Origin of the sequence: Lacinutrix venerupis (assembly GCF_003663945.1) — a bacterium.
Lineage (GTDB): Bacteria > Bacteroidota > Bacteroidia > Flavobacteriales > Flavobacteriaceae > Lacinutrix > Lacinutrix venerupis.
Genome location: NZ_RCCH01000004.1, coordinates 115,344 through 173,014, shown reverse-complemented (window position 1 = coordinate 173,014; position 57,671 = coordinate 115,344). Strand labels below are relative to the sequence as shown.

The following is a 57,671-nucleotide window of genomic DNA, read 5'->3' as shown; positions in this document are numbered from 1 at the left end:
ATCTAAAACTTAATAGGCCCGATTTGCAAAATTATATTGGATTAAAATATTTTAAAGACCAATTTGAAAAAATAGAAACAAATGGATAAAGATGTATTAGTTTCTATAATCATACCAAATTATAATAGTGCAAAGTTTATACAAGACACTATTTTGAGTATTAAAAATCAAACGTCTAAAAATTGGGAATGCATAATTGTTGATGATGGTTCTACTGATAATAGCTTATTAATTATCAATAATAATATAGTTAATGATGCTAGATTTAAATTGTACAAAAGACCTCAGAACCTTGTTAAAGGAGGTAATTCTTGTAGGAATTATGGTTTTGAAAAATCTAATGGAGCTTTAATAAATTGGTTTGATAGTGATGATGTAATGCATCCCGATTTTATTGAGAAAAAAGTAAGTTGTTTTTTTAAAAATAATAATTTAGATTTTGTTGTTTCTGGAGGCGATTTTGTGGACAAAGATTTAAATCTTATAAAAAAAATGCCAATTTACGATACAAATAATGTTTATAAAGAATATTTTTTTTGGAGATTGAAGATTGTAACCAATGCAGTCATGTTTAAAAAATCATTTTTAAAAACAAATGAGTTGTTCAAATTAGATTTAACAAAAGGACAAGAATTTGAATTATTTACACGATTGTTCTATAAAAACGATAAATATAATATTATTACAGATAGTTTATACAGTTACAGGTCTCACCCAAATTCAATTAGTAGTAAAAGTAAAAGTTACATTCCTGAAAATAAATATTCTGAAACCTATACCGTTTTTCAAAATTTAAAAAGAAACCTAAAAGAAGATTCTGAAATCACTCAAAGTTGTTTTAGGTTGTTAATTACAATGTATAGGAAATCTTTAAGCAATAATGATAGAAAGAATATAAATTATATAGAAAAAAACCTAGAGAAATTAGATATTAGTAATAAGAAACTAGTAATAAATGTACTACGCTTTGTGAAAAAAATGCCCTTAATTTTTAATAGCTTAGCATGGAATAAAATAATATACAGAATAAAAATAGCATAACCTATCAAAACGATCGCCATTATACCAGCTAGAGGCCACTCCAAACGCCTACCTAAAAAGAACATAAAACTTTTGGGAGGTATACCATTATTGGTGCACAGTATTAATTATGCTAAACAGTTTGATTTTATAGACGCTGTTTATGTGTCTACAGATTGTGAGTCTACTAGGGCAATAGCATTAGCTCATGGCGCTGAGGTAATAGAAAGACCAAAGCATTTAGCTGGAGATTTTGAGCCTACGGTAAGTGCATTAAAACATGTTTTAGGCGCTATAAATACTAAAGTAGATGCTGTGGTACTATTGCAAGCCACTAATCCGTTAAGACCAAAAGAATTATTACAAGATGCATTTACTATTTTTAATCAAGTAAAAGCAGGCAGTTTGTTTACAGTGTCTCAAAATCATCTTAAATTTGGGACTATAAAAAACGAGCAGTTTAAACCCTATAATTATAAACCAGGACAGCGCAGTCAAGATTTAGAACCTTTGTATTATGAAAACGGTTTACTATACATCACCAAGGCTAGCTGTATTTTAAATGATGAAATTATAACTAAGGATGCCTATCCTTTAGTAATTGATCATCCTTTTGCAAAAGTTGATATCGATACACAAGACGATTTTGATTATGCTGCGTTTATGCTAAACCATTACAATAATGAGTAATCCATACATAGAAATAGCCGGTAGAAAAATAGGCCCAGATTATCCACCATTAGTTATTGCCGAAATTGGTATAAACCATGAAGGCTCTTTAGAAATAGCAAAGCAAATGGTAGATGCTGCACATCGTGCAGGTGTTGAGGTTGTAAAACACCAAACTCATATTGTAGCCGATGAAATGAGTAGTGCAGCAAAACAAGTGATTCCTGGTAATGCAGACGTATCTATTTACGATATTATGGAACGTTGCTCATTAGATGAAGCCGATGAATTAACGCTTAAACATTATGTAGAATCTAAAGGCATGATTTTTATTTCTACGCCATTTTCGAGAGCAGCAGCTGAGCGTTTAAAACGTTTTGATATTCCTGCCTATAAAATAGGTTCGGGAGAATGTAATAATTATCCGCTTTTAGAGCATATTGCACAATTTGGAAAACCTGTAATATTAAGTACAGGTATGAATACCATAGACAGTGTAAAAAAAGCAGTCGCTATTTTTGATAAATATAAAGTGCCAGTTGCTTTATTGCATACCACAAATTTATACCCAACACCAACACATTTAGTCCGTTTTGGCGCTATGATGGAGTTGCATGAAGCGTTTCCTGATAAAGTATTTGGATTGAGTGATCACACTTTAAATAACAATGCGTGTTTAGGTGCTGTAGCACTTGGCGGATCGATTTTAGAACGTCATTTTACAGACCATATGGAACGCAAAGGACCTGATATAGTGTGTAGTATGGATGAGCAAGCCTGTAAAGCATTAATAAAAGACAGTGCCGAAATGGCATTAATGCGAGGTGGCACTAAGGCACCTGCAAAAGAAGAGCAAGTGACTATAGATTTTGCATTTGCAACGGTATGCACTATAAAGGCAATAGCAGCAGGTGAGACTTTTACAAAAGACAATATTTGGGTAAAACGACCAGGAACAGGTTCAATTTTGGCTGATAAATTTGAAGACGTTTTAGGTAAAAAAGCAACCAGATCCATAGCAAATGATGAACAATTAACTTGGGCAGATATTAAGTAATGGTAGAATTTGTTTCATTTTTATTAACTAAAGTTTATAAACCAATAGCAATACCTGAAAAGGTAATTGATGCGGCTTTTAAAAAAACAATTAAAGATGTAAACTATCATTTGCCAAATTTAAGTAAAGCAGAAATACAACAACGAATACAAACAAATAGTAATGAACTGGCTGTTTTTCTTTATCGATTAGGAAATGAGTTGCACAATACAAATAACGAAAAATGTAAACCGCAAATTCATTGGTTATTAAAGGAACTTTGTGCTTGCGAAATTTATTTTAATAATACTATTGGCGAAGGATTTTGTGTAGTGCATGGCCAGGGCACAGTAATAGGAAGTAGAAATATTATTGGTAAAGGTTTTGTAATCCATCAAGGTTGTACTATTGGTCATAAAAAAAATGGAGAAGGTAGTGGGCTTACTATTGGAAATAATGTAAAGTTGTATTGCAATTCTTCAATTCTAGGCGAATTAAACATTGAAGATAACGTTATTATTGGAGCGCATGTGTTGGTGAGTAAAAATGTAAAAAGGAATAGTATTGTTTTAAATGACGACACATTAAAAATAAAGGCTATAAAATAAATGAAAAAAATAGCGTTTTTAACAGGTACACGGGCAGATTTTGGAAAAATAAAATCCTTAATTCAAATCCTTGAAAATCAAGAAGATTTTGAAGCACATATTTTCGTTACTGGTATGCATATGCTTGAGGAATATGGTTACACACTTATAGAAGTCGAGCGTTGCGGATTTAAAAATATTTCAACTTTTAATAATCATACACACGAAGCGACTATGGATTTAACATTGGCGAAAACCATTTCTGGTTTTTCGGCGTTTGTTAAAACTACACAACCAGATCTAATAGTTATTCATGGCGATCGTGTAGAAGCTTTAGCGGGAGCAATTGTTGGTAGTTTAAATAATATTTTAGTGGCGCATATTGAAGGTGGTGAATTGTCTGGAACTATAGACGAGCTTATACGCCATGCAACCAGTAAAATGAGTCATATTCATTTTGTAGCCAACAAGAATGCAAAAAATCTTTTAAAACAAATGGGAGAATTACCAGAATCTATATTTACTATTGGTTCTCCAGATATAGATATTATGTTCTCTAATACATTGCCAGATTTAGAAACGGTAAAAACATATTATAATATTCAGTTTTCTAATTATGCAGTAGCTATGTTTCATCCGGTAACTACGGAATATAACAACATGGCAGTTTATGCGCAAAACTTTGTAAGCGCACTTATAGCAAGTAATAAAAACTACGTAGTAATTTTTCCTAATAACGACTTAGGAAGTAAAATTATACTAAAAGCTTATAAGCAACTCATGCAACACGAGAAGTTTAGAGTGTTTCCTTCGGTTAGATTTGAATATTTTTTAACACTCTTAAAAAATGCAGAATTTATAATTGGAAACAGTAGCGCTGGAATTAGAGAAGCACCTTATTATGGTATACCAACTATTAATATTGGAACCAGACAAGATAATCGGTCATCTTTAAATTCTATTATTAACACCAGTTATAACGCTAAAGATATAGAAAATGCTATCGCGTGTAAGAAAATAATTAAAACAAAAGAAGAAGTGGCTTTTGGCATAGGAAATAGTGCTCAGGCTTTTTTAGAAACTTTAAAACTTCAAACATTTTGGAACACTAATCACCAAAAACAGTTTATTACATTGTCATGAAAACATTAGGCTTAGTTATTACAGATGGTGTTGGTTTTAGAAATTATATATTAAGTGATTTTTTAAACGCTGCTGAAAAAGAATTTAACAATATTGTAATATTATCATGTTTACCAGCGTCAGTTTATAAAGGACACACAAATTGTCGTATTATAGAATTAAACGTTTTTAAAGAACACTATAAAACATGGTTTTTTAGAAAAGCGAAAGAAGTCGCACATTTAAAATTACATGCCAAAGGAAATTTTGGTATTCAACATAACTTATCTGTTAATACTTCTAAATTAAAAACAACAAGAGGTTATGGAACGCGATTTATCTATAAATTAACCAATTTTTTTCATTCTGAAAAAAATATTCAAACTTTTCAAAACTTACAAGATTTTACCTTTTCCAGTAATAAAATAACTAAGGAATATAAATGTATTTTAAAACAAGAAAATTTTGATATTTTATTCTTTACGCATCAACGTCCTCCATACATTGCACCTTTAGCATACGTTGCAAAAAAATTAAAAGTAAAAACAGCAGCCTTTATTTTTAGTTGGGATAATTTAGCTTCCAAAGGAAGAATGGCTTCAAATTTCGATTACTATCTAGTTTGGAGTAATTTAATGAAAAAGGAATTAGAGCAATTTTACAGTAAAGTAAATCAAAAAAACATAAAGGTTATTGGGACACCACAATTCGAGCCTTACGTTATGGATAAATACAAAACAGATAAATTAAGTTTTTTTAAAAAATTTAATTTAGACCTAACAAAAGGTTTGGTTTGTTATAGTTGTGCAGATAAAAGTATTGGTGCTAATGATAGCGTACATATAACCTCTGTAATGCAATACCTAAAAAATAAACCAGAACTTAATTTACAATTATTAGTAAGAACTTCTCCTGCCGAAGATGGCTCGCGATTTGAGTCTTTAAAAAGTAAATTTCCAGAAATAATATGGAACGTACCAAAATGGAATTTAACAAGAAGTAACCATGCAGAGTCTTGGTCGCAACGCATTCCATCTATTGAAGATGTTAAAGATTTGAGAGCTGTTTTAGAATTTTCAGATGTTAACGTAAACATGTGCTCTACAATGGGATTGGATTTTATGTTGTTTAATAAACCAGTTATTTACACTGTTTTTGGAAACGAAAGTAACGGACTTTATAACGATCAACTGTTTTTAAATTATGCACATTTAGAATATGTTATAGATAGTAAAGCTGTAGCGATTGCAAAAAATGAAACCGAATTGCATAAATACTTAACGGAAGCTTTACAGCAACCAGAATTAAGAAAAGAATATAGAGAAGCACTTATTAAATTAGAGATTAGTAAGGAACTTAAAGGAACTAGTAGTAGAATTGCAAAAACATTATTGGAATGGTCGTAAAACAACACATTGCCATAATTTGTAACTATAAACTACTAGAAAACCGAATTGGTGGCATGGATTATTTTTTCTGGGCATTTAATAAAAAATGTGAAGAACAAAATATAACTGTTGATTGGTTTTTTCCGAATAGAGCAACGCACGGCGATTATAATACATTTAATATTATCGCTAATTTAAACACTTCAATTGAAGCATCATTCATTAATCATATAAAAAATAATAAAACGCATTACACATATGTTATTACTCATTTTGTAGAGTTATGCACTTCATTTCATGCTGAGGTCAAAAAAATATTAAATACAAAAATTATAGCAGTAGATCATAATCCAAGACCTTTAGGTGGTTATCCGCTAGTAAAACAACTTAAAAAGCGAGTAAAAGGCTATTTATATGCCAAACATATCGATCAATTAATTGGTGTTTCAGATTATACTAGTCATGCTATTTTAAACGATTTTGGTTGGTTTTTAAAACCTAAGACAAAAACAATTTACAATGGCGTTTTAATACAAGATATTATACCTAAAACTACCCAGAGAGCCACATTGAATCCTAAATTTTTAGTGGTGTCTCATTTACGATTTTCAAAAGGTATTCAAGATTTAATTATTGCGGTTAGTAAATTACCACAACCTTTAATTAAAAATTTAAAAATTGACGTTTACGGAGATGGACAATATAAAACTGAGCTATTAAAACTAGTAACCTTACATAAATTAGAATTTGTTTTTAATTTTAAAGGCAATAGTGCTTCATTAAAATCAACTTATCAACATTACGATTATATGTTGCAACCAACACATATGGAGTGTTTTAGCTTATCTATTTTAGAAAGTTTAGCAGCAAATATTCCAGTAATTACAACACCAGTTGGAGGCAATGAAGAAGTGATTACAAACGGCGAAAATGGTTATATATTTAAAACTAAAGATATACAGGCGTTAACTGTACTTTTACAATCTATAATTACAGGAGAAAAGCAGATTAAAATTAATACAAGGGATTTAATTGAAACCAAGTTTTCTATAGATTTTATGGTAGAAAAACACTTAAACCTTTTAAAATAAAAATGAAAATAGCCTTCCTAACACCAGAATATCCACATGAAAGCTTAGGGCATTCAGGAGGTATTGGTACTAGTATTAAGCATTTAGCTATGGCATTGGTTAAACAAAAACATAGAGTATCAGTTTTAGTTTATGGACAAAAGGAAGATGGTTTTTTTAAAGATGGAGATATAACTATTTATAAAATTAAGAATCCTAAAATTAAAGGTCTATCATGGTTTTTAACCAAGAAAAAAATTGAAAAATTAGCAAATACTTTACATTCTGAAAATAAAATAGATATTATTGAAGCACCAGATTGGACAGGTATTTCATCATTTATAAATCTAACATGTCCTTTGGTTTTAAGATTACATGGCAGTGATACTTACTTTTGTCATTTAGATAATAGAAAAGTTAAAACAATCAATAAATACCATGAAAAAAAAGCGTTTAAAAATGCCGATGGTATTATTTCGGTAAGTAAATACACAGCAGAATTAACGAATACTTTATTTGGATTAAATAGAAACTTTAAAGTTATCCATAATGGAATTAATTTAAAGTTATTTAGTCCGCAAGAAAACACATCTACAGAAAAAACTATATTATATTTTGGTACATTAATTCGGAAAAAGGGACTATTAGAATTACCTTATATATTTAATTTGGTACATGAAAAACATCCAAAAGTAAAGCTTGTTTTAGTAGGAAAAGACAGTCCGGATATTACTACAGGCAATCCATCTACCTGGCAATTAATGAAGCATTTATTTACTAAAACAAGTATAAAACAAGTTGACTATAAAGGAGCAGTAGATTATTCTAAAATGCAAAATTTAATTAAGAAGGCTAATGTTTGTGTTTTTCCTACTTTTGCAGAAGCTTTACCTGTATCTTGGATAGAAGCTATGGCAATGGAAAAAGCGGTAGTAGCTTCAAATATTGGTTGGGCTAAAGAAGTTATTAATGATAAAAAAGAAGGGTTTTTAGTACATCCAACCGAACATAACACATTCGCAAATAGAATTTTAGAATTGCTTGAAAACGAAACATTAAGTCAGCAATTTGGAATAGTGGCTAGAAAAAAAGTGGAAACGACTTTTAGTAATGATTTGGTTGCAGCACAAAGTGTTCAATTTTACAGTAAAACTATAAAAGAAAAAAGTAAGTGAATTTTAAAGAATATATAGCATCAAACGGAAGCATAATTTTATATGTTGGTAATCCTAATCTCGATGTATTAGATACTTTAGCACTTAGCGAAGGCGATATTTGGCATAGCAGTTTAGACCAAGGCTATAAAAATGCATTTCCAGAAATCGTATATCAATCTGTAGTTTATTTCTGGTATGCTAGCGATTTCAATAATTTAGATAAGTGTGTGAGTTGGAGAGTGAACCCAAATCAATTTGCAGTAAGAAAAGACGCTTGGGAAACTTTAGGAGGTTTTGATAGCGATTATATAAGTACACAAACCGCAGCTTTAGATTTTGGTTTTAATGGCTTACGTTACCAAGGAGCAATTCCGTTATATATAAAAGGATTATTTCCAGCTTCAAAAGAAGAGATAAATATTCCTAAAAAAGATAGCTATACTTTTTATTTTAAAAGCTTTAAAAAGTCTCATGCTATCTACATGCTATTTAGAAAAGGCATTTGGAAACTAAGTGAGTTAAAAGCATATAACTACGCGAAGCAATTCACTTTAAAACCTAAAAAAAAGGTGGTTGCACCTAGACAGCTAAATGCTATTAAAGGACAACCTACTGTTAGCTATATAATTCCAACCATGCTGCGTCAGGATTTTACTTTAAATTTATTAAACGATTTAGAGAATCAAACCTACAAACCTACAGAAGTTGTAGTGGTCGATGCAACACCAGAAAAAGCAAGAGATTTAACGTTATATAACGAAGATAATTATTCATTTAAAGTCACTTTTAAATGGCAAACCAGTAAAGGTAGCTGTCGTGCACGTAATGAGGCTATCGATTTGTGTACTGGAGATTATATTGTTTTTGGCGATGATGATGTAAGATTACAACCTCAGTTTATAGAAAATCACATTCGTTTATTGCAAACCTATAATGCCGAAGCATGTAATGGTTTAGATATTAGAGCGGAGCACCAACAGCAAACCTTAGAAGATTTAGATATAAAATTAAAAGCATTCGATAACGAACGCTGGAAAGTTGGAGCAGCACAATCCTTTAGTAATGCAAATTCTTGTGTTTCTAAACGCGTTGTAGATACGCTTGTTGGTAACGATATTAATTACGATGGTGGTTATGGAGAAGACAGCGATTTCGGGATGGCCATAACAAAATTAGGCGTTACCGTTTTACACAATCCATTTTCTGTAAATTTACATTTAAAGCCACCAGTTGGAGGTTATCGTTTTTGGGGAAACCAAGCGAAAATAAGAGGAAAGAAAAGAAAAAAACAACCTTGGGAATTAGATACGCCTGTTAAAAATATTGTGCCAAAACCTAGCCCAACTATTATGTATCAGTTACATAAACATTTTACACCAAGGCAACGTAAAGAGTACAAAATTAAATACTTTGTGTTTTATTTTACCAAAGCTAAAGTAATAGAATGGCCTTTTAGACTTATAAAGTTACCAATGCGACTACTGCAATTTAATAAGTCGGTTTTTTATGCAAAAAAGTTAATGGACTTAGGTAAACGTACAAAATAATTAAAATGAAGTTCGCTCTAATCATCTGTACCTACATGCGGCCACAACCACTTTTAAAGTTGTTGCAATCGGTTAGAGCGCAAACAATGTATCCTAACAGTATTCTAATTATTGATGGTTCAACGGATATTAAAACTGAAACTATTTTAAATAAAAATAATTTTGAAAATCTAAGTTATTATAAGGTAGATGAAGGTAATCGTGGACTTACTAAGCAACGTAATTATGGTATAAATCTGGTTGAAGACGATACAGAAATTATCTGTTTTTTAGATGATGATATCATATTAACTCCAAATTATTTTGAAGCCTTAATAGGAACTTACAAAACAAAACCTAACGCGTTAGCAGTTGGAGGTTATATAACCAATGAGATAGTATGGCAAAAGCAAAACACTACAAATAATGCCAATTATTTTTATTATGATGGTTGGCAACGTAAAGAGCCATTACGTTTTAAAATTAGGCGTTTATTTGGTGTCTTACCAGATGTGCCACCAGGTTTCATGCCCACATTTTCTAACGGAAGATCTGTTAGTTTTTTACCGCCTTCAGGAAAAATATATCCTGTAGAGCAAATAATGGGAGGCGTTTCATCTTATAAAAAAGACGTGTTTAATCACTTTTCATTTTCAACCTATTTTGAAGGTTATGGTTTGTATGAAGATGCTGACTTTTCTTTACGTTTAGCAAAAACCGGAAAATTATATATAAATACAGCTGCGCAGTTAGCACATTATCACGATGCATCTGGAAGACCAAATAAATTTAATTACGGAAAAATGGTGATTAGAAACGGTTGGTATGTATGGCGTGTAAAATATCCAAATCCAACTTTAAAAGCACGGTTTAAATGGCATGTAACCGCTATTTTGCTCATTAAATTAAGATTTCTCAACGTTATTACCACATCAAAAAGAAAAGAAGCGTTTACCGAAAGTTTAGGACGAATAGTAGGTTGGTGGTCATTAATTTTTAATGCTCCTAAAATACAAAGATGAATTTTTTAATTATTTCTCATGCTATACATAAAACTAAAAATCAACAGGTTTTTAGTTATGCACCTTACGTTCGTGAAATGAACGTATGGTTAAAGTATGTGGATAATACAACAGTTATAGCTCCAAAAACTGATGGTATTATTAATGCCATAGAAATGCCTTATGAACATAAAAATTTAAAATTAGAGAGTGTTCCAGGTATTCAATTTACTAGTGTAAAACATATTTTCTTATCGCTTTTAAATTTACCATTACTCTTTTTTAAATTGTTTAGAGCCTGTCAGAAAGCAGATCATATACATTTACGATGTCCTGGAAATATGGGTTTGTTAGGATGTGTTGTACAAATATTTTTTCCGAAGAAAGCAAAAACCGCAAAATATGCTGGTAATTGGGATCCTGAAGCTACACAACCATTAAGTTACAGATTTCAAAAATGGTTATTAGCCAATACCTTTTTAACCAGAAATATGCAGGTTTTAGTATATGGCGATTGGGAAAACCAATCTAAAAATATAAAACCATTTTTTACTGCAACATATAAAGCTTCAGAAATTGAAACTATACCATCACGAGATTATAGTAAAAAACTACGATTTGTGTTTATTGGAAGTTTGGTGATTGGTAAACGTCCGCTATTAGCCATTCAAATTATAGAACATTTAAAACAAAAAGGCTATAATGTGAGTTTAGATTTGTTTGGTGACGGTAATTTAAAAGATAAATTGTCTCAATATGTTTCTACAAATAAATTACATAATATTATTACCATCCACGGCAATCAAAGTAAAGATGTGGTAAAAGCAGCTTTAAAAACAGCACATTTTTCAATATTACCTTCTAAATCTGAAGGCTGGCCAAAAGCCATTGCAGAAGCTATGTTTTTTGGATGTGTTCCTGTGGTAACTAAAATTTCCTGCGTACCTTTCATGTTAGATTATGGTAAAAGAGGTATTTTAATTACAGCAGAATTAGAAGCAGCAATACAAGAAATAGAAATTGTGCTAGAAGATGAAGCGCGACTAAAATTAATGTCTAAAAATGCTTTAAAATGGTCTCAGCATTATACTTTAGATAAGTTTGAAAAGGAAATAGCAAAACTATTACAACAATAAATGAGGGTTTTACAATTAATAGATTCTTTACATCCAGGAGGCGCAGAGCGTGTGGCAGTTAATATTGCCAATGCTTTAGTTTCTAAAATTGAAGTTTCTTACCTATGTGCCACAAGGGAAGAAGGATTGTTAAAGGAGAGTATTAATCCTCAAGTTAATTATCTTTTTTTAAATAAAACAAAAACTATTGACGCCAAAGCAATTAAAACACTAAGTGCTTTTGTTAAACAGAATAAAATTGATGTAATTCACGCACATTCCACTTCTTTTTTTTTAGCTAGTATTTTAAAAACTTTAAACAAAAATTTAAAAATTATTTGGCACGATCATTTTGGAAATAGAGCAACAAGCAGTAAAATAAATACACTTATTTTAAAGCAATGCTCGAAGTCTTTTTCTCAAATTTTTTGTGTGAATGAAAATCTAGTAAACTGGTCTAAACAAAATTTAAAATGTAAGCTTGTTAGTTTTATGCCAAACTTTGTTGTAAAACAGGATGTTGAGCCTAAAACGCAATTAAAAGGTAAGGCGGGAAAGCGAATTATATTATTGGCAAATTTACGTCCTGATAAAGATTATTTCAATGCTATTGATGCTTTTAAAATAATCTATAAAAATAATCCAGAATGGTCTTTGCATTGTGTTGGGAAATCGTTTGAAGATGCATACTCTAAAGCAATAATAGATAAAGTAAAAGTTGATAATTTAGACAAAAGTATCTTTTTTTATGGTAGTATCTCTGATGTTTCTAATGCTTTAAACCAAAGTAATGTTGGTATATTATCTTCACTTTCAGAAGGTTTACCAATGGCGCTTTTAGAGTATGGATTTGCTGGGTTACCAGTTGTAGTAACTAATGTTGGAGATTGTGGTAAAGTAATTTTAAAAGGTGAATTAGGAATTTTAATACCACCAAAAAACAGTGTGCGATTAGCAAACGGAATTCAGAATTATATAGATAATTTAGACTTTGCAAAGCAAAAAGGAGAAGCTTTTAAAAAGCATGTGACTAATCATTTTTCGTCTCGCAAAATTATAAACACGCTAATAACAAATTATAATACTATTTTAGAACTCTAGTGAAATTTTTAAACGAGATAAAATTAATAGGATTACATGTTATTATCGCAATGGCAGTTTTTGCAGTGCCATTATTATCTAATATTTATTTAGTAGGAATTTTTATTTATTTTTTCTTCAGAATAATAAAATCTACAACCAAAGAAAGAACTTTAGAAATATTACTAGCTTGTGCTTACATTGTTGGAGCTGAGGTTTTTATTAGAATGACAGGTGGGAGTATTCTTTACGAAGCTTCAAAATATATGATTATATTTTTTAGTTTGGTGGGTATTGTAACGACTCGATTATCTCAAAAAAGCTTTGTATATGTACTTTATATCATGCTTCTAATTCTTGGTATTTTTGTTAGTGGCTTTAATCAAACAACAGATACTGTTATTAGAAAAGCGATTGCATTTAATTTAAGTGGACCGTTTTGTCTGGGTATTGTAGCTATTTTTTGCTATCAAAAAGTGATAACATATGTTAGTTTTCAAAAACTACTTTTTTACATAGCTTTACCATTAATTTCTACAACTGTTTATCTTTTTCTTTACAATCCAAGTGTAAGAGAAGTAATAAGCGGAACAGGTTCTAATTTCGACACTTCTGGTGGTTTTGGACCTAATCAAGTTGCAACTGTTTTGGGTATTGGTATGTTTATTTTTACAGTTCGTTTTTTTTCTAAATCGCCATATAAATTTTCTAAAATTATAAATATAATTTTACTTGCAGTTATTTCATTTCGTGCTATTGTAACTTTTAGTAGAGGTGGCGTTATAGTTGCAATTTTTATGATATTAGCTTTTATAGTACTCTATTTTAAAAAATCAACAGGAAAAAATAAAAAGCGTGTTGTTTTTTTAACGACTTTATTTGTTTTTTTAGGACTGTCGATTTGGACAATTTCATCCTTACAAACTAACGGAATTATTGAAAATAGATATAATAATGAAGATGCCTTAGGAAGAGAAAAAGAAGATTTTTCTACTGGCCGAAGTGATTTAATGGCTTTCGAGTTAAATGCTTTTTTAGAAAATCCGTTTTTTGGCATTGGCGTAGGAAAATCTAAAGAATTACGTTTTGAGAAAACAGGTGTAAAAGCAGCTTCCCATAACGAAATGAGTCGTATTTTATCAGAACACGGTTTATTTGGGCTATTTGCTTTTAGTATTTTATTTCTAACACCGTTAATACTTAGAATAAGAAATAAATCTAATATCTTTTTTTATTCTTTTTTCCTATTTTGGTTTTTAACTATTAATCATTCGTCCATGCGTATTGCAGCACCAGCTTTTATTTATGGCTTGTGTTTACTATCTATAAATTATGAAAAACCTCCTATACATAGGAAACAAGCTATCTCAAAAAGGTAAAACTGCTACAACTATAGATACGCTTAGCCAAGCTTTTATTGCTGAAGGTTATGCCGTTAAAACAGCTTCTAGTAAAACAAATAAAATTTTACGTTTGTTGGATATGTTGTTGGCTATTGTAAAAAATAGAAAATGGACAAATTATGTTTTAATAGATACTTATAGTACTCAAAATTTCTATTATGCTTATTTATGTAGTCAATTATGTCGTTTCTTTAATTTAAAATATCTTCCAATTTTACACGGTGGAAATTTACCAAACCGTTTAAAAAACAATCCAAAATTAAGCAAAGCCATATTTAATAAAGCATACTTAAATATAGCGCCCTCAGAATATATACAGTCTAATTTTAAAGATTTTGGCTATAATAACATTGTTATTATTCCAAATGCTATAGCCATTGAAAACTATGCATTTAAGCATAGAAAGATAGAAGAAATTAAATTACTTTGGGTACGTTCTTTTTCAGAAATATATAACCCAAAATTAGCTGTTGATATTTTAAAAGCGTTACAAGATAAAGGAGAAATAGCAAGTTTAACAATGGTTGGTCCAGATAATGATGGCAGTTTACAAAACACTCAAGTTTATGCAAAATCCTTAAATGTTGAGGTTAATTTTACAGGTAAATTATCTAAGCGTTCATGGATAAAATTATCTCAAGACTATAATGTTTTTATAAATACAACAAATTTCGATAATATGCCAGTAAGTATTATTGAAGCTATGGCTTTGGGCTTTCCTGTTATATCTACTAATGTTGGAGGATTACCTTTTTTAATAAAAAACGGAGAAACAGGTGTTTTAGTGAAACCAAATAATGTTGAGGCATTTGTTTTAGAAATTTTAAGCTTTAAAGAAAATTATGAAGCTGTTAAAGTTATAACAAAACAAGCTAGAAATAAAGTTGAAGCGTTTAGTTGGACTATGGTAAAAGAAAAATGGAAGTCAATTCTTGTTTAAACATTGCAATACTCATATTACTTAGTATATTTACATAAAAAATTATACCAGTTAATCCATGACTTCAAAGTCTAATATTCATTTTGAAATATCAGAACGTAAAATATTATTAAGGATTCTCGATGTTTTTTTTATAGGATTAGCGTTGTATATTTTTAGTTTTTTTTCAGGATTCGATTATATAAAAATTGACGAAACACATTGGCGATGGTTAGTGGTTTTAGTAATTTATATTATGGGATTCGGGACAATTTTCGAGTTATACGATTTAAAAAAATCAAGTAAAATAGAAACTGTTTCCAGTGCTATAGTTTTAACTACTTCCATAACAGTTTTAGTATATCTTTTAACACCTTATTATACACCAACATTACCAGAAAATAGAATTCAAATTCTTTATTTCTACTTGGCAATTTTATTTCCACTTTTAATTTGGAGGTTAGCTTATATTACATTTATTGCATCTCCCAGATTTTATAAACGTGCTTTGTTAGTAGCCGAAGTGTCTAATGTAGAGGCTATTATTGCTTCGCTTAATGCTGCAGATCCTAATTATCAAATAATAGGCTTTATTAATTGCGAAGCAGAAAATGAAAACTCGGTAAAATTTAAAGGGTTAACACAGTATTCTCCTAACGAGATTCATAAAATTATTATAGACAAAAACATATCAGAAGTAGTAGTAGCGAGTTCTAATTCAGAACGTATTACTCCTTCAATTTATGTAGATTTAACAACGCTTTTAGAACGCGGTTATCCTATTAGAGAATATACTCAAGTTTATGAAGATATGTCTTACAGAGTTCCTGTAAGTTTTATAGGCAAAGATTTTTACAAATATTTTCCATTTAGTAGAAACAATAAAAATAAACTTTATTTAGCCTATAGGCGCGTTTTTGATATAATTTTATCCGTTATAGGCATTTTTTGTACACTGTTATTTTTACCTTTTATTGCTATAGGCAATGCTATAGGAAATCGTGGTCCTTTATTATATTCTCAAGAACGTATTGGTAAAAATGGAAAAATATTTAAAATATTTAAATTTAGAAGTATGGTTAAAAATGCCGAAGCTGATGGAGCAGTTTGGGCAACAAAAAACGATGCAAGAGTTACTTCTTTTGGTCGTTTTTTAAGAAGAACACGTTTAGACGAGCTACCACAACTTATAAATATTTTAAAAGGAGAAATGAGCATTATTGGACCAAGACCAGAACGTCCAATTTTTGTAAATGAACTAGCTTTGGTTATTCCTTTTTATCACACTAGGCATATTGTAAAACCAGGTTTAACTGGTTGGGCGCAAGTATTAGCACGGTATGGGTCAAGTATAGACGACAGTCAAGTTAAATTAGAATACGACTTATATTATATTAAGCACAGAAGTTTTCTTCTAGACTTTAATATAATTATTAAAACTTTAAGTACTATTGTTTTCTTTAGAGGTCAGTAGTTAAATATAAAAATGTTTTTATCACAATTATCTTGCAATTTTCCTGGTAAAAAACCAAATTAAAAAAACATATCTAATACATAAAGCAATAAGTATTGGAATTAATGCATAAGCATATACTTGAACGCCAATAAACCAATGCAGCGTCATTAAGCATAACATAATTACTAGTAGTTTTAAATAGCTAATAAACCATTGTTTTGGTCGCTTTTTAAAAATTTGAAATATTGCAATTAAACTAATAGGGCATGCCCAAAGTAAATTATAATTTTGCGCTGTAGCAGTGTGATCTGTGGCAAACCAAAGTAGAAGTAACAATAAGCCTACAATTCCAGTAACAGTAAAAATAATAGTGTCTAACCACTTAGAACGTTTGTTATTTTTCTTGTTCTTGTACGTTATAAAAAGGATAAATAAACTGATTAATGATAGAATAAAAATTGGGCTTGTAAAAAAAGAACCTTTTGCAAAGTATCCTTTTTGAGCGTATATAATGTGTGATGATTTTACTATAGGTATTTTAGAGTCTTTAAAAGTGGCAGCCTCAAAAAATTGAAAAATGTTTTCTGGTAAAAACATATACTCTCTTGGAGTTGCAATTCTATCTATTACAGAGCCTAGTGCAATATCAATACCAAAACTTCCCCAAGAATTCCAATATAAATTATTTTGAATAAGCTCTCTAAATGTTTCTTTTTTATAAACCTTAGGTGTGTTATATTTTATATTACCGTTTAATATATTTTCAGAAACATCTCGCATTTTTGTAGCGCAATTATCATAGAAAAAATCGTAAAGATATGGTCTGTTTTCAGGTTTATAGTTATTTGCTAAATAACTTAAAAGATTTTCTTTTTGTTGTTGGTTTAAGTTAAGAATTTGTTCTTTTATAGTTCTATTTTGTTGTTTGTAAAAAGAGAGAACATCTTTTGTATTAGCAGCTCCCATTAAATATTTTAATTTTCCTTTTGCAAAATTGGTATAAAAATTAGGGTCGTTAAAGTTGTAGCGACCATAATCATAAACAATATCTTGAAAATTGTTTTTAACCCTAAATCCATTATGTCCAAAACTATCATTTAATAAGTTTCCAGGTCCAATGGTAATAATACTAATTTCGGTATTTTCTGTTAATTGAGGTATTTGAGAAAACGATAAAAAGAAGGAAAGTAGAAGAGAGGTAAATAAAAATTGCTTCATAAAATAAATTTTATCTAAAAGCGCTAAAGTCTAACTTTAGAGAAAAAACATTAGAATATAATGCTACACTTTGGTCTCCAATATCTGTAAAAGCGTAATCTACGTGTATGCCTTTATATTTAAAACCAACTCCAAAACTAGGCTGAAAACTTAAACTTTCAGAATTATCAATTTGTAATTCGTTTTGAAAATTTCCAACACCTGTTCTTAAAAAAATCATGTCTACATATCCAAATTCAAAACCTAATGCAGGATTTATGCTGGCAAAAGAAGTAGAAATAATATCGTTATTTTGTTCAAAACGAACATTTAAATCTAATGCTGTTTTAAAGCTATAATCGTAGTGAAATAGATAGCTTTTAGAAACTCCTATTTGTAATTTAGGTATAGTAATTTCAGAAGATTCTGGTAATTCCTGATTTTGTCCTTCAATAGCATTTTGTATCCTAGCAAAAGACTCTTCATCATAACTCCAAGAGTTAAATGTTGTAGTTATATCTCGAGCCATAATACCAAATTTCCAATTATTATCTGTTTGAAATTGTATTCCGGCATCAAATCCAAATCCCCAAGAATTAGCAAAATCACCAATAACACGACGGATTACTTTTGCATTAATTCCGTAATTTAAACCTTGAACAGGTAGTTTTCTGGCATAAGAAAAAGTAAAACCATAATCTGCGGTAGAAAATAAACTAATACGGTCGTAATTTACATTACCTTGATCGTCTATAAGTTGTGTGGTGTCTAAAATATCGTCTACAGCAAACCTAATTAGCGAGATTCCAATTGTACTTCTATCATCAATTGGCATTGCAAATGCAGCGTAATCATAATTTGCAATGTTAGCAAAATAACTAGAATGCATTAATGCTAATTGATTATCTTCAACATTAATTAAACCTGAAGGATTCCAATATCCAGCATTAACATCGCTTGTAGTTGAGGATACAGCATTACTCATTCCTAAAGCTGCCGCATCTACACCAATGTTCATAAACTCATTAGAATATTTGGTCTGAGCAAATAGTGATAGCGACACTATGGTTAGCACAAGTGTTAGTTTTAATTTCAATTGCAATTTTTTTACAAAGATGGTAATAATTTTTCTTTTTACTTAATACCAAAATTTATTTTGTTTCTGGTATGTATTAAACTTTAAATCAACTACTATATTGTATTAAGTTATTTTTAAAATTTAAATGATGTGGTTTTAAATAAAATACTTTGTTATTTTTACAAAAAAACTAACCAATGCAAATAAAAAAGTTTATACCTAATTTTGTAACACTTCTAAACTTGTTATGCGGAAGTATTGCAGTTTTATTTGCTGTAAATAACCTTTTTGTTACAGCAGCTCTTTTTGTTTTTTTAGGTATATTTTTCGATTTTTTTGATGGACTTCTAGCACGAAAGCTTAATGTGCAAAGTGATTTAGGTTTACAATTAGACTCTCTTGCAGATATGGTTACAAGTGGTTTGGTTCCTGGAATTATACTTTATAAGCTTATAGCAATAGCTGTAGATGCTCCTGCAATGACAGCTTCTAACGAGTGGTCTTTACATTGGTCTGGTTTTTCTATGTCTTTTATACCTATTATAGGTTTATTTGTAACATTATCATCTGCTTATAGATTAGGAAAGTTTAATTTAGATGAAGAGCAACAAACTTATTTTAAAGGCTTACCAACTCCAGCAAACGCATTATTAATACTGTCTTTACCATTAATATTAGAGTTTCAAAATAGTGATGTAATAAATAACATTATATTAAATAAATGGTTTTTAATTTCTTTAGCTTTTTTAAGTTGTTATTTATTAAATTCTAGTATTAAGCTTTTTGCACTTAAGTTTAAAGATTATAGTTTTAAAAATAATGTATTACGTTATATTTTTATTATTATAAGTTTAGTATTATTAATTGTACTTCAATTTGTTGCAATTCCTGTAATTATAATACTATACATAATCTTATCTATTTTTTCTCAAAACACAATTTAATTTTATGGCATCAGGATTTTTTGCATTATTAGATGATATCGCAGCAGTAATGGACGATGTGGCTGTTATGACTAAAGTAACAACCAAAAAAACAGCTGGTATTCTTGGAGATGATTTAGCTGTAAACGCAGAGAAAGCTTCCGGTTTTGTATCGTCTAGAGAGTTACCAGTTTTGTGGGCAATTACAAAAGGCTCTTTTATTAATAAGCTTATTATTTTACCAATAGCCTTTTTATTAAGTGCATTTTTGCCATGGGCAGTTACAGTTGTTTTAGTGTTAGGTGGAGTTTATTTGGCTTTTGAAGGAGCAGAAAAAATTTACGAATTATTTGTACCACATAAGCCTAAAAAAGAAATAGATTTAGAAGCAGAGTTAAGCGAAAAAGAGGTTGTAGCTTTGGAAAAAGGTAAAATAAAATCTGCAATTATTACAGATTTTATTCTTTCTGTAGAAATAGTAATTATTGCTTTAGGTACGGTTGTAAACGAATCGTTAGGTTTTCAAATTACAATTGTTTCTATTGTTGCAATTATTGCAACAGTTGGTGTTTATGGTATAGTTGCTCTTTTAGTTAGAATGGACGATTTTGGTTATAAACTTATAAGTTTAAGTAAAGATGGAAAAGGTTTTTCTGCAATAATTGGTAACTTTTTTGTTAAAGCTTTACCTATAATAATAAAAAGTTTATCGGTTATTGGAACCATTGCATTATTATTAGTTGCAGGTGGTATTTTTGTTCATAATATAGAATTCTTTCATCATTTTCTAGAACAGATACCTTCTATTTTAAGAGATTTTATTGTTGGTTTGTTAGTGGGTATTGTAGCGTTAATAGTTGTTCTTATTTTCAAGAAAATTTTAAAACAATTTAAAAAGTAAACCAACCTAGCATTAGTTTGGTTTTTAAAAATCAATTTTCGTTTTACGAAGTTCGAAATTTTGACCTAAATATACTTTACGCACCATTTCATCTGCAGCTAGTTCTTCTGGTACACCGGCTTTAAGAATACCACCTTCAAACATAAGGTAAGTTCTATCTGTAATAGCTAGAGTTTCTTGTACGTTATGATCGGTAATTAAAATTCCAATATCTTTTTTTGCTAATCGAGCAATAATACGTTGTATATCTTCAACAGCTACAGGATCTACTCCTGCAAAAGGCTCATCTAAAAGAATAAAATTAGGATCGGTTGCTAGGGCACGAGCAATTTCTGTTCTTCTACGTTCTCCACCAGATAATAAATCTCCTCTATTTTTTCTTATATGTCCTAAACTAAACTCTTCTATAAGCGATTCCATTTTATGTAATTGCTCTTTCTTGCTTAATTTTGTTAATTGTAAAACACTTAAAATATTATCTTCAATGCTTAATTTTCTAAAGACCGAAGCTTCTTGTGCTAGATAACCAATACCGTTTTGAGCACGTTTATACATTGGGTATTTGGTGATGTTTGTTCCTTCTAAAAATATATCACCATCATTAGGTTTTATTAAGCCAACAATCATGTAGAAAGATGTTGTTTTTCCGGCACCATTAGGTCCTAATAAACCTACAATTTCTCCAGTATTAACTTCTAAAGAAACGTCTTTTACTACTTTTCGCCCATTGTAGGACTTCATTAAATGTTCGGCTCTTAATTTCATAAAATTAAATATAAGTGATAAAAATACTAAAGTTGTACTTAAACTAAAATTAGTTTATATAAAGTTTAACTTTGGGTTTCTAATTCTTCCCAATACTCATAAGCTCTTCTTAAATGAGGAATTACAATAGTACCACCAATTAATGTAGCAATACTTAATGTTTCTACAACTTTTTCTTTAGATAAACCAGCTTTATGGCATGACTCTAAGTGGTATTTTACGCAATCATCACAACGTAAAACGGTTGAGGCAACTAAGCCTAAAAGTTCTTTTGTTGCAACATCTAGAGCACCTTCTGTAAAGGCATTAGTGTCTAGATTAAAAATACGTTTTATAATTTTATTATTGTCTGATAATATTTTATCGTTCATTTTAGAACGGTAATCGTTGAATTCTTTAACTGACTGTGACATCTTTTCTATTTTTCTTTTTCTGTTTTTTAACTACCATTCTAGAAATAAATATACTAACCTGGTATAATATTAATATTGGTATTGCCACAATAATTTGGCTCGCAATATCTGGAGGTGTAATTATAGCAGAAAGGATAAGCACAATTACAAGTGCAAATTTTCTGTATTTTTTTAAAATTTCTGGTGTTACTAAACCAACTTTAGTTAAGAAGTATATAACAATAGGAAGTTCGAAAACAAATCCTGCTGCTAATGATGATGATCTAATTAAAGAAATATAAGAACTTATATCTATTTCGTTTAATATTTCTGCACTTACAATATAATTAGCCAAGAAATTAATAGAGAGTGGAATTATTATAAAGTAACCAAATAATACACCAATAAAGAAAAGGATAGAGGAAATTATAATAAAACCTCTAGAGGTTTTACGTTCATTCTCTTTCATTCCTGGACTTATAAAATGCCATAATTGATATATAATATAAGGAAAAGCAATAATAAAACCGGCATAAAAAGAGGTCCAAATATGTGCCGAAAACTGTCCGGCCATAGTTCTATTTTGAATAATAAAAGGAAACTCGGCTTGACAAAAAGTGGTGTCTTCAATTCCAAAAAATTGAGAAATATTACACAGCCACTGGTAAGTAGGAAAAGACATTTTCTTGGGCCACATAATAATGTTATCCATTATAAATGTTCCAAAAATAAATGCTACTGTACCACATATTACTATTGAAATAAAAATTCTAATTAAATGCCATCTTAAATCTTCAAGATGATCTAAAAAGGACATGCTGTTTACATCTGGTTTAGCCATTAAATAATTCCTTCTTTTATTAAATTATGTATGTGTATAACACCGGCATACTCACCATTGTTTTCGACTAATAATTGAGAAATACCGTTGGTTTCCATAAGTTCCATAGCATCTACAGCCATAGCTTCTTCGTTAATGGTTTTAGGATTACTACCCATAATATCTTTAGCTGTTAAACCAGTAAAATCATCTACTTTAGTAAGCATACGTCTTAAATCACCATCGGTAATAATACCTACAATTTTATTGTTTTCTGTAACGGCAGTAACACCAAGTAAACTTTCAGATATTTCAATAATTACTTTTTTTACATCTGTATCTAATTGTACTTGAGGTTTATTATTAACAGAAGATAAATCCTGAACTCGTAAATAAAGTTTTTTACCTAAAGCGCCACCAGGATGATATTTTGCAAAATCCTTACTCGAAAAACCTCTAATTTCTAATAAACAAACAGCTAAAGCATCACCAATTACTAATTGTGCAGTTGTACTAGTTGTTGGAGCCAAATTATTAGGGCAAGCTTCCTTAGCTACATAAGCGTTTAATACATAATCTGCTTGAGTACCTAAAAAAGAATCTTTATTGCCAGTAATGGCAATCATTTTATTTTTTGCATTTTTTATTAAAGGTACTAGTACTTTTATCTCTGGAGTGTTTCCGCTTTTAGATATACAAATTACAACATCATCTTCAAGTATTAATCCTAAATCTCCATGAATAGCATCTGCAGCGTGCATGAAAACAGCAGGTGTTCCAGTAGAATTTAATGTTGCAACAATTTTTGTTGCAATAATTGCACTTTTACCAATTCCTGTAATAATTACACGACCTTTAGATTTATATATAAGTTGTACTGCTTCAGCAAAATCATTATCAATTAACGTTGCTAAATTACTAATCGAAGCACTTTCTAAAGCAATAGTTTCTTTGGCGATTTTTAGTATAGAATCCTTAGTATTCAAAATTTATAATTTTAAGATTTGGTTGCAATTAAAAAGATTTTCTTATCTTTAAAAGTTGCAAAAAATAACATCGTATTAATGATTGTTGATAATCTTGGCAAATTTAGCGAAAAATTAAAAGGAAAACTTTAATTCTTTATACTAAAAAGTCCATATTCGAAGTTGTTTTATTTAAATTAGATGTGTAAATATTAAATTGCTTAAAAATATAGTGAAAAGTCAAATTCGTGCCGCCCTAAAAAAATATTTCGGTTTTAGTGAGTTCAAAGGATTACAAGAAACCGTTATAGAAAGTATTTTATCGCAGAACAATACCTTTGTTATAATGCCTACTGGAGGAGGTAAATCCTTATGTTATCAACTTCCCGCTTTAATGCAAGAAGGTACAGCAATTGTAGTGTCTCCTTTAATAGCCTTAATGAAAAACCAAGTAGATGCTATTCGTGGTATCTCAGATGAACATGGTGTTGCTCATGTTTTAAATTCGTCTTTAAATAAAACTGAAATAAAACAGGTAAAAGAGGATATTACAAACGGAATAACAAAATTACTTTATGTTGCTCCAGAATCCCTAACTAAAGAAGAAAATGTAGAATTTTTACGTACAGTAAAAATATCTTTTATGGCTATAGATGAAGCTCATTGTATTAGTGAGTGGGGACATGACTTTAGACCAGAATACAGAAATTTAAGAACTATAATAAAACGAATTGGAGATAATATTCCTATTATAGGATTGACGGCTACAGCAACTCCAAAAGTGCAAGAAGATATACTTAAAAACTTGGGTATGAGTGATGCTAAAACTTTTAAAGCATCATTTAATAGGCCAAACTTATATTATGAAATAAGACCAAAAACTAAAACGGTAGATTCAGATATTATTCGTTTTATTAAACAAAACGAAGGTAAAACAGGGATTATTTACTGTTTAAGTAGAAAACGTGTAACAGAATTAGCTCAAGTATTACAAGTTAATGGCATAAAAGCATTACCGTACCATGCAGGTTTAGATGCAAAAACTAGAGCAAAACATCAAGATATGTTTTTAATGGAAGATATAGATGTTGTTGTTGCTACAATTGCTTTTGGTATGGGAATAGATAAACCAGATGTACGTTTTGTTATACATCACGATATACCTAAAAGTATAGAAAGTTATTACCAAGAAACTGGACGTGCAGGTAGAGATGGAGGAGAAGGACATTGTTTAGCCTATTATGCATATAAAGATATAGAGAAACTTGAAAAATTTATGTCTGGAAAGCCTGTTGCCGAACAAGAAATAGGTCATGCTTTATTACAAGAAGTAGTTGCATATTGTGAAACTTCAATTTCCAGACGTAAATTTATTTTACACTATTTTGGAGAAGAGTTTGATAATGAAACTGGTGAAGGTGGAGATATGGACGATAATATGCGTCATCCTAAAAAGCAAATAGAAGCTAAAGAAGATGCCGCTTTACTTATGGAAATTGTACAGCTAACTAACGAAAAATATAAATCTAAAGATCTAGTTAGTGTAATAGTTGGGAGTTCTAACGCTATGATTAGTTCTCATAAAACAGATAATCAACCATTTTTTGGGAAAGGAAAACATAAAGATAAAAAGTTTTGGATGGCTTTACTGCGCCAAATATTAGTAGCAGGTTATCTAAAAAAAGACATAGAGACTTATGGTGTTGTAAAATTAACTGATGATGGGAAAGCATTTATAGAAAGTCCTGTTTCATTTATGATGACTGAAGACCACACTTTTGATGAATCTCATAACGACCATATAATTACAGCAGAAAAAGGTGGAGGAGCAGTTGTAGATGATGCTTTAATGAAAATGCTAAAAGATTTACGAAAAACTAATGCTAAAAAATTAGGAGTGCCTCCTTTTGTTATATTCCAAGATCCTTCGTTAGAGGATATGGCTCTAAAATATCCGGTAACAATACCAGAACTATCTAATGTTCATGGAGTAGGAGAAGGAAAAGCAAAAAAATACGGTAAGGATTTTGTAGCTTTAATAGCTAAATATGTAGAGGAAAACGATATTATGAGACCAGACGATTTTATTGTAAAATCTACAGGTACTAATTCTGGTTTAAAACTCTATATTATTCAAAATGTGGATAGAAAATTACCATTAACCGATATTGCTTCGGCTAAAGGTATGGAAATGGGAGACTTTATTAAAGAAATGGAAGCCATAGTATATTCTGGAACGAAGCTTAATATTAATTATTGGATTGAAGAATTGTTAGACGAAGATCAACAAGAAGAACTGCATGATTATTTTATGGACTCTGAAACCGATAAAATTGATGTTGCTATAGATGAGTTTGATGGTGATTATGACGATGAAGAGCTACGTTTATACCGTATTAAGTTTATTAGTGAAGTAGCAAATTAACACTTAAAACCTACTAATAACTTTTGTAAGGTCTATTTAATAAAAAATTACAATAGACTTTACATTTATGTTTTAATTAGTAGCTGTTTTAAATTTATTTAGAATAGAGATTAAATAAAATTTCTTTCTTTTTTACGTAAAGAGTAAGTTGTTTAATGTTAGATCTTTTTATTTTTTCAACGTCTGCTTTTTCAATTTGAAAATCTATTCTTGTAACGTGTCCATCTAATGGGCTAGCAGATTCAGATTCAAATTCAGGCATATCAGAATTTAAATTAAGAGTATAATTGTTTCCAATAATTTCAAGTTTCGCACCATTTTTTGTTTTCACTTTTAAACGTCCAACAATAAATGTTTGAAGGTAGTAATATCCGCCTAATTCGTTATAACCAACGTACATAACTTCATTATTTGATATAGCCAAAGGCTCACCTTCACCAGATTGAATTATCGTTTCAATATAATTATCATTAGTTAAAACTTCTTCATTTTGCTTGCTACCAAATAATTTACCAAAAATACCCATAGTTACTTTTTATTTGCATCAAAGCTAATAAAATTCAAACTTCAAAAAAAACTCATAACACTTTACTTAAAACCTTTAACTTCTTCCTATCTTTGCACTTCATTAAAAAACAAGACAATGCAAGACGGTTTATACGCAAAATTTAACACGAATAAAGGTGTTATTTTAGTTAATTTAGAATTTGAAAAAACACCTGGAACTGTAGGTAATTTTGTTGCTTTAGCAGAAGGTAATATGGAAAACTCTGCTAAACCTCAAGGTACACCTTATTATGATGGTTTAAAATTTCATAGAGTAATACCAGATTTTATGATTCAAGGTGGATGTCCTCAAGGAACAGGAACAGGAAACCCAGGTTATAAGTTTGATGATGAGTTTCATCCAGACTTAAAACATAGTGGGCCAGGAGTTTTATCTATGGCAAATGCTGGACCTGGAACAAATGGAAGTCAGTTTTTTATAACTCATGTTGCTACAGATTGGTTAGATGGAAATCATACCGTTTTTGGAAATGTAGTAGAAGGACAAGATGTTGTAGATGCTATAGCTCAAGGAGATGAAATTGAAACATTAGAAATAGTAAGAGTTGGTGATGCAGCTAAAAACTTTAATGCTATTGAAGCTTTTAGAACTTTTGAAGGTGCTCGCGAAAAAAGAATAGCAGAGGAAAGAGCAGCAAAAGCAGCTGAGTTAGATAAATATTCTGCAGGTTTCGAGCAAACCGAGAGTGGTTTACGTTACCAAATCGTTCAAAAAGGAGAAGGTGTAAAAGCAGAAAAAGGAAAAACAGTATCTGTACATTATAAAGGAACGTTAACAGATGGAACGGTTTTCGATTCGTCTTACAAACGTAATCAACCAATTGATTTTGCTTTAGGAATGGGACAAGTAATTGCAGGTTGGGACGAAGGTGTTAGCTTATTAAAAGTAGGCGATAAGGCACGTTTTGTAATACCAAGTGATTTAGGATATGGTTCTAGAGGTGCTGGTGGAGTTATACCGCCAAATGCAATATTAATTTTCGATGTAGAATTAATGGCTGTAAAATAAGCAGAAAATAAATATTTGTTTAATATAAGTAACAAATAAAAATCTAAAACGTCTCATAATTATGAGGCGTTTTTTTTATGCCAAACATTTATTATTTTTAAATACCAAAAACACCAAAAATGAAAACCAAACTTATTATTTACACTATAATTTGTACTCTATTTTTAGCTTGTGGTAAAAAAGCAGACTATACTCCAGAGTTTATAGAAAAAACCACCGGACGTTATTTGTTTAATGTAAATGAAGTAATAGAAGTTTATTTTGAAAATAATGAACTGTTTTTAAAATGGAGAGGTGCAGAAAAGATAGAGCCTCTATATTTAGAAGAAAACACCTATTTTATAAAGGAGATGAACAAAAAAATTAAGTTTTTAAAACATCCCGAAAATAAGATTATGTATATTTCTGAAGTTTCACCAGATGAAAACGCGAAAACAACATACAATTATAAAAAAATGCCAGATTCTTTACACGTTCCAAGTACTTATCTAAAAAATAAGGAATATGAGAAAGCAACAGAAGGTTACTTGGCTATACAAAAAGAAGATTCTCTAAATGTGTTTATAGAAGAGCATGTTTTTAATAGATTAGGTTATAATAAACTTAAAGAAAAAGAATTTGATGAAGCTATAGAGCTCTTTAAAATAAATGTAGCTTTATATCCAGAAAGTAGTAATGTTTACGATAGTTTGGCAGATGCTTATGCTAGAAAAGGCGATAGCTTACAGGCTTACAATAATTACAAAAAAGCTTTGCAATTTAATACAAGTAATGATAGGGCAAAACGTTTTATTGCATCTTACAATAAAGAATAAAGATGTGTAAATAATGAATAATCAATCATTAGAAAAATTAAAGTATCCAATAGGAAAGTTTAGTTGTCCAAAAGAAATTACAGTAACTCACATTAAAGAATGGATTAGTGTATTAGAGAATTTTCCAAGACATTTAGAAGAACTTGTAGTTAATCTTAATAATAAACAATTAAATACACCATACAGGCCAAATGGTTGGACAGTAAGACAACTAATACATCATATAAGTGATAGTCATCACCATAGTTACATTCGTTTTAAGTGGGCAATAACAGAAGAAAATCCTGTAATTAAAGCTTATAATGAAAATTCTTGGTCGCAATTGCATGATTATAATCAACCAATTGAAAATTCTTTATAGCACATAAAAGTAATTCATGCAAAGTTGGTATATTTTGTAAAAGGCCTTTCTTTTGAAGATTTAGAGCGTACTTTTATTCATCCAGAAAGTAATGAGGTCATTTCTTTAAATAAAAACCTAGGAATTTATGCTTGGCACTCTAATCATCACTACGCTCATATAGAGAGATTGATTAAGAGAAATGAATGGTAATTACACCTTTTTGCTTTTATTCATTTTTAGTGATGCTAATCCTAAAATAGGACCAATAGCTAGAATAAAAAAAATGTAATTTGAGTCTGTTATTTCTATAAATTTAGACACAAATTGAATACTTATTATAGTTACCAAATAACCAATTGAATTAACAATTGTTAGTGCTGTTGCTTTTATTTCTCCTTTAACATTTTGAGCAATTAAAGTCGATAATAATGGAGAGTCTGCAATAACAACCATTCCCCAAAAAACAAGAAAACCAATAAAAAGCATTTTATTTTCAATAGAAAAAACAAACGGAGATAAAATACAACAGCAACAAGATAAAAGTAAGGCTATTGCCGCAGTTTTTTTTGTTCCTAAAAATTCTGCAATATATGCTCCTATAACGCAGGCAACTCCTCCAATTCCTATTATTACAAATGATAGTAATGGAATGTTAAAGTTAGTTTGTGTAAAGTTAATACTATACTTTGTTAACATAAGTGGTACAAATGTCCAAAAGGCATAAAGCTCCCACATATGTCCAAAATAAACTAAAGCTATAGATCTAAAATTACGTTTTTTAAAAACACTAAAGCATGCTAATAAGTTTAAATTTTTATTTGGTTTACGATGTGGTCCATCTGGAACTAAAACAAACATTAATAAACCACCAAATGTTGAAAGGGAAGATGTTGCTATAATAACAGACTTCCAAGAATAGGTTTGTGTTAAATCTTTTAATAAATGCGGAAGTGCTGTGCCTAAAACTAATGCACCAACTAAAAAACCAAGCGATTTGCCTAAACCTTTATTAAAGTAATCGGCAGCTATTTTCATTCCAACTGGATAAATGCCTGCTAGAAAAAAACCAGTAAGAAAACGACATACAATTAAACTTGTAAAGTTGTTGGCTTCATTTATAATTATTAAATTAAAAAAAGCTCCAAGAATTGCACTAATTAAAAACACTTTTGAAGGTGAAAAACGATCAGCAATTGCCATTATAGCAAAAATTAATGTGCCAATAATAAACCCAAATTGAACCGCAGAAGTTAAGTCGCCTAACGCATTGTCGTTAAGATTAAAATCTTTAATAAGATTAGTAATTACAGAGTTGCCAGCAAACCAAAGCGAAGTGCAACAAAATTGAGAAATTACAATTATAGGAAGTATTAGTTTAGATTGTTTCAATATTTTTATGTTGATATTTAATATCCTTAAAATTGTGTGTTGCAAACTTAAAACCGCTTAAAAAAAGACTGATAAATAAATGCTTCTGTTTTATTAAAAATCTATTTATAACTTATGCAATCACCTATAATAGTTATATTTTTTTTAATTTTCTTATAGCTAATTAGTACTTCGGTACTGTGGTCTTTTTCAAAAACGTCTATATGCTTTTTTTCTATTAATAAACCGTTTGGTAAGTGTTTTTGTAGTTTCCATTTTTCGTATGCTGTTGGATGCGTAAAAAAAGGTAGATGAGAAATGGATGAGTTATCTATAATATAAACATTTGTACCTGAGCCATTTCTTTTTCTTTTTTTTAAATTTAGCTTGCTTTTTAAATTATAGATTTGATAATTTTTATTATTTATTACTGTGTCTTTGGGTACAGAGAATTCATAATCATCGATTACACTTTTATACTCATTTTTTTTAAATGTAATTTGAGTACAGTTAATATTAATGGCTTCAGCTTCGTTTATCTGAAATTTTGAAACTAATGCAAAAGAATGCAATTTATCATGATGTTTAAAAAACATATTATAATCTAAGCTGTCTTTTAAAGTAAGCTCGGCAAAATAGCTGTTGTCTTTTGAGTTTGTTAAGTAGAATGCTTTTTTTTTAAGCGAATCTTCTTTTAAGAATGTTCTTTCATATTCAATTAAATAATCAAAAGTATATTTTTCTTGAGCAGAACAAAAGGTTGAAAATAGAATAAGAATTATTATGTGTTTCATACTTAGGCTTATAAATATTGCAAATATAATTGAATTACAATGTACTATATTAAAGCTGATTTTTTTTATTTTTTTACAATTTGTAAGAGCTATTCAACTTTATTACCTTTAGCTCATGAGCAAAACTATTCAATTTAACGATTTTACTAAAGTAGATATTCGTGTAGGAACTATAATAGAAGTAAATGATTTTCCAGAGGCTAGAAATCCGGCATATAAGCTTACTATAGACTTTGGAGCTTTAGGTGTTAAAAAATCTTCGGCACAAATTACTACGCTTTATAAAAAAGAAGACTTAATAGATAAGCAAATTTTAGCAGTTGTTAATTTTCCTAAAAAACAAATAGGCAAATTTATGAGCGAATGCTTAGTATTAGGAGCGGTAAATGGCAAAGATGTTACTTTATTAAACCCAGAACTTAAAGTAAAAAACGGAAGTACGGTGTCTTAATACAAATATTTTACTAAAACAATTTTAATAAAAAAACCATTTCAAAAGAAATGGTTTTTTTATGTTTAATATATAAAGAGTTAACTTTTTTATTAAATATCGTCGAAATCTATATCTGTAAATCTACTTTCTGCAGTTTCACTAGCATTTGTTGTCTCTTCTGTAACAGTGTCTTGGTTAGTTTTAGAAGAGTCGTATTCTTTTTTATAATCTTTTTGGTGACGATCACTAATAACTTCGTCTCCTTTTTCGGCAATAACATAATCTGTCATTTCCTGTAAAATGCTATTAAACTCATTAAAATCTTCTTTGTACAAGTAGATTTTATGTTTTTTGTAATGAAATGAGCCATCATCATTTGTAAACTTTTTACTCTCGGTAATTGTTAAATAATAATCACCAGCTTTTGTAGCGCGAACATCAAAAAAATAAGTACGTCTTCCAGCTCTTAAAACCTTAGAGTAAATTTCTTCTTTCTCCATCATCTCGTTATTGTTCATAATTTTAATTTGTTATTAATGTGTTTCAAAAATAGGAAAAAAATAAAACCACGCAACATTTTAAAGTTTTTCTTTTAATTAGACTTATTTACATTAATTAGTATAATTTTCACTCATTTGTTTAATATAGAGTTCTTTGTAGTAACCATCAATGTTTATAAGTTGGTTGTGTGTTCCTTTTTGAACAATTTTTCCATCGTCTAGTACTATAATATGGTCTGCATTTTTAGCTGAAGAAATGCGATGACTTACTATTATAGTTGTTTTACCAGCCGAAACTTTTTTAAGATTGTTAAGTATTTTTTCTTCTGTTTCTGTATCTACTGCAGAAAGACAATCGTCAAATAATAATATTTGTGGATTTTTAACTATTGCTCTGGCAATAGATACTCTTTGTTTTTGTCCGCCAGATAAAGTAATACCACGTTCTCCTAAAACTGTTTGGTATCCATTTGTAAATTTTGAAATGTTTTTATGTACTTGGGCGTTTTTTGCAGCAGCAATTACCTCTTCGTCTGTTGCATTTTCTTTACCAAATTTAATATTATTATTTATGGTATCGCTAAACAAAAAGGCATCTTGTGGTACATAACCAATAGCGTCTCTTAAACTTGTTAAGTTTAATTGGTCTATTTCTTTATTATCGATTAATAATTGACCTTTATTAATATCATACAATCTGCCTATTAAATCTAAAACGGTAGATTTACCAGAGCCTGTTTTACCAACTATAGCTAAAGTTTCACCAGAGTTTAATTTAAAACTTAACCCTTTTAATGCTTTAATATTAGTATCGTCGTAAGTAAAATAAACATTTTTAAATTCAATATTACCTTTAATTAAAGAAGGTTCTATTGTGTTGTTTTTAATTTCTGGTTCAATTTTTAAAAACTCATTAATTCTCTTTTGCGAAGCCTCAGCACGTTGAATAATAGAGGTTACCCAACCAACTGTAGCAACAGGCCAAGTTAACATGTTTACATATATAATAAACTCCATAATATTACCTAGAGAAATTTCACCGTTTATATACTGCATACCACCAATGTAAATAACTAGAATATTACTAATACCAATTAGTAAAATCATCATTGGAAAAAAGAACGCTTGAATGCGTACTAAACTAAGTTGTTTCTCTTTACTTGTGTAAGCAAGCGTAGTAAAATCTGCCTGTGTTTGTGGTTCTATACCGTAAGCTTTAATTACCGAAATCCCACTAAAAGCTTCTTGAGTAAATGTTGAAAGTTTAGATAAATACTCTTGAACTATTGTACTACGTTTATGTATTTCTTTACTAATTAAATAAATTAAAACCGATAGAATAGGAAGCGGAATTATAGTGTATAACGTTAAAGTAGGTGCTTGTTTAAACATAAAAGCCAAAGCCACAATAAAAAGTGTAATGGTATTTATACTATACATAATTGCAGGTCCGGCATACATTCTTACCTGTGTTACGTCCTCACTTATTCTATTCATTAAATCTCCTGTTCTATTTTTTTTATAAAAATTTAAAGAGAGTTTTTGGTACTGTTGGTAAATTTCATTTTTTAAATCGAATTCTATATATCTCGATACGTTAATAATATATTGACGCATAAAAAAAGTAAGAATACCTGCTATAATTGCAGTACCAATAATTAATAGAATATTATTTAAAAGTTCTTGCTTAAAATCTGAAATTGAGTTTTCAGGATTTTGTAATTGGTTGTTTACAATATCTATAATAGAACCAATTAATTTAGGAACATAAATTTTAAAAAGCATAGATATAATTGTAATTAAAATACCAATTATTAATTGCTTTTTATATTTTAAGAAATATTTGTTAAGATGCTGTAATTCTTTCATTTACAGTTTTGGAGTTTGTTTTTTAGTTTAAAAACCTAAATATGTCGCTTTTTTATAAAGACAAAGATAAAGCATAAAAAGGAATAAAAAGGTTTGTAATGTTGGATTAGATTGTGTTTTAGTACAATAAAATTACTGTTTGTTCTATTATAAATAATATTAGCAATTATTAATTAATAATTAGTATTTGTATTCATAAAATATATTATTTTTGCCGACTTAAAGTGACCACCACTTTTATATTAATTTTATTAAGTTCTTTGTAAAGATGTTAAGTAGAAGACACATTCGAGTTAAAGTTATGCAAGTGCTTTATGCCTTTAATGGTAGTGAAAGCGATGATTTTTCAAAAGATCAAAAATTTTTATTATACAGTATAGATAACATGTATAATTTGTATTTATTATTAATTTCTTTAATGATTGAAGTACAAAAGCGTGCAGAATCTCACTTAGAAAAAACTACAAAAAAACATTTAGCAACTGCCGAAGAAAAAAATCCTAATCGTAAATTTATAAATAACGAAGTGCTTATTATGCTTAGAGATAATGAGCAGCTTCAAGCCAAATTTGATGCCCATAATATTAAAAATTGGGATTTAGATTCTGAATATGTTGATATTATTTATAAAGAAATATTAGTGAGTGATATTTATAAAGAATACCTAAAGACTACTACAACAAACTTTAACGAAGACCGTAATTTTATTGTAGAGGTATTTAAAGAAATTATTGCACCTAACGATAAACTTTATGAGTATTTAGAAGACAAACATTTAACTTGGTTAGACGATTTGCCTACGGTAAACACTTCAATACTTAAATTATTACGCAAAGTAAAAAAAGACTCTAACGCATTTCATTTTCTGCCTAAGTTGTATAAAGATATCGAAGACAAAGAATTTGCAATTAAGTTGTTTAGAAAAACGTTGTTAAATCAAAATACATTTACAAAAGAAATAGAAAATAAAACAACAAATTGGGATAGCGATAGGATAGCAAATATAGATTTAATGTTACTTAAAATGGGAATATGCGAAATTCAAAATTTTCCATCTATTCCTACAAAAGTTACTATTAACGAATATTTAGAAATATCTAAAGAATATTCAACACCAAAAAGCCGTATATTTATTAACGGAATACTCGATAAACTTGTAAAAGAATATCAAATCGAAGGAAAACTAAATAAAGTTGGCCGTGGCTTGATGTAGTTCAAAATTATTCTTATTTTTGCGTTCGAAATTTATCAAAATATTTAAAAATTAAATTATGAAAAAAGTAGTATTATTATTTAGTGCAGTATGCATGTTAGCTTTTACTTCTTGTAAAGAAGACGCAACAAGCAAAGTAGATGACACAAAGGTTGCAGCAGCAGCAGAAAGAGATCAAGCTGCATCTAAATTTCCAGTAATCGAGTTTAATAAAACAGATCATGATTTTGGTGAAATTATCAATGGAACTCCAGTTGAAACTGTTTTTACATATAAAAATACAGGAGAAGCGCCATTAGTAATTACAGATGTAAAAAGTTCTTGTGGATGTACAATTCCTAAAGATTGGTCTAGAGAGCCTTTAGCTCCAGGTGAAGAAGGAAAATTTACAGTTAAATTTAATGGTAAAGGAAACAACAAAATTTCTAAAGCAATTACAGTAACTGCAAATACAGAAAAAGGTAGAGAAGTAGTTAAAATTTCTGCTTTTATTAAGCCAGATCCTAATGCTCCTGCAAAAACAGCAGCACCTTTATCTCCAGCAATTAAGTAATGGGAGATATTTCAGGTTTTTTACCAATAATAGCAATGTTTGCTGTAGTGTACTTTTTTATGATTGCACCACAGATGAAGCGTGCTAAGAATGAAAAAAAGTTCGCTGCCGAGTTAAAGCGTGGCGATAAAATAGTTACTAAAAGTGGTATGCATGGTAAAATAGTAGAGCTTAACGATAAAGATAATAGTTGTGTTATAGAAACTATGTCTGGAAAATTAAAGTTTGATCGTGCTGCAATTTCTATGGAAAGCAGTAAAGCTTTAAATGCACCTTTAAAAGTAAACAAATAACTCTATTTTAATAAATTACTAAAAATCCTCAAGTTAAAACTTGAGGATTTTTTTTGTGTAATTTTTTAAATTTGATAATCAATCTTTTTGTACTTTCGTAAGGATTTTTTCATTTCAAGCCACAATTTTTTATATGATTACTTTAAAAGAACTTGCCGAAAAACTAAATGTTTCCATCTCTACAGTTTCTAAAGCCTTAAATGGAAGTAGTGAAATAGGAGAAGCAACTATAGCGCGAGTAAAGGAAACGGCTAAAATGTATAATTATAAGCCTAATCGCGTGGCTTTAAGCCTTAAAAATAGCAAGACAAAAACCATAGGAGTTATTATCCCAAATATATTAAATCACTTTTTTGCTAAAGTTTTATATGGTATAGAAAAAGAATCTGCAAAACAAGGTTATAATATTATTACTTGTTTGTCTAACGAATTATATGAAAAAGAAGCAAATAGTTTAGAGTTATTGGCAAACGGAAGTGTAGATGGTTTTATAATGTCTATTGCAGAAGAAACAGAGGTTAATAAGAAAACAGATCATTTTAAAGATATTTTAAATCAAAAAATACCTATTTTAATGTTCGACCGAGTGTCTCAAGCCATAACTTGTGATAAAGTTGTAAATAACGATTTTCAAGCAGCCTACGATGCAACAATGCATTTAATAAAAGAAGGTAGAAAAAATATAATACTAATAAATAAGATTGAAGAACTAAGTGTTGGTAAATTAAGGTCTAAAGGCTGTTTTAAAGCTATTGAAGATGCAAAACAATACAATAGTAATTTAACGGAAGTAAAAATACCTAGTACAGAAAATGTAGAAGTTGCAATTGAAAATTATTTTGATAAAAAGCAACCTATAGATGGTGTTATTTGTATCGATAATATTTCTGGTGGAGCAGTACTAAATATTGCAAAAGAGAGAGGATATAGTATACCACAAGATATGTCTATAATTGGTTTTAGTGATGATAATGTTTTGCCATTTACAAGTCCAAAACTTTCAACTATAGCTCAACATAGTGATGCTATTGGTGAAGCATCTGTACAAATTTTAGTTAATAGATTAGAGTCTAAAGAACCAGTAGAAACGGTATTTAAAACTATAGACTTTAGTTTAAATTTACGTGAAACTACACTGTAATATTAAAACAAGTAAAAATTAGCAGTTTTTATATTTATCGTGTAAGCCAGCACCTTTTAAAATCATAGGTTTAATTTTTTCTAACCTAGACAATTTTGTGCTTTCTCGTTTTGCATCAATTATATGGTTACAATATTCTCTTTGGCAAGATGGCGTTAAAGCTTTAAAGGCATCTTTAAAATTTTTATTGTTTTTTATTTCTTCGGCAATTAAATCTGGAATTGTAACATCTTTCTTTGTAGTACGAACAGCTTTTAATTCTTTACCATTTTTTTGATTTTCTATAGCTTCTTTTATATATGCTATAACAAGAGGTTTGTTTATGTCTTCCAACTTTTTAAAACGCATTTGGCGTAAAGCTTTAGTTTTTTCTTGTGCCTTTTCTAAAAGGTTATGCTCATCTTTTAAAAAGACACCGTTAAAAAACCATAAACAAAAATGATTTTTAAAAGCACCAATACCTAATATATTCTTTCCAGACAAAGTATAAGTAGGAGCAGACCATTTAATAGTTTCTTCAAGATTTGTAGATAAAATAAGTTCTCGTAGTATCTCTAAAGCGTCTTTAAAATGATTGTTATTTTCAATATATTCTTCTACCGAGTCTGCTTTTTTCATGTTTTAATTTATTTTTTTTCACGTAAAATTTTTTCCATTTTACGACCTTTAGCTAATTCATCTATTAACTTGTCTAAGTAACGCGCTTTTTTTGTTAAAGGTGTTTCGATATCTTCTATTCTATAACCGCAAATTACACCTTTAATTAAATCGGCATTTGGGTTTAAGGTTGCGCGATCAAAAAAAGTTTTAAATGTAACTTTTTCGTCAATGAGTTGTTTTATTTTTTTAGTATTAAAACCAGTTAGCCATTCTATTACCGTATGTAACTCTTCAACTGTTCTGCCTTTTTTTTCAACTTTATCAACGTAATGTGGGTATACAGAAAAGAATTTCATTTCTGCAATTCTTTTATCATGTTCTGGTGTAGTAGTCATAATTGTATGCTTTAAACTCAAAATTAGTTAAATTTATTGAGACCTTAAATTACTAAGATTTTTTATAAATTTTAATTAATTGTGTTTTTTCCAATATGCTTTACCATAACTGCAAAAAACTTCGTCTCCGGCATTAATATTTTTGGTTGCCATGATGCAAACATTATCATCACTGTCTAAAGTAATTTTAGCATTATTTTTAAAAGTGTTATTTACTACACCTTTAGCATCGTTAGCATATTTGGCATAACACTGTGTGTGCATGCTGTCCATTATGTTACCGTCTAAAAGGTTAATAAAATAGCGATCTTCACCTTTATTAACCCTTTTTTCGGCTTCAAATGTGCTAATAATTTCTCCTTTAAAAATAGAAATTATTTCATTTTTAAATATATCTATTGCGGTATATAAACCATTACCAGCATTTGGTATTTGTGAGGGTTTTATAAATAAATATTCACTTTCATCTGCATCAATAGAATCAAATGAAACATATTGAGATTTATTAGCATTTTCTTTCAAAGTATAAGACGTTTCGTTTACTAAAATAGTCTTCGAATTTACTTAACTTTTTTATGCTTTAGCTTCTAGATAGTATTTTTTTCTTAACCAAAACGATACACGAACTAATAAAATTAATGCCGGTACTTCTACTAGTGGACCAATAACTCCTGCAAAGGCTTGTCCGGAGTTTAGTCCAAAAACTGCAATAGCAACGGCAATAGCTAACTCGAAATTATTTCCTGCTGCAGTAAAAGCTACGGCTGTAGTTTTATCGTATTCTGCTCCTGTAGCTTTTGTAAAGAAAAAACCAATAATAAACATTAATGTAAAGTAGATTAATAACGGAACAGCAATTATTAAAACGTCCATAGGTATTTCTACAATTAGCTCTCCTTTTAATGAGAACATTATTACAATAGTAAATAGTAAAGCTATTAATGTTAATGGAGAAATGGTTGGAATAAATTTATTTGTGTACCATTCATCTCCTTTTAGTTTTACTAAAATTAATCGGCTTAAAATGCCAAGTGCAAAAGGTATACCTAAATATATTGCTACACTCTCTGCAATGGTTGCAACAGAAATATCAATAATTGCACCTTGAAACCCAAAATATGGAGGCAGTACTGTTATAAAAAGCCATGCATAAAAGCTATAACCAAACACTTGAAAAATGCTATTTAATGCAACTAAACCTGCTCCATATTCGCTACTGCCTTCGGCTAAATCATTCCAAACTAAAACCATTGCAATACAACGTGCTAAACCAATTAAAATTAGTCCAACCATGTATTCTGGATAATCACGTAAAAATATAATAGCTAAAAAGAACATTAAAACCGGACCAATAATCCAATTAAGAATTAGTGAAATGGAAAGAATTTTAGTGTTCTTAAAAACCTTTGGTAATAAAGAGAAATTTACTTTGGCAAGTGGAGGATACATCATCACTATTAATCCAATAGCAATAGGAATATTGGTACTACCACTACTAAAAGAGTTAACAACTTCTGGAAAAGATGGGTAAAAATATCCAATACCTACGCCAATAGCCATTGCGATAAAAATCCATAGTGTTAAATAACTATCTAAAAAACTTAATTTTTTTAATGCCATTATTTATGCTTTAATTTGAGAGAATATGTAAAATAATTCGGTTGCAATTTGTATGCTTCTTTCGTTGTACTTTTCCTCTTGTTGTGGTGTATTATCGAAAGCTTTTGGGTCTTGAAAAGTAATTGGTATACGTTTTTCTGCGCCAGGAATAAAAGGACATGCACCATCTGCTTGCGAACAAGTCATTATTGCTGCAAATTCAGATTTAGGATTAAAATCGTCTCCAAAAGTTTTGGAAAAGCCTATAATAGGATGCTCGTTTGTAGCATATTTAATACTGTAAATAGGATTTTTACCTTCAGAAAGTGTATTGATTTTAAAACCCGAATTTTGTAATGCTTTTGCTGCCATTGGAAACATTGCTGTAGCTTCTGTTCCGCCAGAATAACAAAACACATTATCTATATTAAAATACTGTGCCATTGCTTGCGCCCATACTTGCGATAAATGACTTCTTCGTGAGTTATGAGTACAAATAAAATTGATACGAATATCTTGTTTATTTTCAACTTTGGTTTGAATATATTCCGCTAACGGATTTAAAACCGTTTTACGTTCTTCTGAAATTGTTTCAGGTTTTAAGGTTTTAATTGTAGTGTCTATTTCTGAAAATAGAGTAGATTGTGTAGTCGTCAATTTTTATGATTTTATAATTAATTTTAATTAACAACATCCACTTCCGGGTGCACAAGAATTTCCAGATTCTATTTCAGAGAATTTTAATTTTGTTTTTTCTTGTGGAATCCCGCATTGGTCTTTAGCTAAACAATCTGTTTGTTTATTGGTTAATAAAAAATGTTTACCGTCGAAATCAAGACCAAATTTTCCAATAGTATCACCTTGGTATTCTACTTCAATTTCTAAATCCTCTATACCTAAAACTTTTTCAGATAATTCTATAATATTTAAAAGCTTTTCTGGGTGTAATCTATGGTCGTAATCGTTAGCATTCCATAATTGAAAGTTTACAACATCCTCATGTCGCACCGTACCACCACAGTCTATAAAGTGTTTAGATATTTTACCAACTTCTGTAACATGAAAATGGTTTGGTACTAACTCTCCATTTGGTAATTGAAAAGAAATAGTTTCTAATTCGTTTAATCTGTTTTTAACTTCTGATAATTTCATAATATTTTTATTTATTTGTTTATTGCAATTATACGATTGATGCTTGTAAATTTTTTTAACAACAATCTCCCTTTTTAGTTAGGTCTTGATCTAAAAATTGATTCATAACCTGTTTCATTTTTGTCCAATTTTCTGTGTCTATACAATAGCAAACACTTGTTCCTTCAACGTTTCCTTTTATTAAACCTAACTGTTTTAATTCTTTAAGATGCTGTGATATTGTGGGTTGTGCTAAGCCAATTTCGTTAACTAAGTCTCCACAAACGCATGTGTCTATTTTAAATAAATGTTGTAAAATAGATACTCTTGCTGGATGACCAAAAACTTTTGCAAAAAGAGCAATCTCGTTTTGTTGGTCTGTAAACATTTCTGATTTTACTAATCCCATAGTTTAAATTAATTTATTCATTGCAATATTACGATTAATAGATTTGTTAGAAAAATATATTTAGTTAAATTTTTATTAGAGGTGTATTAAATTACTAAATAAAGGAGCTCTAATAATTAATAAGAAGTAATTGTTTTGTATTATGCTTTTTACATAGATAATTTTTAATTCTAAAGTCATATAAAACGGGTATAGATAAATTTTAAATCCTCTGTAATTTTAGATGAATATTCTGTAAAAAGTTAAACCCATAAGACATGGCCTTATGGGTTTAATTTATATTAGAATTTTATTGGTTCTTATTTGTTTTTCTCTGCTGTAATCTCACAAATTTTACAAATAACCTCTGTTGCTTTTATCATACTTTCTACAGGAACGTACTCGTAACGCCCATGAAAATTGTGTCCGCCAGCAAAAATATTAGGGCAAGGTAAGCCCATATAACTTAATTGAGAACCATCTGTACCGCCACGAATTGCTTTAATTAATGGTTTTATGTCTAATTGTTTCATTGCTTCTTCTGCAATATCTACAATATGCATTACAGGTTCTACTTTTTCTTTCATATTAAAGTATTGATCTTTAATTTCAATCTCAATAACTTCTTTTCCGTATTGGCTATTTATCTCGTTCGTAATTTTTTGCATGACTTCTTTGCGTGCTTCAAAATGTTCACGATCATGATCACGAATTATATATTGCATCACGGTATCTTCAACTTCACCATTAATAGAATATAAATGGAAAAATCCTTCGTAACCTTCAGTATGTTCTGGTGTTTCCATACGAGGTAACGAGTTTATAAACTCTGTAGCAATGTACATAGAGTTTACCATTTTACCTTTTGCATAACCAGGATGTACAATTTTTCCTTTTACACGTACTTTTGCGCCAGCAGCATTAAAATTCTCGTATTCTAATTCACCAATTTGGCTACCATCCATAGTATAAGCCCAATCTGCACCAAATTTTTCTACATCAAATTTATGCGCACCACGACCAATTTCTTCGTCAGGTGTAAAACCAACTTTTATAGTACCATGTTTAATTTGTGGATTGGCAATTAAATACTCCATAGCCGAAACAATTTCTGTAATTCCAGCTTTATCATCTGCACCTAAAAGTGTTGTGCCATCTGTAGTAATTAAGGTCTGACCTTTATAAAGTAGTAAATCTTCAAAATAATCTGGAGATAGTACAATATTTTCAGCTTCATTAAGCATAATATCTTTACCATCGTAATTTTCAATAATTTGAGGTTTTACGTTAGCACCAGTAAAATCTGGAGTGGTATCAAAATGCGAAATAAACCCAATGGTTGGTACATCGTGATCAACATTACTAGGCAACGTTGCCATTATATAAGCGTTTTCATCTATAGTAACATCGCTCATTCCAATGGCTTTAAGCTCATCTACTAAAGCATTTGCTAAATCCCATTGCTTTGCTGTACTTGGTGTTGTGTCGCTTTCTGGGTCAGATTCTGTATCTACAGTTACATAACCTACAAAGCGTTTTATTATATCTTGTTTTGAAATCATATTTTATTTCCTGCAACGCGAGGAATCTATTTAAAGGTTAACTAATAATTTTATGACGTAAAAATACAATTATTAAGTTTTTTTAAGCTTTAACATTGCTCATTTTTTTAATAAGAATTACTTTTGTGCAAACATTACTACATGTACAAAGCACTACTACGCCCGTTATTTTTTCTTTTTGATCCAGAAAAGATTCATCACTTTACTTTTTCACTTATAAAATTTACTTGTAAGATACCAGGAATGGCTTCGGTTTTTAGAAGTTTATATGTGGTTGAAGATGCCAAATTAGAACGAAAACTTTTTGGTTTAACTTTTAAAAATCCAGTAGGTTTAGCAGCAGGATTTGATAAAAATGCAGTATTATATAATGAGCTAGCAAACTTTGGTTTTGGTTTTATAGAAATAGGTACAGTAACACCAAAAGCACAAGTAGGAAACCCAAAAAAGCGTTTATTTAGGTTAAAAGACGATAAAGGCATTATAAACAGAATGGGTTTTAATAACGAAGGTCTTGATGCGGCTATCTCTCAATTAAAAAAGAATAAAGGTAAACTTATTATTGGTGGAAATATTGGAAAAAACACGCAAACCAAACCAGAAGATTATACTAAAGATTATCTAGAATGTTTTAATGCTTTACATCCTTATGTAGATTATTTTGTACTCAATGTAAGTTGCCCAAATGTTGGCAGTCATGCAAAATTAAATGATAAAGACTATTTATTAGAGCTTATCGGCGCTGTACAAAAAGCGAATAACACTTTTAAAGTACAAAAACCAATTGTATTAAAAATTGCTCCAGATTTAAATAATGGGCAGTTAGACGAAATAATAGAACTCGTACAAGAAACCAATTTAGATGGTGTTATTGCAAGTAACACTTCTACCGATAGAACAGGTTTAAAAGCTACAGATGAAAGATTAGCCGAAATAGGAAATGGCGGTTTAAGCGGGCAACCAATAAAAGAAAAATCTACGCAGGTTATAAAATATTTAGCTGAAAAAAGTAACAAAGCGTTCCCAATAATTGGTGTTGGTGGCATACATTCTGCAAAAGATGCTTTAGAGAAAATTGAAGCAGGAGCAGACTTAGTGCAAATATATACTGGTTTTATTTACGAAGGTCCATCGCTTGTAAAACGTATTAATAAAGCTATTTTAAAGAGGTGTTAAATTGAATATAGAAACACTTTTAGCATTTGTTGTTGCCACTTCGGCTTTAGCTATATCTCCAGGTCCAGATAATATATACGTGTTAATGCAAAGCATTGTAAACGGTACAAAGTATGGTTTGGCAACGGTTTGTGGCTTAATTTCAGGTTGTTTAGTGCATACTACTTTAGTAGCATTTGGCGTATCGGCCATTATAAAAGAAAATGATTTGTTATTTTTTATAATAAAATGTTTAGGTGCGGCTTACCTTTTGTATTTAGCTTTTAAAGTATATAAAAGTGATGCAAAAGTAGAATTAAATGATACTGCAGTGCCTAAAAAGAGCATGTGGCAATTATTTAAGCAAGGTGTGATAATGAATGTGTTAAACCCAAAAGTTTCTATTTTCTTTTTAGCTTTTTTTCCAGGTTTTTTATTTTCAGAAACACTAAGTTCTGTAAAACAGTTTTATATTTTAGGTTTGCTGTTTATGGCAACGTCATTTATAATATTCTCTTTAGTCGCCATTTTAGCAGGTTCTATTTCTACTTATTTAAAATCACATAAAAATATAGGTTTATTTTTAAAATGGTTACAAATAGTTGTTTTTGTTGGTATTGCAATTTTTATATTCTTCTCAGAAAAATAAATTATCTTAGTATGGATGTTTAAATTCAAACTTAGATTTTCTATAATTATATTTTTAGTATTTATAGCCTTTACTATAATAGGAACTTTGTCTCATGAATATGGTCATATTTTAGTTGCTAAATTCTTGGGCTATAACACTCATTTAAGTTATAGTTCTATGAGTTATAAAGAAAAAGGGTATTATGAAGATGCCGAAGTTAAAGAGATTTTTAGCATTGTAGATTTATACCATCATGAAATAAATAATAATCTACCATTTAAAGAAAAAAAACGTTTTAATACATTAAAGCATTCGTTAGAGAAAAAATACCAGCTTAATTTTAAACATATATTTTGGATAGCATTAGGTGGTCCATTGCAAACAATTTTAACGTCACTAATTGGATTATGCATACTTTTTTATAGAAAAACATCAACTAAACATAAATTAAAATTTTTAGATTGGTTAGCAATATTACTAGCATGTTTCATTTCTCGAGAAGTCTATAATACATTTGGTGCTTTAGTATCGAAATTTATAAATAAAGAACGTTTTTTTACAGGCGATGAATTTGAAATCTCTAGATATTTAGAATTAAATCAATGGGTGATTCCTATAATTACAGCATTAATTGGAGCTTGTGTAATGTATTATATCTTATTTAATGTAGTGCCTAAAGCTTACAGATTTTCATTTATTGTTTCTGGTTTTTTTGGTGGTATTTCTGGTTTTGTTTTTTGGAATAATTTTTTAGGTCCAATAGTACTACCTTAATTTAAGAAAACGTTTTAGTAACTAACTAACTTTATTATCTTTGAAGTTAATTATGAAGCACCACGTAAAAGTTATAGAATGTCCAAGAGATGCCATGCAAGGCATTAAAGATTTTATTCCAACCGAAAAGAAAGTACAATACATACAATCTTTACTTCGTGTTGGTTTTGATACTATCGATTTTGGAAGTTTTGTTTCACCAAAAGCAATACCACAAATGGTAGATACTGCCCAAGTTTTAGCGCAGTTAGATTTAAGCAAAACAACAAGTAAATTACTATCTATAATAGCTAATACTCGTGGTGCAGACGATGCTTGTAAACATCCAGAAATAGATTATTTGGGTTATCCGTTTTCTATTTCAGAAAATTTTCAAATGCGTAATACGCATAAAACCATTGCACAATCTGTAGTAACTTTACAAGAAATACTAAATAGAGCAGACCAAGCCAATAAAGAAGTTGTTGTATACATATCTATGGGTTTTGGAAATCCTTATGGTGATCCTTGGAGTGTAGAAATAGTAGGCGAGTGGACAGAGCGTTTAAGTAAAATGGGTGTTAAAATACTTTCACTTAGCGATACTGTTGGTACTTCTAATCCAGAAAATATAGATTATTTGTTTTCTAATTTAATACCACAATATAAAGACATCGAATTTGGTGCGCATTTACACACAACACCAACAACTTGGTTTGAAAAAGTAGACGCAGCTTATAAAGCAGGTTGTCGTCGTTTTGATGGTGCTATTCAAGGTTTTGGTGGTTGCCCAATGGCTAAAGACGATTTAACAGGAAATATGCCAACCGAAAAAGTACTATCATACCTAACAACTAAAAAAGCACACAATTTAAATGCGATGTCTTTTGAAAGTAGTTATAACGAAGCCACTAAAATCTTCTCAAAATACCATTAATACTATCCTTAAAAAAATGTTTTTTTAATCACAATTGACTCTATGTTGTTGATTATTAATGTTTTATTTTTAAATTTTATTCTTTATTTAAATTTAATCTAAATAAACTTGCATAAACTACTTTTCAGTTTTATTTTTGCAAACTGATTGCATATCTATTTGTAATTAGTCTAAATAATAATAAATAAAATAATTTTATCAAAAATGAATAAACTAGTATTAGGTTTAGCAGCTTTAGCAACAATATCACTTTCATCATGTTCAAGTGATGATGATGCAGCAGTTGTAATTGAAACAAACAACGTAACAGCTCCAGATACTTATGTGTTTGAAAGAAACGGAAATACAACTGTAAGCTTTAGCGGTCAAACAACACGTATATTAATGGCAGACGAAATTGTGTCTGGTCTATCAAATACAGCAAATACAGAAACCATTTTAGATAATATGTTTGCACACCAAGAAGGCGCAAACGATTTTAGTGATGCCGCTTTAAATGCATCAGATAAAAGTGTAAGAAGTAAAACAGCAGCCTCAACAGATTTCTTTTCGGCAAATACAACAGATGCAACAGCAATAAAAGCAGAATTTGATGCTTTAATAGAAAACCAAGTAAATGTCGTATTTCCAAATTGGGATAATACAGCATCAGCAGGTAATGCAGGACAAATTCAAGAAGCTGGTGGTGGTTCTATACGTTATGTAAACACAAAAGGATTAGAAAACAATCAAGCGTTTGCAAAAGGTTTAATAGGTGGTTTAATGGTAGACCAAATGTTAAATAATTACTTAGGTGCGGCAGTTTTAGACGCCGGAGATAATAGAGCAAATAATGATGCCGGTGTGTTAGATGGTGATAACAACTACACAACTATGGAGCACAAATGGGATGAAGCTTACGGTTACTTATACGGTAACGAAGCAAATCCAGCAGTACCAACTTTAGAAGGAGATAACTTTTTAAATAAATACTTATCTAGAGTAGAAGGAGACGACGATTTTGCAGGTATAGCAATGGATGTTTACAATGCATTTAAATTAGGTCGTGCCGCAATTGTTGCTAAAAATTACGATGTACGTGATGCACAAGCACAGATAATTAGAGAGAAAATATCTCAAGTAATAGGTGTTAGAGCAGTATATTATTTACAACAAGGAAAAACAGGTTTAGGTTCAGATTGGGCTTCTGCTTTTCATGATTTATCAGAAGGATACGGGTTTGTATATAGCTTACAATTTACAAGAAAGCCAGGTACAAACGAACCATATTTTACAAAAGCAGAAGTTGATGCTTTTACAACAACATTAATGAGTGGTAATGGTTTTTGGGATGTTACAGCAGAAACTTTAGATACTATATCTAATGCCATTTCAGCAGAGTTTAGTTTTACAACTGGACAAACAGGAAGTTAATTTTTGAAGGTTAGTTTTTTAAATAGTGGCCTCCTTTTTTAGGAAGCTGCTATTTATTATTTTTGCAAATTAAATAAAAGAATAATATGTTTAAAAGAATATTAATAGTAGTACTAATAGCAGCTGCAATTTTTGCTTGTTCAAGTTCAGACGATTCTAACTCAGGAAGCGTTACCAATGACACTTACAATAGAACAGCAATGCTTACAAACATTGCCGATAACATTATTATTCCTGGCTATCAAAATTTAAGTGCAGAGTTAAGTACTTTAGTAGACTCTAAAAATACATTTGTAGCCAATGTAAATCAAACAAATTTAGAAACCTTAAGAACCCATTGGTTTAACGCTTACCAATCGTTTCAAAGAGTGCAAATGTTTCAAATTGGTAAAGCAGAAGAGATTTTGTTTGAAGAACAAATGAATATCTACCCAACCAATACTACAGATATTGAAAACAATATTGCCAATGGTAACTACGATTTATCAAGCGTAAATAATAACGATGCTGTTGGTTTTCCTGCAGTAGATTATATGTTATATGGTGTTGCAGATAACGATGCCGCTATTTTAACGACTTTATCTAATACTAATTATAGTACTTACCTTTCAGATTTAATAGATAGAATGCAAACACTAACCAATACTGTTTTAACAGATTGGACTTCAGGTTACAGAGATAACTACATTACAAACACAGCTAACGTAGCATCTGGAGCAGTAAACCAAACCTTAAATGCCTATGTTTATTATTACGAAAAACGCCTTAGAGCAGATAAGGTAGGTATTCCAGCAGGTGTTTTTTCTAGCACGGCATTACCATCTAAAATAGAAGCTTTACATAAAGAAGAAGACTCTAAAACATTATTATTAGAAGCACTAAATTCAGTGCAAGATGTTTTTAATGGTAAAGCAATTAATAGCGATGCTGAAGGAGAAAGCTATAAAAACTATTTAATAGCTTTAGATAGAAATGATTTAGCCGAAGTTATAAACAACCGTTTTGATGCAGCAAGAACTAAAATTGAAGCATTAAACGCAAATTTTAAATCTCAAATAGAAACAGATAATACAAAAATGACTGAAGCTTACGATGCTATACAACTAGCTGTAGTATCACTAAAATCTGATATGATTTCAGTTTTTAATATATCTATTGCATTTGAAGATAATGATGGTGATTAACATTAAAATAAATTTAATAAAAAGGTTGTCTATTTAAACGGGCAACCTTTTTTTTGCATTATGAATAGCAAAATTAAATCATACCTAAACGCAACTACAAATGCCGCACCTTTAGCTGTATTTCGTATAGGTTTTGGTTTAATGATGTTGTACAGTATTATTCGTTATTGGGCAAAAGGTTGGATAGAAACTGTTTACATACAACCGCAATTTCATTTTAAATACTACGGTTTCGAGTGGGTAAAAACGTTAGGTAATTATACCTATGTTTTATTTATTATCTGCGGCATCGCTTCGCTTTTAGTGGCGCTTGGTTTTAAATATAGACTAGCTATTATTGCCTTCTTTTTAAGCTTTACTTATATAGAATTAATGGAGAAAACTACGTATTTAAACCATTACTATTTTATAAGCGTTTTAAGCTTCCTCATGATTTTTTTACCAGCAAATGCATATTTCTCTATAGATGCTTACCGTAATAAAATTCAATATAAAAACATACCACGATGGACAATAGATAGTGTTAAACTGCTATTAGGTATTGTCTATTTTTACGCTGGATTAGCTAAAATTAATAGCGATTGGTTATTAAAAGCACAACCATTAAAAACATGGTTACCATCTAAGTATGATATTCCGTTTATAGGCGAAAGTTTAATGCACCAAAATTGGTTTCACTTTGCTATGAGTTGGTCTGGTATGTTGTACGATTTATGCATTCCGTTTTTACTGCTTTATAAAAAAACACGCGGTTTCGCTTTTGTATTGGTTGTTATATTTCATGTATTTACAAGAGTATTATTCCCAATCGGGATGTTTCCGTATGTCATGATTGTTAGTGCGCTCATTTTCTTTGATGCTAACTTTCATAATAAAATAATAAGCGTTATTAAAAAAGGATTACGAATTCCTTCCGCGAAAGCGATACAAATAAAAGAAGTGTTTATAGTAAAAAGAAAAACACTAGTGTTACCAGTTATTACTCTGTTTTTTGTTTTGCAATTACTCATTCCTTTTCGCTATTTGCTATATCCAGGCGAATTATTTTGGACCGAAGAAGGTTATAGGTTTTCATGGCGTGTGATGTTAATGGAGAAAATGGGAAGCACCACATTTAAAATTGTAAACGGAAAAACAAAAGGATTTTTTTACGTACAAAACGATGATTTTTTAACACCATTACAAGAAAAGCAAATGAGTTTTCAGCCAGATTTTATTTTAGAATATGCACATTTTCTTGGCGACCATTTTAAAAAACAAGGTCATGAACACGTAGAAGTATATGCTAAAAGTTATGTTGCATTAAACGGAAGATTAAGTGCGCCATTTGTAGATGAAACCGTAAATTTGTACGCCGAAAAAGAAACATTTAAACCCAAAGCTTGGATTTTACCATTTAACGATGATATTAAAGGATTATAAATTATTTTTCATTTGTTTTTTAATAGCAAGTATAGCCATTGCTCAAAACAAAATTTCAGGAACAATTACAGATGCTTCTAGCAACCAACCTATTGTAAACGTTGAGGTTTACGATAAGGATGCAGGATTGTTAACCAGAACAAATGCCTCTGGTTTTTTTGAATTTGAAATCGAAAAGCAAAATATTACCATTGTATTTTTCTCTTACAATTACGAGGTTGTAGAGCAAGCAGTAACAGGTAACAGTACCATTGACGTTAAGTTAGTGCCTTTAGCCGAAACACTATCTGAAGTAGAAATATCTTCTAGAGAAGCAAAAGTGTTTGCTCTAAAACGCTTAAAAGATGTTGAAGGAACAGCAATTTATGCAGGTAAAAAAACCGAAGTTGTTTTAGTAGAACAATCTATGGCAAGTTTAGCGTCTAACAACGCAAGACAAATTTATAGTCAAGTTTCTGGTTTAAACATTTATCAAAACGACGATGCAGGTTTACAGTTAAATATTGGTGGTCGTGGTTTAGATCCAAACCGTACAGCAAGTTTTAATACCAGACAAAATGGTTACGATATTAGTGCAGATGTTTTAGGCTATCCAGAAAGTTATTATACACCAGCTGCCGAAGGTTTAAAAGAAGTGCAAATTATTCGTGGTGCTGCATCTTTACAATATGGAACGCAATTTGGTGGTTTGGTTAATTTTAAAATGAAAGAACCTAATGCAACAAAACCTTTTGAGTTAATAACAAGAAACACGATTGGTAGTAATGGTTTGTACACTAATTTTACAAGCGTAAGTGGTACTAAAGACAAGTTGAGTTACTATTCATTTTTCAATTATAAAAAAGGTGATGGTTTTAGAGATAACTCAAACTTTGAATCTAAAAATGCATTTGCACATATTGGTTATCAATTTAATGAGAAAACTAAACTAACAGGAGAAGTTACTTATTTAAGATATTTAGCTAAACAAGCAGGAGGTTTAAACGATAGCCAGTTTGAAGAAGATCCATACCAAAGTAACAGAGCACGAAATTGGTTTCAAGTGGATTGGTTGCTATATAATTTAAAATTATCTCATAAATTTTCAGAGAACACAAACTTTACATTTAATGCTTTTGGTCTTGATGCTAATAGAACGGCATTAGGGTTTAGAAACAGGCGTACAGATATAGAAGATCCTGGAGGAGCAAGAGATTTAATAAGTAGTGATTTTAATAACTATGGTTTTGAAACACGATTACTTTCTAAGTATAATGTGTTTAATAAAGACGCTACATTTTTAATTGGAGGTAAGTTTTATAAAGCCGATAATAGCTATTCTCAAGGACCAGGAAGCGATGGTGCAGACCCAAATTTTGATTCTGCAATAAACGAGTTCCCATTTTACCCAACACAATCTGCATACGATAATCCAAACTTAAATATTGCAGTATTTGGCGAAAATATATTTTATGTTACAGATAAATTTTCTGTAACGCCAGGCGCACGTTTTGAATTTATTAAAACCGAAAGTATAGGTTCTAGACAAACATTTAATTTTGATGGCGCAGGAAACCCAATAGATGCAGGAGTAGAGTTCCAAGATATTGAAAACGAACGTTCTTTTGTACTCTTAGGTTTAGGCTTAAGCTACAAGGCTTCAAAAGCTTTAGAGTTCTACGGTAATGCTTCACAAAATTACCGCTCGATAACTTTTGGTGATATTAATATTGTAAATCCGTCTAACGCTGTCGATCCAGATTTAGATGACGAGTCTGGTTTTACTTTAGATTTAGGTGTTAGAGGTAATATTAACCAATTTGTATCTTACGATGCTAATATTTTTGGCTTATTTTATAATGATAGAATTGGTTTAATAGACGCAACAATTCCGCCAGTAAATAACGTAGGTAAATTGCGAGTAAATGTTGGTGATGCTAGAATATTTGGTGTAGAATCTTTAATAGATTTTAACCTTAAAAAACTATTTAATTTAAATAATAAGTTTAGCGCTAATTATTTTATTAATTCTTCGTTTGTGACTTCAGAATATACCTCTACTAATTTCGATAATACAAGTAGTGATGTTCGTGTTGGAAATAAGGTAGAGTTTATTCCAGATGTAAATATAAAAACAGGACTACAGTTTGGTTACGGTAATTTTTTATCAAACATTCAATATACGTACTTGTCTTCTCAATTTACAGATGCTGGTAACGATCCTGGAGGCGATAATTTAAATAGTATTGTTGGTACCATACCAAGTTACGATGTATTAGACGTTTCTGTTTCTTACAAATACAAGCGTTTTAAGTTAGAAGCAGGAGTTAATAATGTGTTAGATAATGCTTATTTTACAAGACGCGCGACGGGTTATCCTGGACCAGGAATTATACCATCTGCAAACCGTAATTTTTATACTACACTTCAAATAAAAATATAATTAAACTAAGCCTTATTTTAACACAGTCTAAATACATATAGTTGAAATACAGTTATTTAAATTTGTTCTAAACACATTATTACATAATTTTAAATATTATTAATTATAAAAAAGAAAAGTTATGTCTATAAGAATAGGAAATAGTTGTATTAATTGTGATAATTTATTAGAAAACGAAAACTGTAAAGTTCATGGTGTTAAAGTAAGTACAAGTTACACCTGTGATAGTTTTGAAATGAAAGCAGCTTTAAAAAACGATCCTAATTGTGATACTTGTGCAAGATACCAAGGTCCAACATGTGCAAATCCACAAAAAGCAACACCAGGTATGTTATGCTCACATTGGGCACCACAAAATGCTACAGCTTAAAAAAAAAAAAAATTATATAAAACAGTAAGCTTAATAGTTTACTGTTTTTTTTATTAGATTATTAAAGCTTAATAGTTATCTTTGTTTGCAATTAAATTCCAATTGCAATGACAGCACACGAAAACAAAATAGTTGGCGAAGGTTTAACTTATGACGACGTTCTATTAGTTCCAGCTTTTTCTGAAGTTCTTCCACGAGAAGTTAATATTCAAACAAAATTTACACGTAACATTACAATTAACGTTCCTATAGTTTCTGCAGCTATGGATACGGTTACAGAAAGTAGAATGGCAATTGCTATGGCTCGTGAAGGAGGAATAGGTGTGCTACATAAAAACATGACGATTGAGCAGCAGGCAACAAAAGTTCGTAAAGTAAAACGTGCAGAAAGTGGTATGATTATAGATCCTGTTACTTTACCATTAACAGCTGTTGTGGCCGATGCTAAAAATGCTATGAGAGAGCATAGTATTGGCGGAATTCCAATTGTAGATAATGATGGAAACTTAAAAGGTATTGTAACCAATAGAGATTTACGTTTCGAACACCAAAACAATAGACCAATTGTAGAGGTAATGACGAGCGAAAATCTTATTACAGCTGCCGAAGGTACAAGCCTTAAAGATGCAGAAAAAATTCTTCAAGAAAATAAAATTGAAAAGCTTCTAATTGTAAAAGAAGATAAACTTGTTGGTTTAATTACATTTAGAGATATCACTAAAGTAACTCAAAAGCCTATAGCAAATAAAGATACTTACGGTAGATTAAGAGTTGCTGCAGCAATTGGCGTAACTGGTGATGCTGTAGAAAGAGCAGAAGCTTTAGTAAATGCAGGCGTAGATGCTATAATTATAGATACAGCTCATGGACATACAAAAGGTGTGGTTTCTGTTTTAAAAGAAGTAAAATCTAAATTTCCAAAATTAGAAGTTGTTGTAGGAAATATAGCTACAGCCGAAGCTGCTAAATATTTAGTAGAAGCAGGTGCAGACGCTGTAAAAGTTGGTATTGGTCCAGGTTCTATTTGTACAACGCGTGTAGTTGCAGGAGTTGGTTTTCCTCAATTTTCAGCAGTTTTAGAAGTAGCAAATGCCATAAAAGGTTCTGGAGTACCAGTAATTGCAGATGGAGGAATACGTTATACTGGAGACATCCCAAAAGCAATAGCAGCAGGAGCAGATACGGTAATGTTAGGTTCTCTATTAGCAGGAACAAAAGAGTCTCCAGGTGAAACTATAATTTACGAAGGAAGAAAGTTTAAATCTTACCGCGGAATGGGTTCTGTAGAAGCCATGAAAAAAGGAAGTAAAGACCGTTATTTCCAAGATGTTGAAGACGATATTAAAAAATTAGTACCAGAAGGTATTGTAGGTCGTGTACCATATAAAGGAGAGTTGTACGAAAGTATCCATCAATTTATTGGAGGTTTAAGAGCAGGAATGGGATATTGTGGTGCTAAAGATGTTGAAACTTTAAAAGAAACAGGAAGGTTTGTAAAAATAACAGCATCAGGAATTAACGAAAGTCATCCACACGATGTAACCATTACAAAAGAAGCACCTAATTACTCTAGATAACAAGAAATTTTAACTATAAAAAAACACGATTAATATCGTGTTTTTTTTTTTATGTCAAATTTTAAAGTATTTAAATTGTTAATGTTAATGTAATTAGTGTAAAAATTAATAGCATACTTTCTATTTTTATAGTTTACAGTTAAAACTTAATTGAACATGGAAATTATAGGAAACATAATTAAAGGAGCCATAAATTTAAAAGATGCTTTAACACCTTCGGTTAATCCAATTGAAGCACAAGAAAAAGTATTAAAAAATTTATTAGAAACTGCAAAAGATACGCAGTTTGGTAACTACTATAATTTTCAAAATATTTTAGAATCTAGAAATATAACGAAAGCATTTTCTCAAACCATTCCTTATTTCGATTATAATAAAATTAATGAACAATGGTGGAGTAAATTACATGATGGAGAAGAAAATGTAACCTGGCCCGGAACACCTAATTATTTTGCGTTAAGTTCTGGAACTACAGGAAAAACTAGTAAAAGAATTCCAGTTACAGATGCGATGTTGAGTGCTATAAAACAGGCAGGAATAGATCAAGTAACAGCGCTTAGTAATTTTGATTTACCAGCAGAGTTTTTTACTAAAGAAGCCATGATGTTAGGTAGTTCTACAGATTTAATAGAAAAAGAAGACCATTTAGAAGGTGAAATTAGTGGTATTACAGCAAGTAATATTCCATCGTGGTTTAAAGGCTTTTACAAACCAGGAGAAGATATTGCTAAAATAGATGATTGGGACAAACGTGTTGAAACAATTGCAAAACGCGCTAAGCAATGGGATATTGGTGCATTAAGTGGTATACCATCGTGGATGGAACTTATGCTAAAAAAAGTTATAGATTATCACAATTTAGAAAACATACATGATATTTGGCCAAACCTACAAGTATATACTTCTGGAGGCGTTGCTTTTGGCCCGTATAAAAAAAGTTTTAATGCATTATTAGGAAAACCTGTTACAGTTATAGATACTTATTTGGCTTCCGAAGGTTTTTTAGCATTTCAAGCAAGACCAGAAACTACAGCTATGCAATTAGTAACAAATGGCGGTATTTATTTTGAGTTTGTTCCGTTTAAACCAGATTATATAAACCAAGATGGCTCTTTAAAAGATAATGCACCTAGTGTAACATTAAAAGATGTAGAATTAGATCAAGATTATGTTTTAATTATTACAACGGTAAGTGGTGCATGGCGCTATTTAATTGGTGATACAATAGAGTTTACAGATGTAGAAAAAGCCGAAATTAAAATAACAGGTAGAACAAAATTCTTTTTAAACACAGTTGGTTCACAATTATCTGTAAATAAACTAGATGATGCTATAAGATATCTTGAAGAAGAATTTGAAACTACAATTCCAGAGTATACACTTTGTGCAAAACGTTTTGATGATGGTTTTTATCACAGTTGGTATTTAGGTTCAGAAAGTTTAAATCAAGATAATACTAAAATAGTTGAAGCTTTAGACGGTTACCTTAAAAACGCAAATAAAAATTATAAAGTAGCAAGAAGTAAAGCTTTAGAAGGCGTAAAGGTAAGTGTTGTAAAACCAGAAGTTTTTGCAGACTGGAGTGGTGCCAACAAGAAAAAAGGCGGACAGGTTAAAATGGAACGTGTTATGGGAGAGGATAAGTTTAAAGAATGGGAAGCTTTTGCTAACTAATTTAAGACTTAGAAAGTTCTAAATCTCTTTGGTTAATTATTTCCATAATCTCTTCTGGAGATAAATAATACTTTTTAATTCGGGCAATATATTTTTCATCAATATTAGCTTGATTTAAAATAAAGTCCTTTGTTTTTAAAATGTACTTTTCCATACCAGATTTTATGGCAAAAGTATCGGCAGAGCGTTCGGCTTCAACTATGTGTTTATCAGATAATAAATACTTTATACCAAACCAAATCAAATTTAAATTACTTCTATTTCTATAATCCATTATGTGTCCTAATTCATGACCAATCCAACCAATTAAAACATCTTTAGGCATGTTTTTGGTAAAATAGGTTTCTCCAGAAATTTTTACTGTTTCACTAATGTAAATATTGTAAGAACGGTGACCTTTAGATTTAAAAAAACTAGCAAAAGAAGGTTGTGCTTGCATGGTAGACTTCTTTATATTCTTTTTAAATTCAAAATTTATAGGAGTATTTTGTAACTCTGGATAATAATCCATAGCAATTATAACTTCATTTTTTATAGATTCAGGAATCGTGGATTTTGGGTATGTGTTATTTGTCATTAAAATAAATATGGTTTGTAAAATTTTGTCTTTCCTTTAAATTATAATTTATAATCCAATTAAAAAATGATTTAACTTAATATGAAAGTAATTTTAACATTCTTATTAAATTTAAATAAAATCGGTTTCAAATGTGTTAATAATAATTTCAAAATCATTAAAATTTTAAGTCGCTACTTATTAATTTTAAAAGGTTAAAAATCAAAATTATTTATGTCTTTTGAACGTGTACAAGAAAAACTTAATATCCTTGCAGATGCCGCTAAATACGATGTGTCCTGCTCTTCTAGCGGAAGCAATAGAACTAACAAAAATAAAGGTTTAGGAGATGCATCTGCATCTGGAATTTGCCATACATATACCGAAGATGGAAGATGTGTTTCACTCTTAAAAATATTATTAACCAACCATTGTATTTTTGATTGTGCATATTGTGTTACCAGAAAAAGTAACGATATAAAACGTGCAGCGTTCAAGGTTCAGGAAGTAGTAGATTTAACTATAAATTTTTATAGGCGTAATTACATTGAAGGCTTATTTTTAAGCTCGGGTATATTTAAAAACGCCGATTATACTATGGAGCGTTTAGTTGCAGTTGCTAAAAAATTAAGATTAGAAGAAAATTTTAATGGCTACATACATTTAAAATCTATACCAGGTGCTAGTGATGAGCTTATGCGTGAAGCTGGTTTATATGCAGATAGATTAAGTGTAAATATTGAAATTCCTACAGAAAAAGGTTTAAAATTATTAGCTCCAGATAAAAATAGAGCCGATTTTTTAAAACCAATGAAAAAGGTAAAAAATGAAATAATTCAATATAAATCTGAAAAGAAAATAATAAAAAGTACTCCAAAATATGCACCAGCAGGACAAAGTACACAAATGATTGTTGGTGCAAGTGGTGAAAATGATATGGAGATAATGTACACCTCTAATTATTTTTATAAAAACTTCAATCTTAAACG

General features: G+C 30.0%; 60 protein-coding genes (2 of these 60 cut by a window edge). 40 read left to right on the top strand and 20 right to left on the bottom strand.

Going from position 1 to position 57,671, the window contains the following annotated elements:
* The 16 genes in view from CLV86_RS07365 to CLV86_RS07290 are tightly spaced (at most 58 nt apart) and all read left to right on the top strand, a layout consistent with a single transcriptional unit that may run on beyond the window.
* A protein-coding gene (locus tag CLV86_RS07365) for a glycosyltransferase family protein (protein ID WP_121051271.1) crosses the window boundary here: on the top strand, positions 1 to 89 show its 3' end. Its footprint begins 1,168 nt before the window's first position; the window shows 89 of its 1,257 coding nt (coding positions 1,169-1,257); its start codon lies beyond the left edge, outside the window; its stop codon occupies positions 87 to 89.
* Positions 82 to 1,041 (top strand): glycosyltransferase family 2 protein, encoded by a 960-nt coding sequence (locus tag CLV86_RS07360; protein ID WP_121051269.1) that lies wholly within the window; start codon positions 82 to 84, stop codon positions 1,039 to 1,041. The genes CLV86_RS07365 and CLV86_RS07360 overlap by 8 nt, the downstream gene beginning before the upstream one ends.
* Positions 1,042 to 1,044: 3 nt before the next feature.
* Positions 1,045 to 1,710 carry an acylneuraminate cytidylyltransferase family protein gene (locus CLV86_RS07355; protein ID WP_121051267.1) on the top strand — a complete coding sequence of 222 codons (666 nt, stop codon included), beginning with the start codon at positions 1,045 to 1,047 and terminating at the stop codon, positions 1,708 to 1,710.
* Positions 1,703 to 2,746 carry an N-acetylneuraminate synthase family protein gene (locus CLV86_RS07350; protein WP_121051265.1) on the top strand — a complete coding sequence of 348 codons (1,044 nt, stop codon included), beginning with the start codon at positions 1,703 to 1,705 and terminating at the stop codon, positions 2,744 to 2,746. The genes CLV86_RS07355 and CLV86_RS07350 overlap by 8 nt, the downstream gene beginning before the upstream one ends.
* Positions 2,746 to 3,333, top strand: coding sequence for an LbetaH domain-containing protein (locus CLV86_RS07345; protein ID WP_121051263.1), 588 nt, complete (start codon positions 2,746 to 2,748; stop codon positions 3,331 to 3,333). The genes CLV86_RS07350 and CLV86_RS07345 overlap by 1 nt, the downstream gene beginning before the upstream one ends.
* Entirely contained in the window at positions 3,334 to 4,455 is a 1,122-nt protein-coding gene (gene neuC / locus CLV86_RS07340; protein ID WP_121051261.1) for a UDP-N-acetylglucosamine 2-epimerase, read from the top strand.
* Positions 4,452 to 5,840 carry a hypothetical protein gene (locus CLV86_RS07335; RefSeq protein WP_121051259.1) on the top strand — a complete coding sequence of 463 codons (1,389 nt, stop codon included), beginning with the start codon at positions 4,452 to 4,454 and terminating at the stop codon, positions 5,838 to 5,840. Before neuC ends, CLV86_RS07335 begins: the two co-directional genes overlap by 4 nt.
* Positions 5,831 to 6,913, top strand: coding sequence for a glycosyltransferase family 4 protein (locus CLV86_RS07330; RefSeq protein ID WP_249037465.1), 1,083 nt, complete (start codon positions 5,831 to 5,833; stop codon positions 6,911 to 6,913). The genes CLV86_RS07335 and CLV86_RS07330 overlap by 10 nt, the downstream gene beginning before the upstream one ends.
* A 2-nt stretch (positions 6,914 to 6,915) precedes the next feature.
* Positions 6,916 to 8,067, top strand: coding sequence for a glycosyltransferase family 4 protein (locus tag CLV86_RS07325; protein WP_121051257.1), 1,152 nt, complete (start codon positions 6,916 to 6,918; stop codon positions 8,065 to 8,067).
* A complete protein-coding gene (locus CLV86_RS07320; RefSeq protein ID WP_121051255.1) occupies positions 8,064 to 9,596 on the top strand; it encodes a glycosyltransferase family 2 protein in 1,533 nt (510 codons plus the stop codon). Before CLV86_RS07325 ends, CLV86_RS07320 begins: the two co-directional genes overlap by 4 nt.
* 5 nt (positions 9,597 to 9,601) lie before the next feature.
* Positions 9,602 to 10,597, top strand: coding sequence for a glycosyltransferase family 2 protein (locus CLV86_RS07315; protein ID WP_121051253.1), 996 nt, complete (start codon positions 9,602 to 9,604; stop codon positions 10,595 to 10,597).
* Complete coding sequence (locus tag CLV86_RS07310) at positions 10,594 to 11,712, top strand: glycosyltransferase family 4 protein (protein ID WP_121051251.1); 1,119 nt, start codon at positions 10,594 to 10,596, stop codon at positions 11,710 to 11,712. The genes CLV86_RS07315 and CLV86_RS07310 overlap by 4 nt, the downstream gene beginning before the upstream one ends.
* Positions 11,713 to 12,792, top strand: a complete 1,080-nt coding sequence (locus tag CLV86_RS07305) for a glycosyltransferase family 4 protein (RefSeq protein WP_121051249.1) — start codon at positions 11,713 to 11,715, stop codon at positions 12,790 to 12,792.
* On the top strand, positions 12,792 to 14,150 hold the full coding sequence (locus tag CLV86_RS07300; RefSeq protein WP_121051247.1) for an O-antigen ligase family protein: 1,359 nt from the start codon (positions 12,792 to 12,794) through the stop codon (positions 14,148 to 14,150). Before CLV86_RS07305 ends, CLV86_RS07300 begins: the two co-directional genes overlap by 1 nt.
* The gene (locus tag CLV86_RS07295) at positions 14,104 to 15,114 is read left to right on the top strand and encodes a glycosyltransferase family 4 protein (protein ID WP_121051245.1); all 1,011 of its coding nucleotides are present in this window, start codon (positions 14,104 to 14,106) and stop codon (positions 15,112 to 15,114) included. Before CLV86_RS07300 ends, CLV86_RS07295 begins: the two co-directional genes overlap by 47 nt.
* 58 nt (positions 15,115 to 15,172) lie before the next feature.
* Positions 15,173 to 16,567: a sugar transferase gene (locus tag CLV86_RS07290; RefSeq protein ID WP_121051243.1), complete on the top strand. Its 1,395-nt coding sequence runs from the start codon at positions 15,173 to 15,175 to the stop codon at positions 16,565 to 16,567.
* Positions 16,568 to 16,594: 27 nt separating this feature from the next.
* Here the strand turns inward: CLV86_RS07290 and CLV86_RS07285 are convergent, their stop codons facing one another.
* Positions 16,595 to 17,767: a lipoprotein N-acyltransferase Lnb domain-containing protein gene (locus CLV86_RS07285; RefSeq protein ID WP_121051241.1), complete on the bottom strand. Its 1,173-nt coding sequence runs from the start codon at positions 17,765 to 17,767 to the stop codon at positions 16,595 to 16,597.
* A 10-nt stretch (positions 17,768 to 17,777) separates the two neighbouring features.
* On the bottom strand, positions 17,778 to 18,842 hold the full coding sequence (locus tag CLV86_RS07280; protein ID WP_428841387.1) for a putative type IX sorting system protein PorV2: 1,065 nt from the start codon (positions 18,840 to 18,842) through the stop codon (positions 17,778 to 17,780).
* 179 nt (positions 18,843 to 19,021) lie between these two features.
* Between CLV86_RS07280 and CLV86_RS07275 the strand changes: the two genes are divergently transcribed.
* Positions 19,022 to 19,768 carry a CDP-alcohol phosphatidyltransferase family protein gene (locus CLV86_RS07275; protein WP_121051239.1) on the top strand — a complete coding sequence of 249 codons (747 nt, stop codon included), beginning with the start codon at positions 19,022 to 19,024 and terminating at the stop codon, positions 19,766 to 19,768.
* Positions 19,769 to 19,772: 4 nt separating this feature from the next.
* Positions 19,773 to 20,648 (top strand): DUF808 domain-containing protein, encoded by an 876-nt coding sequence (locus CLV86_RS07270; protein WP_121051237.1) that lies wholly within the window; start codon positions 19,773 to 19,775, stop codon positions 20,646 to 20,648.
* Between the two features lie 24 nt (positions 20,649 to 20,672).
* On the opposite strand, the gene lptB is transcribed toward CLV86_RS07270, so the two are convergent.
* The 4 genes from lptB to CLV86_RS07250 form a co-directional block, all read right to left on the bottom strand.
* Entirely contained in the window at positions 20,673 to 21,413 is a 741-nt protein-coding gene (lptB, locus tag CLV86_RS07265; protein WP_076733616.1) for an LPS export ABC transporter ATP-binding protein, read from the bottom strand.
* 65 nt (positions 21,414 to 21,478) lie between these two features.
* Entirely contained in the window at positions 21,479 to 21,826 is a 348-nt protein-coding gene (locus CLV86_RS07260; protein WP_076733615.1) for a carboxymuconolactone decarboxylase family protein, read from the bottom strand.
* Positions 21,810 to 22,646, bottom strand: coding sequence for a twin-arginine translocase subunit TatC (gene tatC / locus CLV86_RS07255; protein ID WP_076733614.1), 837 nt, complete (start codon positions 22,644 to 22,646; stop codon positions 21,810 to 21,812). The genes CLV86_RS07260 and tatC overlap by 17 nt, the downstream gene beginning before the upstream one ends.
* Complete coding sequence (locus CLV86_RS07250; protein ID WP_076733613.1) at positions 22,646 to 23,611, bottom strand: KpsF/GutQ family sugar-phosphate isomerase; 966 nt, start codon at positions 23,609 to 23,611, stop codon at positions 22,646 to 22,648. The genes tatC and CLV86_RS07250 overlap by 1 nt, the downstream gene beginning before the upstream one ends.
* 211 nt (positions 23,612 to 23,822) lie before the next feature.
* Between CLV86_RS07250 and CLV86_RS07245 the strand changes: the two genes are divergently transcribed.
* The gene (locus CLV86_RS07245; RefSeq protein ID WP_076733612.1) at positions 23,823 to 26,015 is read left to right on the top strand and encodes a RecQ family ATP-dependent DNA helicase; all 2,193 of its coding nucleotides are present in this window, start codon (positions 23,823 to 23,825) and stop codon (positions 26,013 to 26,015) included.
* Positions 26,016 to 26,109: 94 nt separating this feature from the next.
* Here the strand turns inward: CLV86_RS07245 and CLV86_RS07240 are convergent, their stop codons facing one another.
* Entirely contained in the window at positions 26,110 to 26,541 is a 432-nt protein-coding gene (locus CLV86_RS07240) for a hypothetical protein (protein WP_121051235.1), read from the bottom strand.
* Positions 26,542 to 26,658: 117 nt separating this feature from the next.
* Here CLV86_RS07240 and CLV86_RS07235 point away from each other — a divergent pair, with 117 nt between their 5' ends.
* From CLV86_RS07235 to CLV86_RS14460, 4 genes are all read left to right on the top strand, one after another.
* Complete coding sequence (locus tag CLV86_RS07235) at positions 26,659 to 27,591, top strand: peptidylprolyl isomerase (RefSeq protein ID WP_121051233.1); 933 nt, start codon at positions 26,659 to 26,661, stop codon at positions 27,589 to 27,591.
* 119 nt (positions 27,592 to 27,710) lie between these two features.
* Positions 27,711 to 28,406 carry a tetratricopeptide repeat protein gene (locus CLV86_RS07230; protein ID WP_249037463.1) on the top strand — a complete coding sequence of 232 codons (696 nt, stop codon included), beginning with the start codon at positions 27,711 to 27,713 and terminating at the stop codon, positions 28,404 to 28,406.
* Positions 28,407 to 28,419: 13 nt separating this feature from the next.
* Complete coding sequence (locus CLV86_RS14465; RefSeq protein ID WP_487246504.1) at positions 28,420 to 28,767, top strand: DinB family protein; 348 nt, start codon at positions 28,420 to 28,422, stop codon at positions 28,765 to 28,767.
* Positions 28,768 to 28,791: 24 nt separating this feature from the next.
* Positions 28,792 to 28,959 carry a hypothetical protein gene (locus tag CLV86_RS14460; protein WP_487246503.1) on the top strand — a complete coding sequence of 56 codons (168 nt, stop codon included), beginning with the start codon at positions 28,792 to 28,794 and terminating at the stop codon, positions 28,957 to 28,959.
* On the opposite strand, the gene CLV86_RS07220 is transcribed toward CLV86_RS14460, so the two are convergent.
* Together CLV86_RS07220 and CLV86_RS07215 are read right to left on the bottom strand one after the other, a co-directional pair.
* Entirely contained in the window at positions 28,960 to 30,138 is a 1,179-nt protein-coding gene (locus CLV86_RS07220) for an MFS transporter (protein WP_121051231.1), read from the bottom strand. It lies immediately after the preceding gene.
* A 101-nt stretch (positions 30,139 to 30,239) separates the two neighbouring features.
* Positions 30,240 to 30,911 (bottom strand): hypothetical protein, encoded by a 672-nt coding sequence (locus CLV86_RS07215; RefSeq protein ID WP_121051229.1) that lies wholly within the window; start codon positions 30,909 to 30,911, stop codon positions 30,240 to 30,242.
* A 115-nt stretch (positions 30,912 to 31,026) separates the two neighbouring features.
* On the opposite strand from CLV86_RS07215, the gene CLV86_RS07210 reads away from it, so the two are divergent.
* Entirely contained in the window at positions 31,027 to 31,362 is a 336-nt protein-coding gene (locus tag CLV86_RS07210) for a tRNA-binding protein (protein WP_076733605.1), read from the top strand.
* A gap of 92 nt (positions 31,363 to 31,454) precedes the next feature.
* Here CLV86_RS07210 and CLV86_RS07205 read toward each other — a convergent pair whose 3' ends face one another.
* Both CLV86_RS07205 and CLV86_RS07200 read right to left on the bottom strand, forming a co-directional pair.
* A complete protein-coding gene (locus CLV86_RS07205; protein WP_121051227.1) occupies positions 31,455 to 31,862 on the bottom strand; it encodes a PUR family DNA/RNA-binding protein in 408 nt (135 codons plus the stop codon).
* Positions 31,863 to 31,955: 93 nt separating this feature from the next.
* The gene (locus CLV86_RS07200; protein ID WP_121051225.1) at positions 31,956 to 33,713 is read right to left on the bottom strand and encodes an ABC transporter ATP-binding protein; all 1,758 of its coding nucleotides are present in this window, start codon (positions 33,711 to 33,713) and stop codon (positions 31,956 to 31,958) included.
* Positions 33,714 to 33,981: 268 nt separating this feature from the next.
* Here CLV86_RS07200 and nusB point away from each other — a divergent pair, with 268 nt between their 5' ends.
* From nusB to CLV86_RS07180, 4 genes are all read left to right on the top strand, one after another.
* Positions 33,982 to 34,926 carry a transcription antitermination factor NusB gene (gene nusB / locus CLV86_RS07195; protein WP_249037462.1) on the top strand — a complete coding sequence of 315 codons (945 nt, stop codon included), beginning with the start codon at positions 33,982 to 33,984 and terminating at the stop codon, positions 34,924 to 34,926.
* 58 nt (positions 34,927 to 34,984) lie between these two features.
* Entirely contained in the window at positions 34,985 to 35,479 is a 495-nt protein-coding gene (locus CLV86_RS07190; RefSeq protein WP_076733602.1) for a DUF1573 domain-containing protein, read from the top strand.
* Positions 35,479 to 35,772, top strand: a complete 294-nt coding sequence (yajC, locus tag CLV86_RS07185; protein WP_076733601.1) for a preprotein translocase subunit YajC — start codon at positions 35,479 to 35,481, stop codon at positions 35,770 to 35,772. Before CLV86_RS07190 ends, yajC begins: the two co-directional genes overlap by 1 nt.
* A 133-nt stretch (positions 35,773 to 35,905) precedes the next feature.
* A complete protein-coding gene (locus tag CLV86_RS07180; protein WP_076733600.1) occupies positions 35,906 to 36,913 on the top strand; it encodes a LacI family DNA-binding transcriptional regulator in 1,008 nt (335 codons plus the stop codon).
* A gap of 18 nt (positions 36,914 to 36,931) precedes the next feature.
* Here CLV86_RS07180 and CLV86_RS07175 read toward each other — a convergent pair whose 3' ends face one another.
* From CLV86_RS07175 to pepT, 8 genes are all read right to left on the bottom strand, one after another.
* Positions 36,932 to 37,531, bottom strand: coding sequence for a YdeI/OmpD-associated family protein (locus tag CLV86_RS07175; protein WP_121051223.1), 600 nt, complete (start codon positions 37,529 to 37,531; stop codon positions 36,932 to 36,934).
* A gap of 8 nt (positions 37,532 to 37,539) precedes the next feature.
* Positions 37,540 to 37,908, bottom strand: coding sequence for a DUF2200 domain-containing protein (locus CLV86_RS07170; protein WP_121051221.1), 369 nt, complete (start codon positions 37,906 to 37,908; stop codon positions 37,540 to 37,542).
* Between the two features lie 75 nt (positions 37,909 to 37,983).
* A complete protein-coding gene (locus CLV86_RS07165; protein ID WP_121051219.1) occupies positions 37,984 to 38,430 on the bottom strand; it encodes an SET domain-containing protein-lysine N-methyltransferase in 447 nt (148 codons plus the stop codon).
* Between the two features lie 51 nt (positions 38,431 to 38,481).
* Entirely contained in the window at positions 38,482 to 39,528 is a 1,047-nt protein-coding gene (gene arsB, locus CLV86_RS07160; RefSeq protein ID WP_121051216.1) for an ACR3 family arsenite efflux transporter, read from the bottom strand.
* Positions 39,529 to 39,531: 3 nt separating this feature from the next.
* Positions 39,532 to 40,164 (bottom strand): arsenate-mycothiol transferase ArsC, encoded by a 633-nt coding sequence (locus CLV86_RS07155; RefSeq protein ID WP_121051214.1) that lies wholly within the window; start codon positions 40,162 to 40,164, stop codon positions 39,532 to 39,534.
* A gap of 27 nt (positions 40,165 to 40,191) precedes the next feature.
* Positions 40,192 to 40,659 (bottom strand): DUF6428 family protein, encoded by a 468-nt coding sequence (locus CLV86_RS07150; protein WP_121051211.1) that lies wholly within the window; start codon positions 40,657 to 40,659, stop codon positions 40,192 to 40,194.
* Between the two features lie 55 nt (positions 40,660 to 40,714).
* Positions 40,715 to 41,047, bottom strand: a complete 333-nt coding sequence (locus CLV86_RS07145; protein ID WP_121051209.1) for an ArsR/SmtB family transcription factor — start codon at positions 41,045 to 41,047, stop codon at positions 40,715 to 40,717.
* Between the two features lie 299 nt (positions 41,048 to 41,346).
* Positions 41,347 to 42,588, bottom strand: a complete 1,242-nt coding sequence (gene pepT / locus CLV86_RS07140) for a peptidase T (protein WP_121051207.1) — start codon at positions 42,586 to 42,588, stop codon at positions 41,347 to 41,349.
* A gap of 141 nt (positions 42,589 to 42,729) precedes the next feature.
* Here pepT and CLV86_RS07135 point away from each other — a divergent pair, with 141 nt between their 5' ends.
* The 11 genes from CLV86_RS07135 to CLV86_RS07085 all read left to right on the top strand — a co-directional run bounded on the left by CLV86_RS07135 (position 42,730) and on the right by CLV86_RS07085 (position 56,126).
* The gene (locus CLV86_RS07135) at positions 42,730 to 43,764 is read left to right on the top strand and encodes a quinone-dependent dihydroorotate dehydrogenase (protein ID WP_121051205.1); all 1,035 of its coding nucleotides are present in this window, start codon (positions 42,730 to 42,732) and stop codon (positions 43,762 to 43,764) included.
* Between the two features lies 1 nt (position 43,765).
* Positions 43,766 to 44,392, top strand: a complete 627-nt coding sequence (locus tag CLV86_RS07130; RefSeq protein ID WP_121051203.1) for a LysE family translocator — start codon at positions 43,766 to 43,768, stop codon at positions 44,390 to 44,392.
* A gap of 15 nt (positions 44,393 to 44,407) precedes the next feature.
* The gene (locus CLV86_RS07125; protein WP_121051201.1) at positions 44,408 to 45,148 is read left to right on the top strand and encodes a hypothetical protein; all 741 of its coding nucleotides are present in this window, start codon (positions 44,408 to 44,410) and stop codon (positions 45,146 to 45,148) included.
* A 52-nt stretch (positions 45,149 to 45,200) separates the two neighbouring features.
* Positions 45,201 to 46,064, top strand: coding sequence for a hydroxymethylglutaryl-CoA lyase (locus tag CLV86_RS07120; RefSeq protein ID WP_121051199.1), 864 nt, complete (start codon positions 45,201 to 45,203; stop codon positions 46,062 to 46,064).
* Positions 46,065 to 46,268: 204 nt separating this feature from the next.
* Positions 46,269 to 47,477, top strand: coding sequence for a DUF4856 domain-containing protein (locus CLV86_RS07115; protein WP_121051198.1), 1,209 nt, complete (start codon positions 46,269 to 46,271; stop codon positions 47,475 to 47,477).
* Between the two features lie 86 nt (positions 47,478 to 47,563).
* Entirely contained in the window at positions 47,564 to 48,661 is a 1,098-nt protein-coding gene (locus CLV86_RS07110) for an imelysin family protein (RefSeq protein WP_121051195.1), read from the top strand.
* 60 nt (positions 48,662 to 48,721) lie between these two features.
* Entirely contained in the window at positions 48,722 to 50,083 is a 1,362-nt protein-coding gene (locus CLV86_RS07105) for an HTTM domain-containing protein (protein WP_121051193.1), read from the top strand.
* On the top strand, positions 50,064 to 52,505 hold the full coding sequence (locus CLV86_RS07100; RefSeq protein WP_211330595.1) for a TonB-dependent receptor domain-containing protein: 2,442 nt from the start codon (positions 50,064 to 50,066) through the stop codon (positions 52,503 to 52,505). Before CLV86_RS07105 ends, CLV86_RS07100 begins: the two co-directional genes overlap by 20 nt.
* Positions 52,506 to 52,626: 121 nt before the next feature.
* Positions 52,627 to 52,875 (top strand): hypothetical protein, encoded by a 249-nt coding sequence (locus CLV86_RS07095; protein ID WP_121051191.1) that lies wholly within the window; start codon positions 52,627 to 52,629, stop codon positions 52,873 to 52,875.
* A 107-nt stretch (positions 52,876 to 52,982) separates the two neighbouring features.
* Positions 52,983 to 54,452, top strand: coding sequence for an IMP dehydrogenase (gene guaB / locus CLV86_RS07090; RefSeq protein ID WP_076733584.1), 1,470 nt, complete (start codon positions 52,983 to 52,985; stop codon positions 54,450 to 54,452).
* Between the two features lie 156 nt (positions 54,453 to 54,608).
* Positions 54,609 to 56,126, top strand: coding sequence for a GH3 family acyl-acid amido synthetase (locus CLV86_RS07085; protein WP_121051189.1), 1,518 nt, complete (start codon positions 54,609 to 54,611; stop codon positions 56,124 to 56,126).
* Between the two features lies 1 nt (position 56,127).
* On the opposite strand, the gene CLV86_RS07080 is transcribed toward CLV86_RS07085, so the two are convergent.
* Positions 56,128 to 56,703 (bottom strand): hypothetical protein, encoded by a 576-nt coding sequence (locus CLV86_RS07080; RefSeq protein ID WP_076733582.1) that lies wholly within the window; start codon positions 56,701 to 56,703, stop codon positions 56,128 to 56,130.
* A gap of 213 nt (positions 56,704 to 56,916) precedes the next feature.
* Here CLV86_RS07080 and CLV86_RS07075 point away from each other — a divergent pair, with 213 nt between their 5' ends.
* Positions 56,917 to 57,671: the 5' portion of a putative DNA modification/repair radical SAM protein gene (locus CLV86_RS07075; RefSeq protein WP_076733581.1), read on the top strand. The gene runs 508 nt beyond the window's last position; only the first 755 of its 1,263 coding nucleotides appear in the window; the start codon lies at positions 56,917 to 56,919; its stop codon lies off the right edge, out of view.

Bases quoted from the DNA above. Each gene is read 5' to 3' on its own strand.
- CLV86_RS07115 (WP_121051198.1), top strand. From the start codon at position 46,269: ATGAATAAACTAGTATTAGGTTTAGCAGCTTTAGCAACAATATCACTT.
- CLV86_RS07080 (WP_076733582.1), bottom strand. From the start codon at position 56,703: ATGACAAATAACACATACCCAAAATCCACGATTCCTGAATCTATAAAA.
- CLV86_RS07325 (WP_121051257.1), top strand. From the start codon at position 6,916: ATGAAAATAGCCTTCCTAACACCAGAATATCCACATGAAAGCTTAGGG.
- CLV86_RS07260 (WP_076733615.1), bottom strand. From the start codon at position 21,826: ATGTCACAGTCAGTTAAAGAATTCAACGATTACCGTTCTAAAATGAAC.
- CLV86_RS07290 (WP_121051243.1), top strand. From the start codon at position 15,173: ATGACTTCAAAGTCTAATATTCATTTTGAAATATCAGAACGTAAAATA.
- CLV86_RS14465 (WP_487246504.1), top strand. From the start codon at position 28,420: ATGAATAATCAATCATTAGAAAAATTAAAGTATCCAATAGGAAAGTTT.
- CLV86_RS07330 (WP_249037465.1), top strand. From the start codon at position 5,831: ATGGTCGTAAAACAACACATTGCCATAATTTGTAACTATAAACTACTA.
- CLV86_RS07125 (WP_121051201.1), top strand. From the start codon at position 44,408: ATGTTTAAATTCAAACTTAGATTTTCTATAATTATATTTTTAGTATTT.
- pepT (WP_121051207.1), bottom strand. From the start codon at position 42,588: ATGATTTCAAAACAAGATATAATAAAACGCTTTGTAGGTTATGTAACT.
- CLV86_RS07360 (WP_121051269.1), top strand. From the start codon at position 82: ATGGATAAAGATGTATTAGTTTCTATAATCATACCAAATTATAATAGT.
- CLV86_RS07240 (WP_121051235.1), bottom strand. From the start codon at position 26,541: ATGGGTATTTTTGGTAAATTATTTGGTAGCAAGCAAAATGAAGAAGTT.
- CLV86_RS07170 (WP_121051221.1), bottom strand. From the start codon at position 37,908: ATGACTACTACACCAGAACATGATAAAAGAATTGCAGAAATGAAATTC.
- CLV86_RS07230 (WP_249037463.1), top strand. From the start codon at position 27,711: ATGAAAACCAAACTTATTATTTACACTATAATTTGTACTCTATTTTTA.
- CLV86_RS07180 (WP_076733600.1), top strand. From the start codon at position 35,906: ATGATTACTTTAAAAGAACTTGCCGAAAAACTAAATGTTTCCATCTCT.
- CLV86_RS07200 (WP_121051225.1), bottom strand. From the start codon at position 33,713: ATGAAAGAATTACAGCATCTTAACAAATATTTCTTAAAATATAAAAAG.
- CLV86_RS07190 (WP_076733602.1), top strand. From the start codon at position 34,985: ATGAAAAAAGTAGTATTATTATTTAGTGCAGTATGCATGTTAGCTTTT.
- CLV86_RS07215 (WP_121051229.1), bottom strand. From the start codon at position 30,911: ATGAAACACATAATAATTCTTATTCTATTTTCAACCTTTTGTTCTGCT.
- CLV86_RS07095 (WP_121051191.1), top strand. From the start codon at position 52,627: ATGTCTATAAGAATAGGAAATAGTTGTATTAATTGTGATAATTTATTA.
- CLV86_RS07295 (WP_121051245.1), top strand. From the start codon at position 14,104: ATGAAAAACCTCCTATACATAGGAAACAAGCTATCTCAAAAAGGTAAA.
- CLV86_RS07285 (WP_121051241.1), bottom strand. From the start codon at position 17,767: ATGAAGCAATTTTTATTTACCTCTCTTCTACTTTCCTTCTTTTTATCG.
- yajC (WP_076733601.1), top strand. From the start codon at position 35,479: ATGGGAGATATTTCAGGTTTTTTACCAATAATAGCAATGTTTGCTGTA.
- CLV86_RS07110 (WP_121051195.1), top strand. From the start codon at position 47,564: ATGTTTAAAAGAATATTAATAGTAGTACTAATAGCAGCTGCAATTTTT.
- CLV86_RS07270 (WP_121051237.1), top strand. From the start codon at position 19,773: ATGGCATCAGGATTTTTTGCATTATTAGATGATATCGCAGCAGTAATG.
- arsB (WP_121051216.1), bottom strand. From the start codon at position 39,528: ATGGCATTAAAAAAATTAAGTTTTTTAGATAGTTATTTAACACTATGG.
- nusB (WP_249037462.1), top strand. From the start codon at position 33,982: ATGTTAAGTAGAAGACACATTCGAGTTAAAGTTATGCAAGTGCTTTAT.
- CLV86_RS07315 (WP_121051253.1), top strand. From the start codon at position 9,602: ATGAAGTTCGCTCTAATCATCTGTACCTACATGCGGCCACAACCACTT.
- CLV86_RS07150 (WP_121051211.1), bottom strand. From the start codon at position 40,659: ATGAAATTATCAGAAGTTAAAAACAGATTAAACGAATTAGAAACTATT.
- CLV86_RS07350 (WP_121051265.1), top strand. From the start codon at position 1,703: ATGAGTAATCCATACATAGAAATAGCCGGTAGAAAAATAGGCCCAGAT.
- CLV86_RS07335 (WP_121051259.1), top strand. From the start codon at position 4,452: ATGAAAACATTAGGCTTAGTTATTACAGATGGTGTTGGTTTTAGAAAT.
- neuC (WP_121051261.1), top strand. From the start codon at position 3,334: ATGAAAAAAATAGCGTTTTTAACAGGTACACGGGCAGATTTTGGAAAA.
- CLV86_RS07105 (WP_121051193.1), top strand. From the start codon at position 48,722: ATGAATAGCAAAATTAAATCATACCTAAACGCAACTACAAATGCCGCA.
- CLV86_RS07235 (WP_121051233.1), top strand. From the start codon at position 26,659: ATGCAAGACGGTTTATACGCAAAATTTAACACGAATAAAGGTGTTATT.
- CLV86_RS07205 (WP_121051227.1), bottom strand. From the start codon at position 31,862: ATGAACAATAACGAGATGATGGAGAAAGAAGAAATTTACTCTAAGGTT.
- CLV86_RS07345 (WP_121051263.1), top strand. From the start codon at position 2,746: ATGGTAGAATTTGTTTCATTTTTATTAACTAAAGTTTATAAACCAATA.
- CLV86_RS07210 (WP_076733605.1), top strand. From the start codon at position 31,027: ATGAGCAAAACTATTCAATTTAACGATTTTACTAAAGTAGATATTCGT.
- CLV86_RS07135 (WP_121051205.1), top strand. From the start codon at position 42,730: ATGTACAAAGCACTACTACGCCCGTTATTTTTTCTTTTTGATCCAGAA.
- CLV86_RS07120 (WP_121051199.1), top strand. From the start codon at position 45,201: ATGAAGCACCACGTAAAAGTTATAGAATGTCCAAGAGATGCCATGCAA.
- CLV86_RS07085 (WP_121051189.1), top strand. From the start codon at position 54,609: ATGGAAATTATAGGAAACATAATTAAAGGAGCCATAAATTTAAAAGAT.
- lptB (WP_076733616.1), bottom strand. From the start codon at position 21,413: ATGAAATTAAGAGCCGAACATTTAATGAAGTCCTACAATGGGCGAAAA.
- tatC (WP_076733614.1), bottom strand. From the start codon at position 22,646: ATGGCTAAACCAGATGTAAACAGCATGTCCTTTTTAGATCATCTTGAA.
- CLV86_RS07310 (WP_121051251.1), top strand. From the start codon at position 10,594: ATGAATTTTTTAATTATTTCTCATGCTATACATAAAACTAAAAATCAA.
- CLV86_RS07305 (WP_121051249.1), top strand. From the start codon at position 11,713: ATGAGGGTTTTACAATTAATAGATTCTTTACATCCAGGAGGCGCAGAG.
- CLV86_RS07145 (WP_121051209.1), bottom strand. From the start codon at position 41,047: ATGGGATTAGTAAAATCAGAAATGTTTACAGACCAACAAAACGAGATT.
- guaB (WP_076733584.1), top strand. From the start codon at position 52,983: ATGACAGCACACGAAAACAAAATAGTTGGCGAAGGTTTAACTTATGAC.
- CLV86_RS07100 (WP_211330595.1), top strand. From the start codon at position 50,064: ATGATATTAAAGGATTATAAATTATTTTTCATTTGTTTTTTAATAGCA.
- CLV86_RS07275 (WP_121051239.1), top strand. From the start codon at position 19,022: ATGCAAATAAAAAAGTTTATACCTAATTTTGTAACACTTCTAAACTTG.
- CLV86_RS07175 (WP_121051223.1), bottom strand. From the start codon at position 37,531: ATGAAAAAAGCAGACTCGGTAGAAGAATATATTGAAAATAACAATCAT.